This window comes from Nonomuraea cavernae (assembly GCF_040655715.1).
GTDB lineage: Bacteria > Actinomycetota > Actinomycetes > Streptosporangiales > Streptosporangiaceae > Nonomuraea > Nonomuraea cavernae_A.
Window position 1 is genome coordinate 27,385 of record NZ_JBFAKL010000031.1, and the last position, 56,832, is coordinate 84,216.

53 protein-coding genes are annotated in these 56,832 nt (G+C 70.7%); 31 read left to right on the forward strand and 22 right to left on the reverse strand.

What is annotated here, in order from left to right:
* A partial coding sequence (locus tag AB0I38_RS33540) for an AMP-binding protein (RefSeq protein WP_358489865.1) occupies positions 1–416 on the reverse strand: 416 nt, incomplete at its 3' end.
* On the reverse strand, positions 413–976 hold the full coding sequence (locus AB0I38_RS33545; protein WP_358489868.1) for a biotin transporter BioY: 564 nt from the start codon (positions 974–976) through the stop codon (positions 413–415). The genes AB0I38_RS33545 and AB0I38_RS33540, both read right to left, overlap by 4 nt.
* 194 nt (positions 977–1,170) lie before the next feature.
* On the opposite strand from AB0I38_RS33545, the gene AB0I38_RS33550 reads away from it, so the two are divergent.
* The 3 genes from AB0I38_RS33550 (at position 1,171) to AB0I38_RS33560 (ending at position 3,653) form a co-directional block, all read left to right on the forward strand.
* On the forward strand, positions 1,171–1,848 hold the full coding sequence (locus AB0I38_RS33550) for a DUF998 domain-containing protein (protein ID WP_358489871.1): 678 nt from the start codon (positions 1,171–1,173) through the stop codon (positions 1,846–1,848).
* 52 nt (positions 1,849–1,900) lie between these two features.
* Positions 1,901–2,275, forward strand: coding sequence for a YciI family protein (locus AB0I38_RS33555; protein ID WP_358489874.1), 375 nt, complete (start codon positions 1,901–1,903; stop codon positions 2,273–2,275).
* Positions 2,276–2,393: 118 nt separating this feature from the next.
* A complete protein-coding gene (locus tag AB0I38_RS33560) occupies positions 2,394–3,653 on the forward strand; it encodes an RNA polymerase sigma factor (protein WP_358489877.1) in 1,260 nt (419 codons plus the stop codon).
* Positions 3,654–3,658: 5 nt separating this feature from the next.
* Here the strand turns inward: AB0I38_RS33560 and AB0I38_RS33565 are convergent, their stop codons facing one another.
* The gene (locus AB0I38_RS33565; RefSeq protein WP_358489881.1) at positions 3,659–4,219 is read right to left on the reverse strand and encodes an ArsR/SmtB family transcription factor; all 561 of its coding nucleotides are present in this window, start codon (positions 4,217–4,219) and stop codon (positions 3,659–3,661) included.
* 415 nt (positions 4,220–4,634) lie between these two features.
* On the opposite strand from AB0I38_RS33565, the gene AB0I38_RS33570 reads away from it, so the two are divergent.
* A complete protein-coding gene (locus tag AB0I38_RS33570) occupies positions 4,635–6,053 on the forward strand; it encodes an alpha/beta hydrolase family protein (RefSeq protein WP_358489885.1) in 1,419 nt (472 codons plus the stop codon).
* Positions 6,054–6,189: 136 nt separating this feature from the next.
* On the opposite strand, the gene AB0I38_RS33575 is transcribed toward AB0I38_RS33570, so the two are convergent.
* Positions 6,190–6,588, reverse strand: a complete 399-nt coding sequence (locus tag AB0I38_RS33575) for a hypothetical protein (RefSeq protein ID WP_358489888.1) — start codon at positions 6,586–6,588, stop codon at positions 6,190–6,192.
* Between the two features lie 36 nt (positions 6,589–6,624).
* Positions 6,625–7,419, reverse strand: coding sequence for an SRPBCC family protein (locus tag AB0I38_RS33580; protein WP_358489892.1), 795 nt, complete (start codon positions 7,417–7,419; stop codon positions 6,625–6,627).
* Between the two features lie 128 nt (positions 7,420–7,547).
* On the opposite strand from AB0I38_RS33580, the gene AB0I38_RS33585 reads away from it, so the two are divergent.
* The 8 genes from AB0I38_RS33585 (at position 7,548) to AB0I38_RS33620 (ending at position 13,484) form a co-directional block, all read left to right on the forward strand.
* The gene (locus AB0I38_RS33585) at positions 7,548–7,967 is read left to right on the forward strand and encodes a VOC family protein (RefSeq protein ID WP_358489895.1); all 420 of its coding nucleotides are present in this window, start codon (positions 7,548–7,550) and stop codon (positions 7,965–7,967) included.
* A gap of 43 nt (positions 7,968–8,010) precedes the next feature.
* On the forward strand, positions 8,011–8,367 hold the full coding sequence (locus tag AB0I38_RS33590; protein ID WP_358489898.1) for an MmcQ/YjbR family DNA-binding protein: 357 nt from the start codon (positions 8,011–8,013) through the stop codon (positions 8,365–8,367).
* Between the two features lie 10 nt (positions 8,368–8,377).
* A complete protein-coding gene (locus AB0I38_RS33595; protein WP_358489900.1) occupies positions 8,378–8,875 on the forward strand; it encodes a GNAT family N-acetyltransferase in 498 nt (165 codons plus the stop codon).
* A gap of 332 nt (positions 8,876–9,207) precedes the next feature.
* A complete protein-coding gene (locus AB0I38_RS33600) occupies positions 9,208–9,585 on the forward strand; it encodes a hypothetical protein (protein ID WP_358489903.1) in 378 nt (125 codons plus the stop codon).
* An 18-nt stretch (positions 9,586–9,603) separates the two neighbouring features.
* Positions 9,604–10,701 carry a DMT family transporter gene (locus tag AB0I38_RS33605; protein ID WP_358489905.1) on the forward strand — a complete coding sequence of 366 codons (1,098 nt, stop codon included), beginning with the start codon at positions 9,604–9,606 and terminating at the stop codon, positions 10,699–10,701.
* Positions 10,702–10,711: 10 nt separating this feature from the next.
* Positions 10,712–11,344: a GntR family transcriptional regulator gene (locus AB0I38_RS33610; protein WP_358489909.1), complete on the forward strand. Its 633-nt coding sequence runs from the start codon at positions 10,712–10,714 to the stop codon at positions 11,342–11,344.
* Between the two features lie 47 nt (positions 11,345–11,391).
* Positions 11,392–11,742 carry a hypothetical protein gene (locus tag AB0I38_RS33615; protein ID WP_358489911.1) on the forward strand — a complete coding sequence of 117 codons (351 nt, stop codon included), beginning with the start codon at positions 11,392–11,394 and terminating at the stop codon, positions 11,740–11,742.
* Positions 11,743–12,032: 290 nt separating this feature from the next.
* Entirely contained in the window at positions 12,033–13,484 is a 1,452-nt protein-coding gene (locus AB0I38_RS33620; RefSeq protein ID WP_358489913.1) for a sugar transferase, read from the forward strand.
* Here the strand turns inward: AB0I38_RS33620 and AB0I38_RS33625 are convergent, their stop codons facing one another.
* From AB0I38_RS33625 to AB0I38_RS33650, 6 genes are read right to left on the reverse strand one after another with little or no spacing between them, the layout of a single operon-like run.
* Entirely contained in the window at positions 13,485–14,345 is an 861-nt protein-coding gene (locus tag AB0I38_RS33625) for a beta-1,6-N-acetylglucosaminyltransferase (RefSeq protein WP_358489916.1), read from the reverse strand.
* Positions 14,342–15,427, reverse strand: coding sequence for a glycosyl hydrolase (locus tag AB0I38_RS33630; protein ID WP_358489918.1), 1,086 nt, complete (start codon positions 15,425–15,427; stop codon positions 14,342–14,344). Before AB0I38_RS33630 ends, AB0I38_RS33625 begins: the two co-directional genes overlap by 4 nt.
* Before the next feature lie 8 nt (positions 15,428–15,435).
* A complete protein-coding gene (locus AB0I38_RS33635; protein ID WP_358489919.1) occupies positions 15,436–16,755 on the reverse strand; it encodes an RCC1-like domain-containing protein in 1,320 nt (439 codons plus the stop codon).
* Positions 16,756–16,758: 3 nt separating this feature from the next.
* Complete coding sequence (locus tag AB0I38_RS33640; protein WP_358489922.1) at positions 16,759–18,066, reverse strand: hypothetical protein; 1,308 nt, start codon at positions 18,064–18,066, stop codon at positions 16,759–16,761.
* Positions 18,066–19,604, reverse strand: a complete 1,539-nt coding sequence (locus tag AB0I38_RS33645; protein ID WP_358489924.1) for an oligosaccharide flippase family protein — start codon at positions 19,602–19,604, stop codon at positions 18,066–18,068. The genes AB0I38_RS33640 and AB0I38_RS33645 overlap by 1 nt, the downstream gene beginning before the upstream one ends.
* Positions 19,601–21,325 (reverse strand): hypothetical protein, encoded by a 1,725-nt coding sequence (locus AB0I38_RS33650; RefSeq protein WP_358489927.1) that lies wholly within the window; start codon positions 21,323–21,325, stop codon positions 19,601–19,603. The genes AB0I38_RS33645 and AB0I38_RS33650 overlap by 4 nt, the downstream gene beginning before the upstream one ends.
* Before the next feature lie 113 nt (positions 21,326–21,438).
* Here AB0I38_RS33650 and pssD point away from each other — a divergent pair, with 113 nt between their 5' ends.
* Both pssD and AB0I38_RS33660 read left to right on the forward strand, forming a co-directional pair.
* Positions 21,439–21,900 carry a PssD/Cps14F family polysaccharide biosynthesis glycosyltransferase gene (gene pssD, locus AB0I38_RS33655; protein ID WP_358489930.1) on the forward strand — a complete coding sequence of 154 codons (462 nt, stop codon included), beginning with the start codon at positions 21,439–21,441 and terminating at the stop codon, positions 21,898–21,900.
* A complete protein-coding gene (locus AB0I38_RS33660; RefSeq protein ID WP_358489934.1) occupies positions 21,897–22,409 on the forward strand; it encodes a glycosyltransferase in 513 nt (170 codons plus the stop codon). The genes pssD and AB0I38_RS33660 overlap by 4 nt, the downstream gene beginning before the upstream one ends.
* On the opposite strand, the gene AB0I38_RS33665 is transcribed toward AB0I38_RS33660, so the two are convergent.
* From AB0I38_RS33665 to AB0I38_RS33685, 5 genes are read right to left on the reverse strand one after another with little or no spacing between them, the layout of a single operon-like run.
* Positions 22,406–23,296 carry a glycosyltransferase family 2 protein gene (locus tag AB0I38_RS33665; RefSeq protein ID WP_358489939.1) on the reverse strand — a complete coding sequence of 297 codons (891 nt, stop codon included), beginning with the start codon at positions 23,294–23,296 and terminating at the stop codon, positions 22,406–22,408. The two genes, AB0I38_RS33660 and AB0I38_RS33665, sit on opposite strands and share 4 nt — an antisense overlap.
* A complete protein-coding gene (locus AB0I38_RS33670) occupies positions 23,247–24,143 on the reverse strand; it encodes a Wzz/FepE/Etk N-terminal domain-containing protein (protein ID WP_358489943.1) in 897 nt (298 codons plus the stop codon). Before AB0I38_RS33670 ends, AB0I38_RS33665 begins: the two co-directional genes overlap by 50 nt.
* Entirely contained in the window at positions 24,131–24,991 is an 861-nt protein-coding gene (locus AB0I38_RS33675) for a sulfotransferase domain-containing protein (protein ID WP_358489946.1), read from the reverse strand. The genes AB0I38_RS33670 and AB0I38_RS33675 overlap by 13 nt, the downstream gene beginning before the upstream one ends.
* 11 nt (positions 24,992–25,002) lie before the next feature.
* Positions 25,003–26,178: a hypothetical protein gene (locus AB0I38_RS33680; protein WP_358489949.1), complete on the reverse strand. Its 1,176-nt coding sequence runs from the start codon at positions 26,176–26,178 to the stop codon at positions 25,003–25,005.
* Positions 26,175–27,551: a hypothetical protein gene (locus AB0I38_RS33685; protein WP_358489951.1), complete on the reverse strand. Its 1,377-nt coding sequence runs from the start codon at positions 27,549–27,551 to the stop codon at positions 26,175–26,177. The genes AB0I38_RS33680 and AB0I38_RS33685 overlap by 4 nt, the downstream gene beginning before the upstream one ends.
* Positions 27,552–27,842: 291 nt before the next feature.
* Between AB0I38_RS33685 and AB0I38_RS33690 the strand changes: the two genes are divergently transcribed.
* Complete coding sequence (locus AB0I38_RS33690) at positions 27,843–30,830, forward strand: PKD domain-containing protein (RefSeq protein WP_358490050.1); 2,988 nt, start codon at positions 27,843–27,845, stop codon at positions 30,828–30,830.
* A 99-nt stretch (positions 30,831–30,929) separates the two neighbouring features.
* A complete protein-coding gene (locus AB0I38_RS33695; protein ID WP_358489955.1) occupies positions 30,930–34,010 on the forward strand; it encodes a PKD domain-containing protein in 3,081 nt (1,026 codons plus the stop codon).
* Between the two features lie 123 nt (positions 34,011–34,133).
* Here AB0I38_RS33695 and AB0I38_RS33700 read toward each other — a convergent pair whose 3' ends face one another.
* Entirely contained in the window at positions 34,134–35,000 is an 867-nt protein-coding gene (locus AB0I38_RS33700; RefSeq protein ID WP_358489957.1) for an AfsR/SARP family transcriptional regulator, read from the reverse strand.
* 194 nt (positions 35,001–35,194) lie between these two features.
* Here AB0I38_RS33700 and AB0I38_RS33705 point away from each other — a divergent pair, with 194 nt between their 5' ends.
* The 9 genes from AB0I38_RS33705 to AB0I38_RS33745 are packed head-to-tail and all read left to right on the forward strand — an operon-like array spanning position 35,195 to position 45,695.
* Positions 35,195–37,348 (forward strand): hypothetical protein, encoded by a 2,154-nt coding sequence (locus tag AB0I38_RS33705; protein WP_358489960.1) that lies wholly within the window; start codon positions 35,195–35,197, stop codon positions 37,346–37,348.
* Positions 37,345–38,772 carry a GT4 family glycosyltransferase PelF gene (gene pelF / locus AB0I38_RS33710; RefSeq protein ID WP_358489963.1) on the forward strand — a complete coding sequence of 476 codons (1,428 nt, stop codon included), beginning with the start codon at positions 37,345–37,347 and terminating at the stop codon, positions 38,770–38,772. Before AB0I38_RS33705 ends, pelF begins: the two co-directional genes overlap by 4 nt.
* A complete protein-coding gene (locus AB0I38_RS33715; RefSeq protein WP_358489965.1) occupies positions 38,769–40,184 on the forward strand; it encodes a hypothetical protein in 1,416 nt (471 codons plus the stop codon). The genes pelF and AB0I38_RS33715 overlap by 4 nt, the downstream gene beginning before the upstream one ends.
* Positions 40,185–40,204: 20 nt before the next feature.
* Positions 40,205–40,930, forward strand: a complete 726-nt coding sequence (locus AB0I38_RS33720) for a sugar phosphate nucleotidyltransferase (protein ID WP_358489968.1) — start codon at positions 40,205–40,207, stop codon at positions 40,928–40,930.
* Entirely contained in the window at positions 40,927–41,805 is an 879-nt protein-coding gene (locus AB0I38_RS33725) for an NAD-dependent epimerase/dehydratase family protein (protein ID WP_358489971.1), read from the forward strand. Before AB0I38_RS33720 ends, AB0I38_RS33725 begins: the two co-directional genes overlap by 4 nt.
* 11 nt (positions 41,806–41,816) lie before the next feature.
* Entirely contained in the window at positions 41,817–42,719 is a 903-nt protein-coding gene (locus AB0I38_RS33730; protein ID WP_358489973.1) for an endo alpha-1,4 polygalactosaminidase, read from the forward strand.
* 23 nt (positions 42,720–42,742) lie between these two features.
* On the forward strand, positions 42,743–44,050 hold the full coding sequence (locus AB0I38_RS33735) for a nucleotide sugar dehydrogenase (RefSeq protein ID WP_358489976.1): 1,308 nt from the start codon (positions 42,743–42,745) through the stop codon (positions 44,048–44,050).
* The gene (locus tag AB0I38_RS33740) at positions 44,047–45,006 is read left to right on the forward strand and encodes an NAD-dependent epimerase/dehydratase family protein (protein ID WP_358489980.1); all 960 of its coding nucleotides are present in this window, start codon (positions 44,047–44,049) and stop codon (positions 45,004–45,006) included. The genes AB0I38_RS33735 and AB0I38_RS33740 overlap by 4 nt, the downstream gene beginning before the upstream one ends.
* The gene (locus AB0I38_RS33745; RefSeq protein ID WP_358489983.1) at positions 45,003–45,695 is read left to right on the forward strand and encodes a hypothetical protein; all 693 of its coding nucleotides are present in this window, start codon (positions 45,003–45,005) and stop codon (positions 45,693–45,695) included. The genes AB0I38_RS33740 and AB0I38_RS33745 overlap by 4 nt, the downstream gene beginning before the upstream one ends.
* 54 nt (positions 45,696–45,749) lie before the next feature.
* Here AB0I38_RS33745 and AB0I38_RS33750 read toward each other — a convergent pair whose 3' ends face one another.
* The 4 genes from AB0I38_RS33750 to AB0I38_RS33765 form a co-directional block, all read right to left on the reverse strand.
* Complete coding sequence (locus AB0I38_RS33750) at positions 45,750–46,796, reverse strand: 2-oxoacid:ferredoxin oxidoreductase subunit beta (protein ID WP_358489986.1); 1,047 nt, start codon at positions 46,794–46,796, stop codon at positions 45,750–45,752.
* The gene (locus tag AB0I38_RS33755) at positions 46,789–48,633 is read right to left on the reverse strand and encodes a 2-oxoacid:acceptor oxidoreductase subunit alpha (protein WP_358489988.1); all 1,845 of its coding nucleotides are present in this window, start codon (positions 48,631–48,633) and stop codon (positions 46,789–46,791) included. The genes AB0I38_RS33750 and AB0I38_RS33755 overlap by 8 nt, the downstream gene beginning before the upstream one ends.
* Positions 48,634–48,756: 123 nt before the next feature.
* On the reverse strand, positions 48,757–48,852 hold the full coding sequence (locus tag AB0I38_RS33760; protein WP_358489990.1) for a putative leader peptide: 96 nt from the start codon (positions 48,850–48,852) through the stop codon (positions 48,757–48,759).
* Positions 48,853–48,900: 48 nt separating this feature from the next.
* Positions 48,901–50,493 carry a polysaccharide deacetylase family protein gene (locus AB0I38_RS33765; RefSeq protein WP_358489994.1) on the reverse strand — a complete coding sequence of 531 codons (1,593 nt, stop codon included), beginning with the start codon at positions 50,491–50,493 and terminating at the stop codon, positions 48,901–48,903.
* Between the two features lie 86 nt (positions 50,494–50,579).
* Between AB0I38_RS33765 and AB0I38_RS33770 the strand changes: the two genes are divergently transcribed.
* The 6 genes from AB0I38_RS33770 (at position 50,580) to AB0I38_RS33795 (ending at position 55,618) form a co-directional block, all read left to right on the forward strand.
* Positions 50,580–50,951 carry an NADH-quinone oxidoreductase subunit A gene (locus tag AB0I38_RS33770; protein ID WP_358489996.1) on the forward strand — a complete coding sequence of 124 codons (372 nt, stop codon included), beginning with the start codon at positions 50,580–50,582 and terminating at the stop codon, positions 50,949–50,951.
* A gap of 58 nt (positions 50,952–51,009) precedes the next feature.
* The gene (locus AB0I38_RS33775) at positions 51,010–52,269 is read left to right on the forward strand and encodes a M48 family metallopeptidase (RefSeq protein ID WP_358489998.1); all 1,260 of its coding nucleotides are present in this window, start codon (positions 51,010–51,012) and stop codon (positions 52,267–52,269) included.
* Positions 52,270–52,296: 27 nt separating this feature from the next.
* Positions 52,297–52,827, forward strand: coding sequence for a NuoB/complex I 20 kDa subunit family protein (locus AB0I38_RS33780; protein WP_189125019.1), 531 nt, complete (start codon positions 52,297–52,299; stop codon positions 52,825–52,827).
* A complete protein-coding gene (locus tag AB0I38_RS33785; RefSeq protein WP_358490001.1) occupies positions 52,824–53,345 on the forward strand; it encodes an NADH-quinone oxidoreductase subunit C in 522 nt (173 codons plus the stop codon). Before AB0I38_RS33780 ends, AB0I38_RS33785 begins: the two co-directional genes overlap by 4 nt.
* A 94-nt stretch (positions 53,346–53,439) precedes the next feature.
* Complete coding sequence (nuoH, locus tag AB0I38_RS33790) at positions 53,440–54,381, forward strand: NADH-quinone oxidoreductase subunit NuoH (protein ID WP_358490003.1); 942 nt, start codon at positions 53,440–53,442, stop codon at positions 54,379–54,381.
* A gap of 52 nt (positions 54,382–54,433) precedes the next feature.
* A complete protein-coding gene (locus AB0I38_RS33795) occupies positions 54,434–55,618 on the forward strand; it encodes a hypothetical protein (protein ID WP_358490006.1) in 1,185 nt (394 codons plus the stop codon).
* A 94-nt stretch (positions 55,619–55,712) separates the two neighbouring features.
* On the opposite strand, the gene AB0I38_RS33800 is transcribed toward AB0I38_RS33795, so the two are convergent.
* The gene (locus AB0I38_RS33800) at positions 55,713–56,726 is read right to left on the reverse strand and encodes an ABC transporter permease (RefSeq protein ID WP_358490009.1); all 1,014 of its coding nucleotides are present in this window, start codon (positions 56,724–56,726) and stop codon (positions 55,713–55,715) included.
* Positions 56,727–56,832 lie beyond the last annotated feature (106 nt).

Below are 56,832 nucleotides of genomic sequence, written 5' to 3' on the forward strand. Positions count from 1 at the left end.
GCTCGCGGGACGTCGGCGGTGACGGGGATGTCGCCGTCGGCTCGCGGGACGTCGGCGGTGACGGGGATGTCGCCGTCGGCTCGCGGGACGTCGGCGGTGACGGGGATGTCGCCGTCGGCTCGCGGGACGTCGGCGGCCACGGGCGGGGCGGCGTCGGTGACCACGAGGTGCGGGCTCGCGTCGGCCAGCACCGCCTCGCGCTCCCGAGGGGTCCACGACGGCTCGACGACCAGGGTCGCGGCGCCGAGCAGGTCGGCGCCGAGCAGCCACGCCGGCACGTCGGGCGCGTCCACGGCGATCCGCGACCCTTCGGCGACGCCGCGCGCGGCCAGCCACCGGGCGGCGCCGTGCGCCCGCGCCAGCAGACCGGCCGGTACGGCTCCGTCGCCGAGGATCGGCGGTGTCGCGAGCGTCATGACGTGGACGTCGTCCTGCCCGGCAGTGCGCGGTGCACCACCGCGGCGATCAGCGAGACGACGACCACCTTGGCCAAGTCGCCCGGCACGTAGATCATCGACTGCACTGCGGCGGCCGGCAGGTCACCGGTGTAGAAGCCGAGCCAGGGGATGCCGATCAGGTAGCTGGCGAGCAGCCCGGACAGGTTGGCGGCCAGCAGCAGCGGCAGCCGGGGCCGTGCCGCGCGCGACACGATCAGCCCGGCGACGAACGCCGACAGGATCCAGCCCAGCAGGAAACCGCCGCTCGGGCCGACGAACGGGGCGATGCCGCCCCGTCCGCCCGACAGGAGCGGCAGGCCGAGGGCGACCAGCCCGAGGAACAGCACGACGGCGGCGGTGCCCCGTCGGGCGCCGAGGATGCTGCCCGCGAGCAGCGGCCCGGCGTTCTGCAGCACGATGGGCACACCGGAGCCGCCGACGTAGACACCAGGGAAGATGCCCAGCACCGCGATGAAGGCGGCGAAGACGACCGTACGGGCGAGGTCGGCGGCAGGCAGGGGGGAGCGGGGTCGAGACACAGCAGTCACGATATCTCCCGGTCTGAAATGCCTGGGCGGTGACCGACGGAGCGATTGACACCCCCGCTGACCTGCGATGACGCCGAGACAAAAAGATCTTGAAAAAAGTACGGCCGATTTGTCGAAGCGCCGCCGTCCCATTCGAAGCGTAGTCAAAGGGCCGAGAACAGCCCCGGACTTACGAGGAGAAGGTCATGAGCCAGCAGCTGACGGAGACTTGCGACCCCCAGACGAGCGTCACCAGGTCGCTGCTCGGCTACGGGATCATCGCCGGACCGGTGTACGTGGTGGTGTCACTCGCCCAGGCGCTGACCAGGGAGGGGTTCGACGTCACCCGGCACGCCTGGAGCCTGCTCGCCAACGGCGACCTCGGCTGGATCCAGATCGCCAACTTCATGGTCGCCGCGGCGGCCACCCTCGCCGCCGCCGTCGGGCTGGGCCGGGCCCTCACCTCGGGGCCGGGAGCGACCTGGGTGCCCCGGCTGATCGGGGTCTACGGGGTGGGCCTGATCGCGTCGGGGATCTTCCGGGCGGACCCCGCGATGGGTTTCCCGGCCGGGACACCGGAGGGGCCGGGCGTCGTGTCACTGCACGGGACGCTGCACTTCGTCGCCGGAGCGGTCGGGTTCGTCTGCCTGACCGTGGCCTGCCTCATCGTCGCCCGCCGGTTCGCCGGCGAGGGGCGCAGGGGATGGGCCGTCTACTCCGGGGTCACCGGGGCGTTCTTCCTGCTGTCCTTCGCCGCCGTCGCGACCGGTGGCGGGGCGCCCTGGGCGACCCTGACCTTCGTCGCGGGGATCGTGGCCGTCTGGACCTGGCTCTCGGCCCTGTCGCTGCACCTCTACCGGCGGGCCATGCCCCAGCGCGGCTGAACCGTCCGGATTCACCAGAGAAAATCACGAAGAAGAGAAAGAGGAACCTGCCATGCGATACGTGATGATGGTCCGCGTCACCTCCAAGCCCGCCACCCCGCCGCCCGCCGATCTGATGGAGGCCATCGCCAAGCTCGGCGGGGAGGCCACCAAGGCCGGTGTGCTGCTGGACAACGCCGGGCTGGCCCCGATCAGCGAAGGCGCCAGGGTGGAGCTCACCGGAGGCAAGCTGAGCGTCACCGACGGCCCGTTCGCCGAGGCGAAGGAGCTGATCAGCTACGCCCTCTACCAGCTCGGGTCCAAGGAGGAGGCGATCGAGTGGGCCTCCCGCTTCATGAAGGTGCACCGTGACCACTGGGCGGGCTGGGAGGGCGAGGTCGACATCCACCGCGTGTTCGGCCCCGAGGACTTCGCCGCCCCCGCCTGATCGCCTGATCCGCACGACAGCGCGTTGCCCGATCCCGCATGACGGCGCCCCCGGTCTCGGTCCGTTTCGGACCTTGGCCGGGGCGCCGTCGTGGTCGGACATGGTTGGATCGGTGGCCATGACGACAGGGGATCCGCGGCGGGCGATCGAGGCGGTCTGGCGGATCGAGTCGGCGCGGGTGGTGGCCGGGCTCGCCCGGATGGTGCGCGACGTCGGCCTCGCCGAGGAGCTGGCGCAGGACGCCCTGGTCGCGGCCCTGGAGCAGTGGCCGGTGTCGGGTGTTCCCGACAATCCGGGCGCGTGGCTGATGCTGACCGCCAAACACCGGGCGATCGACCTGCTGCGCCGCCGTACCCGCTATGAGCAGAAGCTGCAGGAGGTCGGCCACGACCAGGAGCTCCGTCAGGAGTCGGCCGTGGACGAGGTGGACGACGCCCTCGACGACCCGATCGGCGACGACGTGCTGCGGCTGTTCTTCACGGCCTGCCACCCGGTGCTGCCCACGGAGGCGCGGATCGCGCTGACCCTCCGCCTGCTCGGCGGCCTGACCACGGAGGAGATCGCGCGGGCGTTTCTCGTGCCGGAGCCGACCGTCGGGCAGCGGATCTCCCGCGCCAAGCGCACCCTGGCCGAGAAGCGGGTGCGGATCGAGCTGCCCCCACCGGACGAGCTGGCCGACCGGCTCTCCTCGGTGCTGGAGGTCATCTACCTGATCTTCAACGAGGGCTACTCGGCGACCGCGGGCGACGACTGGATGCGCCTGTCGCTCTGCGAGGAGGCGCTGCGCGCGGGCCGGATCCTGGCCGGCCTCATGCCGGAGGAGGCCGAGGTGCACGGGCTCGTCGCGCTGATGGAGATCCAGGCGTCCCGCACCCGCGCCCGCACCGGCCCCGGCGGCGAGGCGATCCTCCTGCTCGACCAGGACCGGCGGCTGTGGGACCGGTTGCTCATCCGCCGCGGGCTGGAGGCGCTCGGCCGCGCGGAGGCGCTCGGCACGATCGGCCCGTACGGCCTGCAGGCCGCGATCGCCGCCTGCCACGCCCGCGCGGCCTCGGCCGGCGACACCGACTGGGAGCGGATGGCCGCCCTCTACCGGGTGCTCGCCCACCTCGCACCGTCGCCGGTCGTGGAGCTGAACCGGGCGGTCGCCGTGGGCATGGCGTACGGCCCCGCGCGCGGGATGGAGATCGTGGACGGCCTGGTCGCCGAGCGCGCGCTCCGGCAGTATCCGCAGTTGCCGGCCGTACGCGGGGATCTGCTGGCCAAGCTGGGACGGCGCGGTGAGGCGCGCGAGGAGTTCGCCCGCGCCGCCGAGCTGACCCGCAACGAACGCGAGCGCGCCCTGTTCCTCGGCCGGGCGGAGGACCTCGCCGAGTAGGCCGGTCAGTCCTCGTCGGCGGGCAGCGCGAACATCCGGATGTAGAGGGGACGCGCGTCCGGCGGCGCGTCCTCGGGCCGGTGGCTGAACTTCATCAGCAGCTCGATGTACGCCTCGTAGAAGTCGTGGAACTCCGCCTTGGTCATCCGGCCGAGCCCGCGCGACCCCTTGGCCCAGTCGGGATCGCGGCGGTAGGCCTCCGGGAAGCGCCTGAACAGCTCGAAATCCTCCTCCATGCCGAGCCGGTGGAACTCGGCGAGCACGGGCCGGTCCTCGGGGGCGAGCTGGTCGGGGGTGGGCAGCCGGAGGTCCCTCGGCCCGGCCTTGCGCCACCAGCGCTCCCTGCCGGTCGAGCGCTCGGGGATCTCCTCGATGAAGCCGTATTTCTCCAGCTGGCGCAGGTGGTAGCTGGTGGTGCCGGTCTTGGCGCCGAGCAGCTCGCCGAGCGTGGTCGAGGTCGCCTCGCCGTACACGCTGAGATGGCGCAGCATCAGCCGGCGCATGGGGTGAGCCAGCGCCTTGAGCCGGGCCGGGTCGTCGAGCAGCAACCGGTCGTCATCCTTCATGATGAACAGCCTAGTCCTGCAGAACGATATCTGCAGATAAATGTCTGCCGAGAAGTCTCTGCATAGTACCTTCGGCAGTATGAGACGAATCCTCCCGGCTGCGGTCGCCGCCGCATGCCTGCTCACGGGACCGGCGACGGCTGCGACCGCCTCGCCCTCGTCCGCATCCGCCACGGCATCCGCCACGGCATTCGCCACCGCGCCCGGCACTGCGCCCGGCACTGCGCCCGGCACTGCGCCCGGCACTGCGCCCGGCACTGCGCCCGGCACTGCGCCCGGCACTGCGCCCGGCACTGCGCCCGGCACTGCGCCCGCGTCCGCCATCGCGCCCCCTGCTGCGGCCACCCCTGCCGTGACCAGCGCCGCCGGCTTACCCGCGTCCGATACCGTTCCGTCCGATCTGACCGCGACCGAGGTGAGTTTCCGCGGTGGTGGCGGCCTCGTTCTGCACGGCACGGTCCTCTCGCCCGCGACGGGAAAAGCGGCGGGAAACGCCACGGGGGACGCCACGGGGGACGCCACGGGGGACGGTGCGGGGGGCGCGCCGGAGGACGGCGCGAGGCCCGCCACGGGCACGGCGGCGGCGAAGACCGATGCCCGGCCGGGCATCGTCCTGGTGCACGGGTCCGGCGCGGGCACCCCGCGAGCCAAACTGATGACCGAGGCCGTCGAGTTCGCGCGCAGGGGCCTGTCGGTGCTCGTCTACGACAAGCGCTCCAAGGACTACTCGCTCACGCGGCGGTCCTACTCGACCCTGGCCGACGACGCGCTCGGCGCCGTGGCCACACTGCGCTCCCAGCCGGGCGTCGACCCGGCGAAGGTCGGCATCTGGGGGTTCAGCGAAGGCGGCTGGGTGGCCCCGATCGCGGCCTCCAGGTCGGCGGACATCGCGTTCGTCGTGGTCGTCGGCGCCAACAGCCAGACGCCGCTGCGCCAGCAGACCTGGGCCGTGGCGGCCGGCCTGCGCAAGGCCGGGGTGTCGGGACCGTTCGTCGACCGAGCCGAGCGCAACCTGTATCGGGTGATCGCCGACGGCGGGCTGTTCCCCGAGCCCTACTACGACCCGGAGCCGACCATCGCCGCGCTGGGCCGGCCGGTGCTCGCCATCTGGGGAGTCCACGACCTGCTCACTCCGCCGAAGGAGAGCCCGCCGGGGTTCGTCTCGGCCCTGGAGAAGAGCGGCAACCGGCACTACACGATCCGCTTCTTCGCAGGTGCTGATCACGCCGCGCACCTGACCCCTGACGGGGGCGTCACCCGGCTGCCCGAGCTGGCTCCCGGCTACGCCGACCTGGTCGGCAGCTGGATCGGCGAGGTCACGGCCGGACGGCCCCCGGTGGCTCAGACGTCCGGTCCGGCCCCCGTGCAGGACTCCCTGACCGTCTCCGTCGACCCGCCTGCCTGGTGGGAGTCGGTGCCGATGCAGGTCGTGGCGCTGGTGCTGCTCGTCGCCGGGTTCGCGGCCTACCCGGTGATCGCGCTGGTGCGCCGGCTGCGCGGCCGCTCGCTCCCGCCGGTGACGAGAGCCGCGCGGCTGGTCAGCGCCGGTGGCCTGACGGTGGTGCTCGGCGCGTTCTGCTACCTGTTCTACGTGGTGATGACCGGCGGCAAGCTGGCCGCTCCCGGGCCCGTGCTGGCCGGCCGCCCGCTCATCTGGCTGGCCCTGCAGGCCCTCTCCGTGGCCTGCGTGATCGCCGCCGTGCTCACCGGGCGGGCCTGGCGCCGCGCCCGCGGTTCCGTGCCGGGCGGGGAGAGGGTACGCCTCGGGTTGCTGCTCACCGGTGGGCTGGTGTTCGTGCCCTGGGCCTTCTACTGGGGCCTGCTGCTGCCGTGACGGGGACGGGCGAGAATCGGTCTCGTGCGGTTCGGAGTCCTGGGGCGGTTGGAGCTGCCGACGAAACTGGGCGACCGGTTCGCCACCGGCATCACCCTCCGGGACTACCCGTACGACACCGCCCCGGACTGAGCGGTCAGCGGTCGAACCAGCGTCCGGTGGCCGGAACGAGCATTAGGACGACGACGACGGCCGGGCACACCGTGGCGCCGATCAGGCTGCCGACGGTGATCCCGGGGTCGATGGCCAGGGCCACCACCTGACCGGCCGCGATGGCGGTCTCCAGGCCGACGGTGACCCAGCGGACCCGCCTCAGCCGCGAGCGCCAGCGGCTCATCAGCCGGCCCAGCAGCACGATGAACGCGACACCGATCGCGAAATACAGGATCGGGCCGAGCTCGAAGAGCCCGTGCATCAGGATGGCCATCCCGAAGAGAGAGAAACCCACCACGGCGAAGGCCACCTGCAGCGTCACGATGAACCTGGCGCTCGTGGCGGCGAACGGCATGCGCGTCGCCTCGGTGACCTGCGTCATGTGATCATCGTGCCTGAGATCTCATCGTGAGGAAAGTCACATACCGGTCATTGCCTTGATCGTCGCGGTCATGTTCGCCCGCAGCTGGGCCAGCCGCTCGTCGACGATGGCCGCCACGTTGCCGGGATCCCGCTCCACGGCGGCCCGCGGCCCGGTCATCCCCGGGCCGTGCTCGAACGCGTGGCGCACCAGAGTCCCTCCGGCGTGCGGCGCCAGGTCGTAGCTCCAGAGCGAGCCGTGCCGCCCGGCCTGGTCGAGGACCACCCAGGCGAACCGGTGCGGAGGCTCCGACTCGGTGACCACGCAGGTCACCGAGAGGGTGACACCGAAGCGGTTGCGGCCCTCGAAGCGGGCGCCCACGCGGGGCCCCGGCGGCGAGTCGAGCCAGGCCCCGTACGTGCACTCCGGGCTCCACTCCCCGATCCGGGAGACGTCGGTGACCAGGGCCCACATCTCGTCCGGAGACCGCGGGACCACGATCTCGACCTCGGCCCGGGCCCCGGTGACGCCGTCTGCGAACTCCCGCACCTCCACCGTGCCGAACTTGGCGGCCGGATGCCGGGCGGCCACCTCCACCGCCTCCTCCAGGCTCGCGCACTCCAGGATGTCGAAGCCGCCCATCTGCTCCTTCGTCTCCGCGAACGGCCCGTCGCCGACGAGCACCCTGCCGTCCCGCACGCGCACCGCCCGGCCCTCGCTCGCCGGGCGCAGGGCGTGACCCTGGAGGCGGATTCCCCGGCTGTCCATCTCCTCGACCCACGCCTCGGGCGAGCTCTCCTCGGGGGTCACGTCGGTGGACGGGTCGACGCAGATCAGCAACAGAAACTTCACCGTGATCGTTCCTCTCGTGAAACGGGTTCAAGGCACCGACGAACGGCCGACGGCGGGACGGACAAGTGGACAGCGCCCTCTCTGCATCGGATATTGGGTCAGATATCCGTCACTACAGAAGGATTTTCATGGATGTACGCCTGGACCACCTCGTCTGCTGGGTCTCGGACCAGCTCCGCGCGCTCGACTTCTACGAGCGGGTGATCGGGTTGCCAGGTGTGCGGGCCGCTGAGTTCCGGGCCGGGAAGGCGTCGTTTCCCAGCGTGCGGATCACGGACGAGACCATCCTCGACCTCATGCGCCAGGACGCCGCGGGGCAGGTCGACGAGGGCACCGGCGTCAAGGGCAGCGCGGGCCACCCGGTCAACCACTTCTGCCTGTCGGTCGGCCGGGCGGACTTCGAGGCCCTCAAGGCCCGGCTGGAACGGCACGGCGTGCAGGTCACGGGCACCGGCGCCGATTCCTTCGGCGCTCAGGGCATCGCCCCAGAGGTGATCTACTTTTCCGACCCCGACGACAACGTGATCGAGGTCCGCTACTACGCCTGATCCCGACCGGCGGATTGTCGGTGTTCTTTGCTAGACAGGGCCCATGGGTGTGAGTGTCGAAGAGTTCCTCAAGCTGCTGGACGAGTTGCCCGAGGTGCGCACGAGCCGGGGTGGTGACTGGGTGGCCGTCAAGGTGCGGGGCAAGGGGTTCGGCTACCTGTGGGAGGAGACCGAGACCGTCGGGCTCAAGGCGACGATCGAGGAGCAGCTTGCGCTGGTGGCCGAGCGGCCCGACGTGTTCGAGGTGCAGTTCACCGCCGGGCGGTTCGGGTGGGTGGTGGTCCGGCTCGACCGCATCGACTACGACGAGCTGTTCGAGCTGGTCGCCGAGGCGTGGTGCCTGACCGCGCCCAAGCAGTTGGTGGCGGCCTTCGAGGCAAAACACCGCATAGGCGGATAATCTTCTAATAATGCTGCATACGACCATCGAGCTGCGCGAGTGGCGCGACGACGACGCGCCCGCCGTCCTGGCCGTCTTCCAGGAGCCCGACATGCGCGCGCAGGCGCCCTGGCCAGTTGTCACCCTGAAAGACGCGATGGGCTGGATCGCCGCCTGGTCGGGCGTGGGTCACGCGTTCGCCGTGACGCTCGACGGCCGGGTGGTCGGCAACGTCGCGGTGACGGGCATCGACGCGCACGACACCGGCTGGGTGTCCTACTGGACGGCTCCCGAGGCCAGGGGGCGCGGGGTCGCCGCCGTGGCCACGGCCCAGCTCGCGCGCTGGGCGTTCCGCGAGCGGGGCCTGTTCCGGCTGGAGCTCGGTCACCGCATCGACAACCCGGCCTCGTGCCGGGTGGCGACCAAGGCCGGGTTCCGCCCCGAGGGCATCGAGCGGGCCAAGCTCAGCTACGACGGCGTCCGCTACGACGTCGAACGCCATGCCCGCCTCGCCACCGACCGCCCCTGACCCCACCGCCCCTGACCCGACCGCCCCTGACCCGACCGCCCCTGACCCGACCGCCCCTGACCCGACCGCCCCTGGCCTGATCGCCCCTGGCCCGACCGGCCCTGGCCTGATCGGTCCTGGCCTGATCGGTCCTGGCCTGATCGGTCCTGGCCTGATCGGTCCTGGCCTGATCGGTCCTGGCCTGATCGGTCCTGGCCTGATCGGTCCTGAATCCGATCGGTCCTGATCCGGCCGGTCCTGGCACGCTCTACGGCCGGGCCGGATCCGTGAGGGCCATGGCCGGGGCCGGTCCGAGGTGGTCAGGGGGTGGCGGGTTGATCTACGCTCGGAGGGTGGACAGCGAGAGCCTGGCCGCGGCCGGCCTGCTGGCGGCCCTGAGCCGGGCGGCAGGCCTCCTCGCCGAGTTACATCACCCGTTCGTGCGTAGCGAGCCGTTCTCCTACTTCGTCCCGCCGGCCGGTGCCCGCACCGGCGTCGCGTTCACCCTCCCGGACGGCCGTGAGCTCTGCTTCGCCGTCTCGATCGCCGTCTCCGAGGGGGCCTTCCACGTGGACGGCTCGGTCTCGGTCGAGGGCGAAATGCTCCTCGAACTACCGCGCAAGACCACCCCCGACCTCCGTGACGGCCTGGCCGTGTTCGACGACTACGCCGCCGAGGTGGTGGCCCCGGCAGGCCGCCTCATCGATGAACAACTCGACAGCATTGTCTGATTGTCAGACAATGCTGGAATGAAGAACGGACCTCTCGCCGTCGTGGGCGCCTCCGTGCTGTGGGGGACGGCCGGCACGGCGGGGTTGCTCGTCTCCGCCGACTCCGTCGCGCTGGCCGCGGCCCGGCTGGTCATCGGCGGCTTCGCGCTCGCGCTGTTCGCCGGTCGAGGCATCCTGCGGGCGGTGACCCCCGGCCTGCTGCTCGCCGCCGCCGCGGTCGCGGCCTACCAGCTCTGCTTCTTCGCCGCGGTCGGCCGCACCGGCGTCGCCATCGGCACGGTCGTCGCGATCGGCAGCGGGCCCGTGTTCACCGGCCTGCTCGCCTGGCTGCTCCACGGCGAGCGGCCGAGCCGCCGCTGGGCGCTCGCCACCTCGGTGGCGATCTGCGGCTGCGTGGCCCTGATCGTCGGAGGCGGCGCGGAGGCGGGCGGGCAACTCGTCTCCGGCGTGCTGCTGGCGCTGGCCGGCGGGGTGCTCTACGCCTTCTACGCGGTCAGCGCGGCCCGCGCGATCGGAGGTGGCGCGCCCTCCAACGCGGTGATGGGCGTGCTGTTCGGCGGCGCCGCCGTGATCATGCTGCCCGTCCTGCTGGTGCGGGGAGTCGACTGGATGGCCGAGCCGCGCGGCCTGCTCGCCGTCCTCTACCTGGGCCTCGGCACGACCGCCCTGTCCTACTTCCTGTACGGCAGGGGCCTGCGCAGCACCCCGGTGGCCACGGCCGCCACGCTCGCCCTGGCCGAACCCGCGGTCGCCGCCCTGCTCGGCCTGGTCGTGCTGGGCGAGCGTCTGGGCTTCGTCTCGGTCACCGGGCTGGTGCTTCTGGCGATCAGCCTCGTCGCCGTCGCCATACCGGCAAGGACCGCCACACCGGCGAAGGGCTCCGTACCTGGAAACGGGTCCGTGCCCGGTGACGGGTCCGTGCCTGGAAAGGGGCCCGTACCCGGAAACGGGCCCGTACCCGGAAACGGGCCCGTACCCGGAAACGGGTCCGTGCCTGGAAAGGGGTCCGTATCGGCGAGGGTGCCCGTATCGGCGAGGGTGCCCCTGTCGGGCGGGGTCGCCGTGCCGGGGAGGACGCCGGTGACGGGTACGGCGGCCGTGCCGGAAGACGGTTAGAGTCACGGTCGTGACGCTGCCCCTTCGACCTGTCTCCGCCGTCGGCGCGCTGGCCGACGCGCTGCGCCGCAGGGTCCTGTCCGGCGAGATCGAGCCCGGCAGGCCGTTGCCCGAGCAGGAGATCGCCGCCACCTACGGCGTGGCCAGGCCGACGGTCCGCGAGGCGCTGGCCGCGCTCGTCCACGAGGGCCTGCTGCGACGCGAGCGCAACCGCAGCGCGTACGTCCCCGAGGTGACGCTGGCCGACCTGGCGGACCTGATGTACGTGCGCGGGCCGCTGGAGGACCTGATGGCCGAGGCGGTGACCGGCCGGCGGGTGCCCGAGGCTGAGGCGGCGCTGGCCCGGATGGACGCGCTGCCCGCCGCGGCGCCGTGGGCCGATTCGGTGGCCGAGCACATGGCGCTGCACCAGGCGCTGATCGAGGCGGTGGGGAGCCCGCGGCTGGAGCGGCTCTACGGCGCGCTGCACGCCGAGACCCGGCTTGGCCTGGTCCGGTTGCGCGAGGTCTACGAGGACAGGGAGGTGCTCGTGCGCGAACATCGAGAGCTGCTCGACGCGATCGCGGAGGGTCCCGCCGAGGCGGCGCGGGCGGCGGTCGCCGCTCACCTCGGTCACGGGTGGGGCGGAGAGTGGCACCCATAATCGCGAACCCTTGCGGGACAACCCCAGAACTCGCAAGAATCGCGGCCATGCACGGCAATCCGATGCCGGACTCCTACGTGTATGTCACGGAAGAGGGCGTCACCCGTCACCACGCGGACGGAAGCGTTGAGGCACTCGCGTGGGAGGACGTCGTCGAGGTCCGCGTGGTGACCGAGCCCGGGGCGGACGTCCTCTACATCCTGCTCGACCGTGATGGCGAGGGCTGTGTGGTGCCGCGGTCGGCCACCGACGCGACGTTCCTCGCCCGGCTGCGCTACCTGCCCGACTTCGATCTCGAACGGCTCACCCTCGCGGCCGAGTCGGGACACGACGGAGTGGTGGTCGTCTGGCGTAGCCCGGACCCGCCGTCCGCGCTGCCTGACCTGGAATATGACTAAAGTTAGCGTTCGTCCTTTTTGGGCAAGCTTTCGTGGGTAATATTTATGGTTTCGAGACTTTCTGCACGGTGCCGTTCTCGCGCTCTTAGCGAGTGAACACAGTGTCATCCCCACGTCTAGGGGCTTTCTCCAGTAAATATGGCCGGTTGTGGACGGTCAGGTGTATTTCACCTGAATGGTCGCCGTCTATAGAATGATCTCGCTGTCACGGCATTTCACTGCGAGGACGTCGACCGCCAACTTCGGGACGTCTGGTGTGCATGGGGTGGGGACTGGCACGGCGAGGGAACATGGGGATTGTCTTCGAAGAGGCCCGTGCCGAAGCGCGCCGGTTATCCGGGGTCACGGTCTGGTCTCAACGGTATGTACGCATGGTCGTGGTGGGAGACATACTCTGCGGCCTACTGGGATTGGGAGGGGTGGTAGTCGCCCGGCAGTTGCTGGGCTATATCGCACCATGGGAAATAGTGCTTTCCGCCTCGATTGCTGCTGTTTGGCCATTGGTGGTGCGATTGACCGGTGGCTACGACGTTCGTTCACTGGGCGAAGGGGCGGAGGAATACCGCAGCATCCTGCGCGGGATGGCCATGCTGGCCTCCTCGGTCGCCATCATCGCGTACGCCACGCAGACGCCCGTCGCCCGCGGCATCGTGATGATCGGCATTCCGCTGGCCGGCCTGGCCGATCTGGTCTTCAGGTACGCCATGCGCAAACACCTGCACCGCCAGCGCTACGACGGCGACTGCATGCGGCGCGTGGTCGTCGTCGGTCACTGGGTGAGCGTGCTGGAGCTGCACCGGTCGCTCAGCCGCAAGCCGCACCACGGCATGAAGATCGTCGCCGCCTGTGTCCCGGCGCAGAACCAGGTGACGCTGCCCAGCCAGTTCGACGGCTTCCCGGTGATGGGCGACTTCTCCAACGTCCACGAGGTCGTCCGGTGGGTCGACGCCGACACCGTGGCCGTGCTGTCATGCCCCGAGCTCGACGGGGCGGCCCTGCGCCGGCTGGCCTGGCGCCTTGAGGAGGCGGGCACCGACCTCTACGTCGCCTCCGCCTTGATGGAGGTGGCGGGGCCGCGCATCAACATCCGGCCGGTGGCCGGGCTGCCGCTCCTGCACGTGGCCCATCCGGACCTCAACGGCGCGCGGCAGGTCATCAAGGCGGTCTTCGACCGGATCGTGGCCCTCGTGAGCATGCTCACGCTCGTGCCGGTGCTGCTCGCGGTGTTCGTGGCGATCCGCTTCACCAGCCGTGGGCCCGCGTTGTTCAGGCAGACGCGGGTCGGCAAGGACGGCAGGGAGTTCGTCATCTACAAGTTCCGCACGATGGTGCAGGACGCCGAGCGCGCGCGATGCGAGCTCGCCGGCCTGGACGAGGGCAACGGCGTGCTGTTCAAAATTCGGAACGATCCAAGGATCACCAGGATCGGCGCCATGCTCCGGCGCTACTCGGTCGACGAGCTGCCCCAGCTGCTGAACGTCCTGCGCGGCGACATGTCGCTGGTCGGGCCACGTCCGCCGCTGCCGGAGGAGGTCCAGAAGTACGGCGACGACGTACGCAGGCGGCTGCTGGTGAAGCCGGGCATCACCGGCCTGTGGCAGGTGAGCGGCCGATCCGATCTGAGCTGGGAGGAGTCGGTACGTCTGGACCTGCGCTACGTCGAGAACTGGTCGCTCATCCTGGATCTGCAGATCCTGTGGAAGACCTGGTCGACGGTGCTGCGCGGCACCGGCGCCTACTGATCACCCGCTGCGCTCCTCGGCCAGCGCGTCGAGCAGGTCGGGCACCTCCGGGTGCCCGGCCGCGTCGAGCTTCCTGGCGAAGAAGGCGTCGCTCGCCACGAGGAGGTCGCGATGCCCGGCGGTGATGGTCTGCGGGTGCTTCGACCGGGGCGTCCACTTGATGAAGCGCTTGCTGTCGTTGCGGACCAGCTCGGGCGCGCACGTGTTGAGCGCCATGCTCGCGATGAAGCACTCGTCGGGGATGGGCGCGTGACGCAGGTAGCGGAGCAGCCGGTCGGAGAGCGGGGTCGCCTCCAGCATGCCGCCGACCGCGTCCGCGGACAGGTTGAACCACATGTCCCCCACGTAGAGCCCCACTCCGTCGCGATAGGGGTGGCGGCGAGCGACGGGCAGCGGCAGCGAGCGCGCGCTGAACGGCAGCCGCCGCCGGTGGAGGTAGCGCCGCCGCGTCAGGTCCTGCCACGGATGGACGTCGTCGGCGGGGTCGCCGTCGGCCCGGAAGTGACGGAGATAGGCGTGGGCCGGCGTGACGGCCAGCTCGTTCTCGATGTCGCGCATGGTGCGGATCGGATAGTCCTGGCCTGACACCAGCAGGGCCCACGACAGGTCGGGAACGTTCGCGCGCACCCAGTCGAGCGCCCGCCACTGCGCCCGCACGAGCGAGAGCCGGCCCCAGCGGCACGGCGCCGGGTCGGGGATCACCGCGACGTCGGAGGCCGGCCGCAGGGTCAGCGGCTCCCCGGTCGGGTCGTGGTGGACCACGGCGAGAGTGTTGGCGCCCGTGGTGACGCGCCGGACGAGCCTCGCGACCTGCGCGGGGTCGCGGTGTGACAGGACGATCACGGCGACGGTACCGCTCATGGACCGGACCGCTCCTTTCGTCGGAGGGCGGGAGCGCGACGGAAGAGACCGGTCACCCGCCACCAGAGGTTCGCCACGATGGCGCCGGAATCCTCGGGCAGCCGGCAGTCGCCGAGGTCGCACGGGCTCTTGGCCGAGTAGCCGGGATCGGTGGCGATGGCCCGCCACGCGGCCAGCGAATCAGGGGTGCGGGCGACGTCGAAGTCGCAGGCGGGCGCGGCGCCGCCCAGGTTGCGCGCGTCCCAGGAGAGCAGGGCGCGATACTGCTCGTAGCCCGGGCTGAGGAACATCTTCCTGGCCGCGTTCAGCCACTCCGCCCGCCGGCCGGGGCGTTCGGGGTCCTCGACCGAGCCCCACTCCAGCAGCATCAGGCCCTTGTCCGGATGCAGCTCGCCGAAGCGCCGCTGCCCTTCGACCACCTCGGCCGGCTCCGCCCAGCGGCCTTTCGGGTTGTCGCAGGCGTAGCCGTTGTAGGAGTCGGCCGCGATGTGGTCGACGTACGCGTCGCCCGGATAGAACAGGCTCGCCGCCGTACGGTCCGTGCGCTCGAAGGCGACCGAGGTGACGGTCCACACGTAACGGGCGTTCGTCACGCCCTGCGCGCGCTGGAGGTCGACGACCTTGCGCCAGGCGTCGACGAAGTCGGCCCCCTCGCCCATCGGCCGGGAGCCCTTGGCCTCGGGTTCGTGGCTGAAGGTGAAGTAGACGATCGCGCCGAAATCCTTGATCTGCGCCGCCTGCCGGACCATGTCCTGGTGAAGCGGATCCCCGGGGCGAGAGTCCGCGATGTCGCGCCAGCGGATCGGGCTGCCGTCGCCGCGCCGCGACTTCACCGACACGAAGACCGTGTGCCCGGTGTCGCGCGCCCAGGTCTCGTCGGCGTCGAAGAGGGTCCAGTCCCACCTTTTGAAGACGCGGACGCCGGCCAGCGGCACACCGGTCTCGCTCTCGCGCCGCTCGATCTCCGCGCGGCTCTGCCCGACCGCGCCGAGCATGAGCCTGCGTTCGCCCACCGGTACGGCGCAGGCCCCTGGCACGACGATGGCCACGGCCATCAGGACGACGATTCCGGCCCTCCGCACGACGCCTCCTAGGGTGTGGCGTCCAGGAGAAGCAGCAGATGCCGCTCTCCGGCCGCGGCGGTCAGGGCTCTCTCGGGCCGGTCGTTGTCCAGGACCACGACGGGCCCCGGCCGGCTGCGCGGCACCCGGTCACCCGAGCCCAGCTGCCCCTTGCCGTTGGCCCCCCAGGTGCGCACCGTCCCGTCGTCGAGGATCGCCGCTCCGTACGCCTCTCCCGCGTAGACCTGGTGGACGCCTCTGAGGACCTCGCCGTTGGTGCCCACCATCTGCGCCGGCGTCGTCCGGAGCTCGGTCGTGCCGTCGCCGAGCTGTCCCGCCGTGTTGTTGCCCCAGGCCACGACGGTCCGGTCGCGCAGGATCGCGAAGTTGTGCTTCTCGGCGGCGGCCATCGAGATGACCCCGGACAGGGCCGCCCTGCCGCCCGGCCCGGAGACCATCGCGGGGACGAGCCTGGTCTCCGTGTCGCCCGAGCCGAGCTGGCCCATGTCGTTGTAGCCCCAGGAGACCAGGTGACCGTCCTGCAGCAGGGCGAGCCCGTGCTGGCCGCCCATGGCGATGGCCGTGACCCCCGTGAGCCGGCCGGCGCCGTCGACCCCGTGCACGGGCACCGGCAGGGACCGGCTCTTCGTGGTGCCGTCGCCCAGCATGCCGTAGTTGTTGGCGCCCCAGGACACGACCGAGCCGTCCTTGAGCAGCGCCAGCTCGGTGCGGCCGTCCGCGGAGACGGCGGTGACGTCCTTCAGCGGTCCGTCGCCGTCCTCGTTCTTCACGGTCGTCGGGGTGAGCGGCGCGTCGCGCGTGCCGATGCCGCGTTGTCCCGCGTCGCCCTTGCCCCAGGTGACCACGGTCCCGTCGGCCAGCAGCGCCATCGAGAAGTCGCTGTTGGCGGAGACGGCGACGGCGCCGCTCAGCTGTCCGGTCCCGCCGTCGGCGGCCCGGACGGGAACCGGCCTGTCGCTGGAGGTGGTCGTGCCGTCTCCGAGCTGGCCCAGGTCGTTGGCGCCCCAGGCCACCACGGAACCGTCACTGGTCACCGCGATCGAGTGCCGGCCACCGGCCGCCAGGGCCACGACGTCGTCCAGTGCCTTTCGGCCGTCGATCCCGGTGACCCTGTCCAGGCCGGAGGAGATCTCAGCCGATTTACGGCCCAGCTGCCCGTCGGCGTTCCAGCCTGTCGTCCAGAGCCCTCCCGCCGTCCTCGGCGTGCCCCGGTCGCCGCCGGCGGGCGGCGTCGGCACGACCACCCGCTCCGTCGCGGGTGACGACCCGCAGGCCCCGGCGAGGGCCGCGCACAGCGCCAGGCAGAGGAAGGCGCGCCGGCCTGCCATGGCTCAGCCCTCCCTGACGCAGGCGAACAGGTGCCGGGCGTAGTTGCCGGCGTAGGGAGGGACCGCGTCCACGTCCGGGCCGAGATCCACGATCCTGGTGAAGGACGTGTTGGACCGGAGGAACTCCGCGATCGTGGCCGGGTTCCACCCGGCCAGTGACTCGTGGAACCACGCCTCGTTCTCCTGGCCGGTGTCGAGGAACAGGACCTGCCCTGTCACCTTGTCGAGGAGCTTGACCAGTTGCTCGGGCCCTACCGACGCCCGTCCCAGGATGAAGTGGTGCAACAGGCTGAAGCAGGACACGACGTCCCAGGTGCGGTCGGTGTCGCGGAGCACGTCGACCGCGTCTCCGGTGCGTACGGCGCCGTCGGGCAGGCCGTAGACGGCCTTGCCCAGGGGGACGGCCAGCGGATCCCGCTCGATGCCGTGCGCCTCGAAGCCCAGCTCGCCCATCCGCGAGACGAACCAGCCGTAGCAGCTCGCCACGTCGAGGTAGCCGCGTCCCCGGCCTTCCCCGGCGAACGCGCGCATCTTCTCCAGCCGGTCGGTGCACGCCCGCACGGTGGGCCAGCCACCGGCGAGCTCGGGGGCGGAGATCGGCTGGTACAGCTCCCGGGTGCCGTCGAGCCAGCTCATCCTGCGCAGGTGATCCTGCAGGGGCGTGGTGACGGGCAGCTTCTTGACGACGACGGAAGCGGTCAGGTCGCCCCGCATGACCGCGCTGGCCAGCCGGTGATGGCCGTCGAGGATCTGGTAGTGGTCGGACCAGCGGATGGGCGCCACCAGCACCGGATCGCCCGGCCCGCTCTGGAACGTACGGGCGGGTTGCGGCGTCGCGTCTCCGGCGTGCCGCAGGAGGTAGGAGCGGGCCGTATCCAGGACGCCGGCGTCGTCCCGCGCGCCGAAGAAGTGGCCGCCGCTGCCGATGGCCCGCCTCGCGAGCGTGCCGTACGGGGAGCCGAGGATCGCCTCGTCGGCCGGATCGCCTCCGGCTGCCTCGGCCAGGCGCAGCAGCGCGACGTGCGGCCCGTCGGCGATGGGGGTCGAGCACCACAGCAGGTCGCCGACGGCCCGGCTGAACTCGCCGCCCGGCATGCCGTTCTGCGCGCCGAGCAGCAACCGGTCCAGCGGCACCTCGACCGTGTCGCGCTGACGCAGGAACGCGGTGGACAGCCCGGTGCGCACCCGGTGCGGCAGGGGGATGGCCCGCGCGGCCGACATGAGGCGCTCCTGCGCCCCGGGGTCGGCCAGCCTGCGTAACACGGCCCGGGAGCGCCGCCGCAGGGCGCGAAGTCGGCTGAGGGACGACATCAGATCTCCTTGACGGGGGACAGCGCGGAAGCCTCGCGTACGCGCCGGGGCAGCAGGGCCGACAGGGCGGTGAGGGCGACGTGGCCGCGGATCTTCCAGAGCAGGGCGACATAGACCGCCACGGCCGGCGGGATGGCGGCGTACCAGAAAGCCGGGGCCGGGGTGAGGCCGCGCGCGGCGAGCAGGGGCACGGCGAAGCACAGCGAGGTCGCCGCCACGGCCCACCCCAGGCCGGGGCTGAACGGCGTCATCCTCATGGACAGGCGGACCTGCGCGTAGGAGAGCACGTTGCGCGCCACGACCGCGGCGGCGCGGGCCAGCGCGGCGCCGGTCAGCCCCCACGAGGGGATGAGCAGCGCGCCGAGACCGACCTGGACCGCGAGCGAGGCCACCGTGTAGGTGAGGCTCAGCCCGCTGCGCCCGCTCATCAGCAGCATGGTGTCGACCGGCCCGGCCGCGGTGGCGACCAGCATGGCGACCGACAGGATGATCACCGTCACCTCACCGGCCGACACGTACGCGTCGCCGAAGAGCAGCAGGTAGGCCGGCGCCGCGACCGCCGTGACCAGGTAGACCGGCCAGGCCAGCAGCACCGACCAGATCGTCGTCACCCTGAACGTCTCGCGCACCTCCGGCCAGTCCTCCAGCGCGAGCTGCCGGCTGACGATCGGCTGCATGACCTGCTGTACGGCCTGGCTGCTGAGCTGCCCGAACACCACGAACCGGGTGGCCGCGGTGTAGACGGCGGCATCCAGAGGAGAGCTCAACGCGGCGATCATCACGATGTCGACCCGCTGGAACGCGGTCTGGCACACCCGCGAGACCGCCCGGAACGAGGTGAACCGCCAGAACTCACCGGCGATCTCTCGCACCGGCGGCGACTCCCCGGTCGCCTGGCGGTGCAGCCGGCCGTACACGACGGCGGCCGCCACCAGCGAGGGCAGGTACGGCAGCGCCCACATCAGCCCCAGCAGGCCCGGATCGGTGGTGAACCGGGAGACCACCAGGATGCCGATGATCTGGCCCAGCGGACGGCCGATGCGGTCGATGATCACGGTGGGCCGCATCCGCCCGTGCCCGCGCGTGGCGGAGAGCAGGACGTTGCCGACGGCCGAGATCGGCAGGAAGACCGCCAGCAGCCGGAGCATGGTCACGGTCTCGGCCGCCCGGTCCGCGGCGATCAGGTCGCCGATCCAGGGGGCGGCGGCGAACATGACGGCCGCCGTCACGACCGAGACGACCAGCACCGGGACCAGGGCGACGACGACGGTCCTGGCCGCGCTCCTGGATCGCTCCAGCGCCAGGTGGCGCGGCACCCACAGGCCGAGTCCCACGTCCGTGCCGAGCTCGCCGACGGCGCCCAGGATGATGAAGACCGACGAGGCGGCGAAGAACGCGCCCGTGACGTCCAGGGGGTAGGCCGCGGCGACCACCACGACCAGCGCGAACTGCGCCACGCCGGTCACAGCCGCGCCCACCAGGTTGAGCGAGCCGCCGCGCGCGAGCGCGGCGAGGTTGCCGCCGGTGGTTCCCGTCATCGAGCGTTGCCGGTCTTCGCGGGACGGTTGTCCGAGACGACGGGGAAGGTGACCGTGGCGGAGGTCGCGTCGGTCACCTCGTGCGCAGGCGCGGGCGAAGGCGCGGGCGAAGGCGAAGGCGCGGGCGAAGGCGCGGGCCGCGCCACGGAGTCGTCGTTCACCGTCGTGACGGGCGTCTCGCGAGTGTCCCACGGGCGCACCGGTGGCTCGGCGGGCAGCGACCGCCCGGCCGCCTTGACCGCTTTGCGGGTGGGCGGTCTGACGACCACCGCGCCGAGGATCTCGATGTCGGACTGGTGCGCGAGGTGGTAGGCGTCGAGCAGGTCGCGCCTCCTGGTCGTCTTCGCCGTCACGACGACCACCGCGTAGTCGGCGACCATGCACACGGCCCGGCCGTCGGGATCGCTGAGCGCCGGACCGTTGAGCAGCAGGTAGTCGGCCTGCTGGCGGAGCCGTCCGACGGTCTTCATCAGCAGGCGGCCGGGCAGGCGGTCGCCCGCCCGCGCGAGGTCGGTGCCCTGCGGCAGCACGCTCAGGTGGTCGTCGTAGGGCGCCAGCATGTCCTTCGGCTCGGCGGCCCGGTCGAGGACCTCACGCAGTCCCCTGGCCTCGGTCATCCCGAACAGCGCCGACGCGCTGGGCGTGGCGCTGTGGTCGGCGTCGATCAGGATCGTCTGGCCGCCGGTGTTGCCCAGGCCGACGCCGAGTTGGGCGGCCACCCGCGCCGACTCGTCGCGCGCTGAGACGCCCGCGACCAGGATCGCCGAGCGGGGCCGGCTCATCCGGGTGATGACGGCCGTACGGAGGCTCCGGTTGGCCTGGCCGCTGATCGTCGCCGCGTCGAGCAACGCGGCCGGGTGTGGCGGGCCGTCGAACACGGCCAGCACCGGGACACCCATCGCGCCGACCGCGTCCGCGTCGCGCAGCCGGTCGGTGGCGCGCTCGCGCGCCATGGCCGTCAGCAGTCCGAGCACGAGACCCGCGAGCAGGCCGCCGGCGCCGTAGAGCCCGATGACGGAGGTCAGGGACTCCGAGGAGGTGGAGGCCGAGGAGATGACCTGCCCCGGCGAGACCGGGGTGCTGGCCAGGTCGTTGGACTGCTCGTCGAGGACCGCCATCTGGTTGCTCAGTTGCGTGATGCGGTGGGAGAGGTAGTTGCGCCGCGCGGAGGTGAGGGTCCGTGACGCGAGCTCGGAGGTCGCCTTCTGGAGGCTCGTGTCGACCTTCTTGGCCTGCTCAGCGAGCTCCGCCAGCTTGTCGTCGAGGATGACTTCGGACCGTTCCCGGCGGAAGGCGAGGTAGGTGCCGGCGAACGCGGCCGCCCCCTTGCGGGCCTCTTCGGGGTCGCCGGCGGCGAACGAGATCTCCAGCGTCTGGGTGTTGGTCGGAACCTGGACGCTGACGTTGCGGCGCAGCGCGCCCTGGTCGGGGGCCGCGAGCTGGGTGGCGACCCGGGCGACCACGACGTCGGCGGTGACGAGCTGGGTCTCGCTGGCGAGGTTGATCAGATCGTCGCCGCGCCCTTCGGGGGAGTAGGGGTTGCCGGTCAGCGGGATGATCAGAACGGTCGCCGACGAGACGTGGGTCTGTGGAAGGAAGTAGCCGGCCGCGGCACCCACGAGGGCGCCCAGAACGGTGAGGGCGACGATGACCAGTTTGTGGTTGAGCAGAGCCCCCAGAAAAAGCCTGGACCGTATGGGGGAAATCTGGTCGTCCGCCATCCCCGCCCCCCTTTGCGCCCCTCCAGGCAATGTCGGCACGAAGTTTACCGGAATATGGCCGATGTTCTACTGTGAGCTGAACTCAATCCGGATATGCGACAAAGCGGGCGGCCGTGACGGAAGAGAAAAAAGTCTTGCTGGTCGCGTCGAGCGGGGGGCATCTGGCGCAGCTGGCCGCCCTGGAGCCGTGGTGGCGAAAATGGCATCGGACCTGGGTGACCTTCGACACCGACGACGCTCGATCCCGGCTGAAGGGCGAGAACGTCGTCTGGGGGCACCATCCCACGACGCGGAATCTGCCCAACCTCGCGCGTAATTTTCGGCTGGCCGTAAAGCTGCTCCGCCGGGATCGGCCCGCCCTGATCGTCTCGACGGGCGCCGGGGTGGCTTTCCCATTTTTTCTTATTGCGAAGTTTGTACGGATTCCGACGGTTTATGTCGAGGTGTACGACCGGCTCGACAGCGCCACGCTCACCGGTCGCCTCTGCTCGCCCCTGACCACGCTCTTCCTCGTCCAGTGGGAAGAGCAACTGCGCTTCTACCCGCGTGCGCGAGTGATCGGCGGCCTGCTGTGAAGCGGACGGTCTTCGTCTCGGTGGGCACCGACCACCACGACTTCTCCCGGCTCGTCGGCTGGTGCGACACCTGGGCCGCCGCCCATCGCGACGAGGCGCGCTGCGTCGTCCAGCACGGCACCTCCCGCCCGCCCCGGCACGCCGAAGGGCACGCCTACCTGGGACACGAGGAGGTCGACCGGCTCATGGCCGAGGCCGCCGTCATCGTGTCGCACGGCGGCCCCACCACGATCGCGGAGGCCAGGCGGCGAGGCGTCAAGCCCATCGTCGTGCCGCGCTCACCCGTCCTCAACGAGCACGTCGACGACCACCAGCAGCTCTTCTGCGCCCGGCTCGCCGCCTCCGGGCTGATCGCGGTGGCCGGCAGCGAGGCCGAGCTGGGCACGCTGGTGTCCAGGGCGCTCACGCACCGGGCGGAGTTCACGGCCGAGCACGCCGCCGGCTCCGTCGCGCAGGCCGTCGAACGCTTCGAGGGCTATGTGAACGAACTCCTGAAAGACCGCCGCTAGATCCCCCGGCCGAAGGAATGGGCCGTGCGGAGCAGGAACTCCGGCCGGGCCAGCCCGGCGCACATGAGGAAGACGAGGTAGGAGCGCGGCTGGCGCCAGTTGCTGCGGAACGTCCGCCACGCCAGCCGGCGGGCGTCGCGCCTGGCCCCCATCGCCGCCAGCGCGAAGGCCTGCCGGCCCATCAGCTTGGCGGCGGCGCGGGGGTCGGCCCGCAGCACGGGATGCTTGTCGGCGAGGTACTCGAGACCGTCGACGACCATCCGCCAGTCGCGCTGGAAGAAGGACTGCGCCCCCCACAGGACGCGCACCAGGGGTTTTGGCACCGCCACGATCGGCCCGGTCGCGGCGGCCCGCAGCATCCAGTCGTAGTCCTCGCCGTAGCTGCCCGGAATGTCCTCGTCCACCAGTCCGACGCGGTGCAGGAAGGCGTCCCTGGTCACCAGCACGGTCGACGGATGCGCCTCCATCACCCGGCGGCGGGCCAGCTCGGTCACCGTCAACGCCGTCTCGTCGGCGATCCGCTCCGTCTCCTTGCCGTCGAACAGCACCACGATCCCGCAGACCGCGACCTCGGCTCCGCGTTCGGCGAGCAGGCCGGCCTGCGCGCGGAGCTTGCCGGGCAGCCACACGTCGTCGTCGTCGCAGAAGGCCAGCAAGGTCCCGCTGGACGCGAGCGCCCCGGTGTTGCGCGCTCCCGCCAGGCCGGGGGTCCGGTCGTTGGAGATCACGATCACCCGACGGTGCTCGTCCTCCCGGGCCAGGCCGGGATCCGGCTCGGCCCGGTCGTAGACGACGACGCATTCGATCGGCCCCGGATAGTCCTGAGTGAGGATCGCGTCAAGGGCCTGAGCGAGGAGCGCCGGCCGGTCGCGGGTGGCGACGATCACCGAGACGGGTGGACAGGTCGGGCTCGGGCTCTGGGGCATGCCGTACGGCTCCTTCGGATGGTGCGGGGACTCTGGCGCGACGGTCGCGGAGCATGCCCATGACGACGCCGGCGAGCAGACCCAGCGCGGCGTACGAGGCCACCGGCACCTCGTTGTTGTCGCGGTCGGGACGCTTGGGCACCGACGCGGCCCTGACGACCTCGCCGCCGGTCTCGCTCTGCCTCTGGATTCTGGACACCTGGCGTTCGAGCTCGTTGATCTGCCGGATCATCGAGGCCCGCCGGGTGCGGGACGCCGCGTCCCGGCGCACGCTGCCCTTCGACAACGTGTCCAGCCGGACCTCCACGACGCCGATGCGCGACTGCAGGGCTTCGAGCTGGCGCTGGCGGATCCCGGCCACGATCTGCTGCCGCAGGCTCAGGTAGGAGTCGGTGGCCACGATCACGGCGGCGAGCGCGCGCTCGGGATCGCGGTCGCGCACCTGGACGGTGATCAGCCGGCTGTTGGCGGGCACGCTGATCGTGATCGCCTCGGCGGCGCCCTGGCGGTTCACTCCGAGCGCGGCCGCCACCCGGTCCATCACCGGGCTCGACCGCAGCAACTGGGCCTCGGTGTCGATGGTGACGTCGCGCGGCAGCCGCTGGTTCGGTTTGCGCTCCAGGCCGGGATGGACGGGGGTGGCCGGCGCGAACACCTGGGTGGAGGCCGTGTAGGTCGGGGGCGTCAGCATGCCCTGGATCAGTCCCGCGCCGGTGCCGGCCGCCGCGAGCAGCACGATCGGGATCAGGTGCCTGCGGGCGAAGGCGGCGTAGCCGGCCAGGGTGGGGTCGGGGGTCAGCGGCGCCACGGGGGCACCACCCCGAGCAGCCGGGCCAGTCGCTCGTCGTAGGGCAGGAAGTGGTCGTCGAGGTCGCGGCGGACCGACTCGGGCATCGGGGAGCGGGGCCGCGCGTTGTCCCGTCCCAGGGCGGCGGGGCACCAGCTCGGCAGCCCGAGGAACGCCAGGATGCGGTCGTACTCCCGCTCGAACCCGGCGAAGAGGTCCTCGGCGAAGAGCACGTGCACCCGGTCGCGCCCGAAGAGGGTGAAGAGCCTGTCGAGCTGGTCGGCGTAATGGCCGCGGTCGACGTAGGAGTGGTGGCGGTGGCTGTGGCTGAGGTAGCCGGGATCCGCCTCGATCCGCGCGAGCTCGCCGTCGAGCCGCTGGGATTCGAGCTCCAGGGCCCGCTCGAACGGCTCGGTCTCGAAGCCTCGGGCCAGCTCGTGCATGTGGGCGGAGTAGGCACGTTCCACCGGGTCGCGCAGCACGACCAGGAGCCGCACTCCGGGGAGGTCCTTCGCGATGCGGCCGGGAGCGAGCGGGTGGTGCATGTAGTAGCCGGCGGACTCACCCGTCACGGGCGGCGCGGATGCGCGCCGGGTCGCCAGCGCGCGCACCGGGAAGTGGCCCCGATACCAGTGCCGGCCGCGTGCATAGTTGACGTCGAAGTAGTGGACCCCCTTGTGGAACAGCGGCGGGACCACGGCGGGATGGGCCGTCAGCGCGCGCCAGAGCGAGGTGGTGCCCCCTCGCTGGGTGCCCACGAGCAGGAAACCGGGGAGCATGCGCGCTCCGCTGGTCGCCAGGCCCACCTGGCGGGTCACGGACCGTCCGATCTGCTTGACGAAGGGCGGCGCGGACCGGCGCGAGAGCATCTGGTCCCCTTTCAACTGGTGGTCGTGTGACGGTCGAGCAGATCGAGGAGGGCGTCGGCCTGCGCCCGCAGCGGAACGCCGATGCTGCCCCTGCTGGCCACGAGGTAGCGCGAGCACAGCTCGGCCAGGTAGAGGGTCAGCGTGGTCGAGCCCGCCGAGCCCTTCAGGCCGAACGGCGCCAGCACGGCGAGCGTGTCGCCGGACCACACCCGCTGGGCGGTCCAGGAGGTGGTGGGCCTGATCTGCTGGAGCGCGTAGTGCAGGGCGTCGAATCCCACGGGCACGGCCTGGGCGAACCGCTCCCAGTCCCACAGGTGCAGCACGTCGCGCTGCCAGGCCATGTTCCACGGGGTCCAGTCGCCGTGCCAGGCGCCGTAGGACAGCCGGACGCCGCCGTGCCGTTCGCCGAGCCGGCCGAGCACGGTGGCCAGCCGGGACGCGGCCTCGCCGTCGGGCAGCAGGGCCGGGGTCGACATGAGAGCGTTCCAGAACGGGCTGCCGGCCAGCTCCGCGGTGGTGGCGGTGATCGAGGCCAGCTCCGCCATCGCTCCGACGGGCATCTCGTCGCGGGGCCGCCACCGGCGCACGCCACTCGACAACGCGGACATCACCAGGGCGTCGACGGTGCCCCACGACTCGTACGCGATCAGCTCGGGCGTCCTGATCCCGCGCAGGGAGCAGGCCGACAGCGTGCGGAGCGCTCCGGCCTCGGCGGCGATCAGCGCGCGGGCGACGTCGGTGTCACCGATCTTGACGAACGCCAGCGACCGGCCCGACGGGGTGAGCGCCTGCAGGACCGGTTTGCGGTTGGCGCGTTCGTTCCCGATCGTCACGCTGACCACGACGGGCTGCCCCAGCAGGTCGCTCAGCCGGTCCTGGACTGAGGGCCCGCCGGAGGGCCCGCCGGTGGAGCCGACGCGGACCCGGTCGGGCAGGAGGCGCTGCGGAAGGCCGGTGCGGAGCGCGAGCGACAGCAGGCCCCGGCCCAGGCGCGCACGGGGGCCGAGGTCGTGGCTGAAGCGCCGGAGCGCGGTGCCCGCCGCCCGGGGAGCGTCGAGCGGCAGCAGGATCCGTGCCTCGCGCGCGCTGGGCAGGAAGACCAGCTGCCCGCCACGGCGGTGTACGTGGCTCACGTCGCTGCCCGGCCACAGGCGGGAGACGGTCTCGGTCCAGGCGCCGGCCGTCATCGAACCTCCATGCTGGATCGCTCCCGGCGCCACATGAGGGCCAGGGCGATCATGACGGTGTAGAGGGGGGCGTCCAGCAGGTCGTAGATCAGCAGGAACACCGCGAAACTCAGCAGCACGCAGCACCCCGCGATGCTGACGCGGTCGGGATCTCGCCAGTGCGTGGCGAAGCGCCTGACGAGGAAGCCGAGGAAGAACACCGCCCCCACGAACCCGTGCGCGAAGATCAGATACCACAGGCTGCCCTGCGTGCCGAGAGGTGGCACGCCACAGCCCTTGCAGCCGGGACGCTCACCGCCTCCCACGGACGCGAAGCTGCCCTGCAGGTCACGGGTGGAGCCGAAACCCACGACAGGTGAGCCGATCGCGGCGCTCTCCGTCGTCACCACGTAGAGCTGCCCGCGCCGGTCGTTGCTGTGCGGGGTGTCGAGCCGCTGCTGGAACAGCGCCTTGAGCGGCGAGCCGGTGACCAGCAGCAACAGCGCGACGGCCCCGCCCACGGCGAAGCGGAGGGCCCACTTGTTGCCCTTGTGGACGTAACGGAGCGTCAGGTACGCGGCGGCGAGCCCGAGCACCGCCCACAACCCCCTGTTGAGCGAGTAGATCACCGGGAACAGGGAGAGCAGCAGGCCCGTGACCAGCAGCACCCGCCGCCAGCGCGGCTTCCGGCCGGTGTTGGCCAGGAGGAAGAACGGCAGGTAGAGCGCCAGGTTGGCGCCCCACGAATTCGCGTAGGCGAAAGGCGCGATGGGCCGTGACTCCTCGTACCCGAGGAATGTGGACAAAGTAGCAGCTTTAGGGTGAATAAGGCTGGAAATAAGGTCGTTCCGGGTCAGGCTTCTGGGCAGCACCAATTCCAGGAGCGACGGAAACTCCAGGTGCGGCACCAGAACGCCGAGCAGCCCGCCCGCCACCGTCACCACGAACATGAAGCCCAGGAGCCTGATCACCTTGGTCCTCGGGAGCTCCTCCTCCGTGAGGTTTCCCACGTACAGCAGCACGACGGTGATCGCGAGGTACCAACCGCAGCGGTAACCGAAGACGAGCAGCCTGCTCAGCTCGCCCCCGGGCACGCCGTAAGGCGCGTCCGCGAACAGCGTCACCGCGCCGACCAGCATCCAGACCAGGAAGAGCAGCCACAACGCGAAGCCGCGGGGCGCGCGCACCATCGGACGGCGCCGGAGCGCGACGGCCATCGGCACGGCCATGATCAGGAAGATGAACGTGCTGAGGCCGGTGACCCACCAGAGAGGGAATCCGAGGAAGATCACGCTCAGCGGCCATCCGGGACGGAGCCGGGGAGAGCTACGCCGGGAGGCGAGGGCGAGCGGTCCGGAGGCCGGAAGGGGGCCACCTACCGCTATGTCCGCCATTTGTGACATGTCCTTCGAAAGCGCGAGTTGTTGGGGATGGGCCGCGTCCATAGTGAGGGCATCTGTCCCCAGGTGCAAGAGGGCAGTGATCGTCGTTCTGGTAGGGAAAAGGTGGCAAAAATTGCCTCATGCCACAGGGCTTGGAACGTGTCATACTTTGCCAGCAATCGGGGGGTTGGGACGTTTTCCGAGGCCTGAGGAGGGCCGATGGGGGGAAATGGCCGTTTAGCGCGGATTTGTGCCGTGGCTTTGGCCGGAATTCTTGTCGTTTGCGGGGGTCCTGCGTTGGCTGTGCAGTACCCCCAGGACAGGGTGGTCTCCGCCAACCCGGTCGACTGGACGCCGCATGTCCTGGACGGCCAGGTCAACGCCGTGGTGCAGATCGGCAACCGGGTCTTCGTCGGGGGCAGCTTCACCCAGGTGCGCGAGTTCGACAGCGCCACCGTACAGACCCGCAACCGCCTGTTCGCCTTCAACGCCACGACCGGCCGCCTGGACACCGCCTTCGTGCCCAACATGAACAACGAGGTCAGGACCCTGCTCCCGGCCCCCGGCGGGCAGTCCATCTACGCGGGCGGCTCCTTCAGCACGGTCAACGGCGCCACCAACCGCATCCTGACCAGGCTCAACACCACGACCGGGCAGGCGCTGCCGGGCTTCGTGCCCAACTTCAGCGCCCGGGTGCTCGACCTGCGCCTGGCCGGCGGCCGCCTCTACGTCGGCGGCGCCTTCGCCACCGTCAACGGCCAGCAGCAGGCCGCCCTGGCCACGATCGACCCCGACACCGGCGCCTTCGACCCGTACGTCGGCCTCCAGTTCGCCGGAACCCAGAACGGCGGCACGACGCAGATCCTGAAGATGGACGTCACGCCGGACGAGACGCGGCTCGTGGCGGTGGGCAACTTCGCGACCGTCGGCGGCCAGAACCGCAGGCAGCTCGTCCAGTTCGACCTGACCGGCCCCAGCGCGACGCTCGCCGACTGGGACACCACGCGCTACACGGCCACCTGTTCCAGCTCGTTCAACACCTACATGCGCGACGTCGACTACTCGCCGGACGGACGCTTCTTCGTGGTCACCACCACGGGCGCCTACTCCGGTGGGCCGCCGAGGCTCTGCGACACCCACGCCCGCTGGGAGACCTACGCGACCGGCGCCAACCTCAACCCGACGTGGATCAACTACACCGGCGGCGACACCAGCTACGCGGTGGCCGTCACGCCCCAGGCCGTGTACGTCGGCGGCCACTTCCGCTGGGCCAACAACCCCTTCCGCGGCGACGCGGCGGGGCAGGGCGCGGTGCCGAGGTCCGGCATCGCCGCGCTCGACCCGGTGAGCGGCATCCCGCTGTCCTGGAACCCGGGGCGCACGCTCGGCGTCGGCGTGTTCGACCTCACGGCCACCCCGACCGGCATGTGGCTCGGCAGCGACACCGACCGGGTCAACGGTGAGTTCCACGCCCGGCTGGCGATGTTCCCGCTGGCCGGAGGCACGATCGTGCGGCCACCTTCGGCGGGCGCCCTGCCCGGCGACGTCTATCAGGCGGGAGCCGGCGGCACCGACGCCGTGCAGCGGCGTTCCTACGACGGCGCCACGGCCGGCCCCGTCCAGCCGGTGGGCGACGGCGGCGTCGCCTGGTCGGGCGCCAGGGGCACGGTCATGCTGAGCGGCCAGCTCTACACCGCCTGGTCGGACGGCAAGCTCTACAAGCGAACCTTCAACGGCACCGCGTTCGGGGCGCCGAGCGAGGTCAACCTCTATGGGCTGACCGACTTCGCCACCGACATGCAGAACATGACCGGCATGTTCTACCACGCGGGCCGCCTCTACTTCACCCGCACCGGCCAGAGTTCGCTCTACTACCGGGGCTTCTCCCCGGAGAGCGACATCGTCGGCGCCCAGCGCACGACCGCCACCGGGAACATCACCGGGCTCAACTTCTCGCGGGTCGGCGGCATGTTCGTCAACGGCGACAAGCTCTACCTCAGCGACAGCGTCGACGGCCGGCTCCTGCGCGCCGACTTCGCGGGCGGCCTGCCCGTGGCGGGCACGGTGGTGGCCGTCAGCGGCCCCGCGATCGACGGCGTCGACTGGCGGCAGAGAGGGCTGTTCCTGTACGCCGCGGCGGGCACCACCGCGCCCAACCGGCCACCGGTGGCCGCGCTCACCACCTCGTGCGCCGACCTGTCGTGCACGGTGCGCAACACCGGCTCCGCCGACCCCGACGGCACGATCGTCGCCACGACCTGGAACTTCGGCGACGGCACGACGGCCGCCGGAGCGCTGGCCGCCCACACCTTCCCGGGAAGCGGCACGTACCCGATCTCCGTGACCGTGACGGACGACCGAGGGGGCACCGCGACGGCGACGGCCACCGTCACGGTGCAGGGCGCCAACCAGGCGCCCACCGCCGACTTCGCGGTGATGTGCACCGAGCTGGCCTGCACCTTCGACGGCAGCCCGTCGTCGGATCCCGACGGCTCCATCACCGGCTACGCCTGGGACTTCGGCGACGCGTCGGGCGGCGCCGGCCAGTCCGCCTCGCACACCTACGGCGCGCCCGGCACCTACCCGGTGAAGCTCACCGTGACCGACAACTCCGGCGCCGCGCACACGGTGACCAAGAACATCTCGGTGGTCCAGAACACCGGCGAGATCCAGTTCGTGGGCCTGGCGAGGACGAGCGGCAACCAGCAGACGCACTCCCTCACCGTCCCCGCCGCGGTGGCCGGAGGTGACGGCCTGCTGCTCTTCCTCACCGTCAACACCACCGTCACGATGCCGGACCCGGCGGGCGTGACCGGCTGGACGGTCGTGGACACCCAGGACAACGGCGGCGTGCTCACCAAGGTGTGGAAGAAGGTGGCGGCCCCCGAGGACGGCGGCGATCCGCTCTCCGTCACCCTCTCCGGGCTCGCGAAGGGCGATCTCGCCCTGGTCGCCTACCGGGGCACCGGCAACCAGGTGGTCGCCGCCCACGAGTCGGCCAACGAGACGGTGACGCGGGCGGAGCACACCACCCCCGCCGTCGCCGTCACGACGCCCGGCAGCTGGGTCGTGTCCTACTGGGGCGAGAAGTCGTCGGCCAGCACGACGCTCGCCCCGCCCGCCGGTGAGACGGTCAGGTCCGCGCAGAGCGGCACCGGAAACGGCAGGATCACCAGCCTGCTCACCGACAGCGGAGGACAGGTGGCGACGGGCACCAGATCGGGCCTGACCGCCACCGCCGACTCCGCGAGCCTCAGAGCCACCATGTGGAGCCTCGTCATCGCTCCATAGGCGGAATCGCACCGGATGCCCCCTGACCGCCGGGTCACGGGGCATCCGATGCCGCAAGCACGGGGGATCCCGTTCAATCCAGCTCCAAGGAGGGTCCCGATGGGGGGACGCAAACGCGGCCTCGCCGTGGGCGGCGCGTTCTTGTGCGCGCTCGTCATGGTGTGGAGCGGTCCAGTCAACGCGGTGCAGGCACCACACGACAGGATCGTGTCCGACAACCCGGTCAACTACACCCCGCATGTGCTCGACGGGTTCGTCAACGCCGTCGTCCAGATCGGGAACAAGATCTATGTCGGCGGTGAGTTCACCCAGGTCCAGGAGGACGACAGCCCCACCGTCCTGACCCGCAACAGCCTCTTCGCGTTCGACCCGGTCACCGGAGCGATCGACACCACGTTCACGCCGAGCGTGGACGGCGAGGTCAGAGCCCTCCTGCCCGCTCCGGACGGCGCGTCCGTCTACGTGGGAGGCGCGTTCGGGCAGGTGAACGGCGTCACCAACCGCCGGCTCACCCGGCTCAGCACCACCGACGGCGCCGCGCTGCCGGGCTTCACGCCGTCGGTCGACGCCCGCGTCAACGACCTGCGCCTGGCGGGCGGCAAACTCTACGTCGCGGGCGCGTTCACCACCGTGGACGGCCAGCCCCAGGCCGCGCTCGCCACCCTCAACCCGGCCACCGGGGCCCGTGACACCTACTACGGCCTCGCCGTCTCCGGCACTCACGAGGGCGGCACCACCGCCGTGCTGAAGATGGACGTCACCCCCGACGAGACCCGGCTGGTGGCCGTCGGCAACTTCACCACCGTCGGCGGTCAGGCGAGGCGCCAGATCGTCCAGGTCGACCTCACCGGCGCGTCGGCCGCCCTGGCCAACTGGCAGACCACCCGCTTCGCCGACGCCTGCTCCAGCGCCTTCGACAGCTACATGCGCGACGTCGACTACTCGCCGGACGGTCGCTTCTTCGTGGTCACCACCACGGGGGCGTACTCGGGCGGCCCGCCGAGGCTGTGCGACACCCAGACCCGATGGGAGACGTACGCCACGGGCACCGGCCAGAACCCGACCTGGGCCAACTACACCGGCGGCGACACCACGTACGCGGTCGGCGTCACCTCCAAGGCGGTCTACATCGGCGGCCACTTCCGCTGGATGAACAACCCCTTCGCCGCTGACAACGCCGGCCAAGGGGCCGTCAGCCGGGAGGGCATCGCCGCCCTCGACCCGCGCACCGGCCTGCCGTTCACCTGGAACCCGGGCAGGACCCTGGGAGTCGGCGTGTTCGACCTGACCGCCACCCCGCAGGGGCTCTGGGTCGGCAGCGACACCGACCGCATCGGCAACTGGGAGTATCACGGCCGGCTGGCCCTCTTCCCGCACACCGGCGGGGCCACCGTGACCCGGCCGTTCCAGGGCGAACTGCCCGCCACCCTGTACCAGGCGGGCCTCGGCTCCATCATCGTCAACGACAACGTCCAGCAGCGGAGCTATGACGGCACCACGCTGGGCGCGGTGACGTCCGTCCCCAACGGCGGCCTCGACTGGTCGAGCTCCCGCGGCGCCTTCATGCTCAGCGGGCAGCTCTACACCGGCTGGTCCGACGGCAAGCTCTACAAGCGGACGTTCGACGGGACCACCTTCGGCACCGCGGCCGAGGTCAACCTCAACGGACTGACCGATTTCGGGTCGGACCTGCAGAACGCCACCGCGATGTTCTACGCGGGCGGGCGGATCTACTTCACCCGCAGCGGCCAGTCCTCCCTCTACTACCGCTGGTTCAACACCGAGAGCGAGATCGTCGGAGCCCAGCGCTTCACCGCCGGTGCGAACGTCTCCGGCATCGACTTCAGCCGGGTCGGCGGGATGTTCCTGTCGGGCGGCAAGCTGTACTTCACCGACCGCGTGTCCAACAACTTCCGCCGGATCGACTTCACGGGCGGCGTGCCGGTGGCGGGCACCGCGGTGACGCTCAGCAGCTCCGGCGAATGGCGTCAGCGCGGCCTGTTCCTGTACTCGCCGGCGGGGGCGGCACCGCCCAACGCCAATCCCACGGCGGCGCTCCAGGTGTCGTGCACCGACCTCGCCTGCACTGCCCGCAACACCGGATCGCTGGACCCCGACGGCAGCCTGGTGGCCACGGCATGGGACTTCGGTGACGGCGGCACCGGCACCGGCGCGGTCGCCCCGCACACCTACGCCGCACCCGGCACCTACACGGTCACCGTGACCGTGACCGACGAGCAGGGAGCCACGGCCACCGCCACGCAGAACGTCACCGTCCTCGGGGCGAACCAGCCTCCGACGGCCGACTTCGCGGCCACCTGCACCGCCCTGGCCTGCGACTTCGACGCGAGCCTCGCCTCCGACCCGGACGGTTCCATCGTCTCCTACGCCTGGGAGTACGGCGACTCCGCCACGGGGACGGGCCAGTCCTCCTCGCACACCTACGCCGCGGCCGGCTCGTACAACGTGAAGCTGACCGTGACCGACGACAGGGGCGGCACGCACGCGGTGACGAAGACCTTCTCGGTGGCCCCGGCCTCGGCGAACATCCAGTACGTCGGACAGGCGGCGGTCAACGGCAACCAGGTGACGCACACCGTCACGGTGCCGGCCGGCGTCGCGGGCGGCGACGGGATGCTGCTGTTCATGACCGTCAACAGCTCCAGCGTGACGATCCCCGATCCGACCGGCGTGACCGGGTGGATCCTCGTCGACACCAAGGACAACGGGGGAGTCGTCACCAAGGTGTGGAAGAAGGTGGCCTCACCCGAGGACGGCGGCGATCCGCTGTCGGTCACGCTGTCGGCGCAGTCCAAGGCGGATCTGACCCTCGTCGCCTATCGCGGCGTGTCGGCGAACGTGCTGCAGGGGCACGCGGGGGTCATCGAGACGGCCACCCAGGCCGCCCACACCACACCCTCCATCGGGGTGACCGGCTCGGCGAGCTGGGTCGTGTCCTACTGGGGTGAGAAGTCCTCGGCCACCACGGCCTGGACGGCGCCATCGGGGGAGACCGTGCGCTCCACCCTCGTCGGCACCGGATCGGGGCGAGTGGCCAGCCTGGTGACCGACGGTAACGCGCCGGCCGCCTCGGGCACCCACACCGGTCTCACCGCCACGGCCGACTCCGCGAGCCTGCGCGCCACGATGTGGAGCCTGGTCCTGGAGCCGACTCCCTGACCGGCCGACCCTGACCGGCCGACCGTGAACCGATCGGCCGTGAACCGATCGGCCTCGACCGGCTGATCGAACGCGAACGGGCCGCCTCTTCCGGCGGCCCGTTCCGCTTTTCCACGGATCGCGTCAACCGGTGAGGTGCCGGCCGTCCGTGCCGGACCGCCTGGCGCAGACCGGGCAGCTCGCCCGCCGATCGTGCCGGTGGTGGCAGCGGCCGCGCCGGGTGCGGACGTGGGCCGGGGGCAGCGCCGTGACGAGCGCGGGATCACTGCTCAGGATCGCCGCCTGCAACCGGCGCAGCTCCGGCGAGGGCTCCAGGCCCAACTCGGTGTTGAGGATGTGCCGGCCGTCCTGGTACACCTCCAACGCCTCCGCCTGGCGGCCCGTCACGTACAGAGCGATCATGAGCTGGCCGCGGAACCTCTCGCGGAGCGGATACTCCCTGACCAGGACCGACAGCTCCCCGATGAGACCGGCGTGCCGGCGTAGCCGGAGGTCGGCGTCGACGCGGTCGGCCAGCGCGGCGAGGCGCTCCTCCTCCAGCCGGGTGGCGTGCAGTCGCAGCAGCGGGATGTCGTGCAGGCCGGACAGGGCCGGCCCGCGCCAGGTGTCGAGGCCGGCCCGCAGCAGGTCGCTGCCCTTGGCGACGTCCTTGGAGCCCAGGGCCCGGCGTCCCAGGCGGACGAGCGCCTCGAACCGCCAGGCGTCCACGGCGTCGCCGGGGAGGCGCATGCGGTAGCCGGTCGACTCGTGCGTGATCGGCACTCCCGCTCCGAGGGTCTGCCTGAGGCGGTGGATCTGGAGCCGGAGGCGCCCGGCGCCCGCGTCGCCCGCGTCGGCCCCCCAGAGGGCGTCGACGAGGACGTCGCTGCCCGCCACCGTGCCCCGGTGGCAGAGCAGCATGGCCAGCAGGCTGCGCTGTTTGATCGATCGGAGGGGTAATTGATGATCCCTATCCCGCACTTCCAGTGCACCCAGAATGCCGAATTTCATGGGTCTCCCCCCGTGCGTGTCAGCTTATTACGACCCAAGGAAGGATATTGGGTTCGATCGTCCTGTGAAACGTTGACCGGGAAATCGCGATGAAACCCCCGAGAAACTCGCGCTAATCAGAATCGAGGCTTGGCCGGTGGCATATCCGATGGCCGCATTCCGCTTTCGCGGCCGGGAAGTCAGGTGGGATGAAAATGAGTAACATTCAGCGAATCGGATTCGCGCGACCCCGCAACTGGGCGGTCGTGGCAGGCTCGGCACTGGCGATGTGCGGCCTTTTCACGGCCAATTCCCAGGCGGCCGTGACCACGGCCGCTGCCGCTGACGAGCCCGGCAAGGCGCACGCCGCCCCGATCCAGGCGCCGGTGGCGCGTCCGAAGGTGGACAAGCTCGGCCCGCTGCCCACGATGACGGGCACCGTGCCCGTGGAGCGTTCCAGGACGGTCGCCCGCACCAGCGCCGCGCTCACCGCCGCGGCCAACGACCGGGTCGGGCTGCGCGTGCTGGTCGTCGCCGTCGACGAGGACGACTGGGGCGTCGCGACCTGGAAGTCCGTGCTCGACCGCGTGGGCGCGTCGTACGACGTGCTGCACACCCGCACGCAGCCGCTCACCGCGCAGAGCCTGCTCCAGGGCGACGGCACCGGCCGCTACAACGCGATCCTGCTGACCAACAACTCGCTGCTGCACTCCGACGGCAACGGCGGCTTCGTCAGCGGGCTCGACACCACCGAATGGAACGTTCTATGGGCCTACGAGCGTGACTTCGGGGTGCGCCAGGCCTCCCTCTACACCGCGTACGGGACCTTCCCCGAGGACTACTGCCTGCGCGCCGGCAGCGAGGGCGGCATCGGCGACACCCCGATCAGCACCCAGCTGACCACGGCGGGCGCGGGCGTCTTCGACTACCTCAAGTCGGGCGTCAACGTGCCGATCTCGCTGTCCTACGTCTACCGCAGCACCATCGCCGCGGGCTGCTCGGCCGATCCCGTCATGACCGCGGGCGGCGACGTGCTGGGCGTGCGCAGCACCTCGGCCGACGGCCGCGAGCGGATGGCCCTCACCTTCACCTCCAACCAGTACCTGCCGCAGGCCGACCTGCTCACCTACGGCCTGTTCCGCTGGGCCACCCGGGGCCTCTTCCTGGGCGAGCAGCGCCACTACCTCAACGCTGACGTGGACGACTGGTTCAGCTACACCGACCGCCTGAAGGCCGACGGCACCCTGGACACCGACCCGGGCTTCCGGCTGAGCAGGTCGGACGCGGTCGCCACGTACAACCGGCAGAACAGCTTCCGCTCGGCCAACCCGCTGGCCTCGGCCTTCAAGCTCAACATCGCCTACAACGGCCAGGGCGCCGAGCTGCTCTCCCTGCCGACGTGCCTGCTGAACCTGCCCGTCCTCGACGGGCTGACCTCCTACTCGCGCTGCCGCGCCTCGTCCTTCACCTGGATCAACCACACGTTCTCGCATCCGAAGATGAACTCGACGGACTACGGGACCAACTACTCCGAGATCCAGGCCAACATCACCAGGGCCGGGCTCCTCGGCCTGAGCGTGGATCCGAAGGTCCTCAAGACCGGCGAATACTCCGGCCTCGGCGTCTACCACCCCGACCCTGACAACGACATCGACCCGCCCACCGACCACGGGCTGGGTGCCTCCAACCCCGAGCTGCTGCGCGCGGCCAAGGACCTCGGCGTGAAGTACCTGCACGGCAACATGTCCTTCAACAGCCACAAGCCGTCGTGCTTCAACTGCGGCATCGTCCACCCGCTGGAGCCCGCGGTCATGGTGGTGCCCGACTGGCCGACCAACATCGCCTACCACACGACCGCGCCGGACGAGGAGACGCTCTTCTACAACTCCTACTACGGGCCGTCGGGCAGGTTCCCGTACTGGCCGGTCAACCAGACCTACGCCCAGATCCTCGGCCACGAGAGCGACGTGGCGATGCAGCACGTCATGTCGGGCTCGGTCTACACGCACACCTTCCACCAGGGCAACGCGCGTAACTACGGCTCGGGCAAGAGCCTCGTCTTCGACTGGCTGGAGGCCGTGATGGCCAAGTACAACTCCTACTACAAGGTGCCGCTGCTCACGCCCAACTGGGGCACCCTGGCCGAATACACCGAGAACCGCACCAAGCACTTCGCCGGGCTCGGCAACGTAAACGCCGTCTACGACCGCGTGGCCGACACGGTCACCTTCACCTCCACCGCCGCCACCACCGTCTTCGCCACCAACGCCGCGGTCGCCGGGGCGACGGCCTACGGCACCGACACCGTCGGCAAGCTCACGCTCGCCGCCGGCACCCCTGTCACCGTCGCCGCGAGCGTCCGCCCGTGAAGGTGACGTTCGTCTCGGAGGGCACCTACCCTTTCGCGATGGGCGGGGTGAGCGTCTGGATGGACCAGCTCATCCGGGGGATGCCCACCTACCGGTGGGATGTCGTCACGATGACCGTGGACGGCGCCGAACGGCCCGTCTGGGACCTGCCGGACAATCTCGACCAGGTCATCTCCATGCCGTTGTGGAAATCCGACTACCGGCGCTCCCCGCGGGCGCCGGGCCCGGCCTTCGGGCAGGCGTACGAACGGTTCCTCCAGATGGTCCTGACGCCGGCCGTCGAGGGCGCGGGCAGCGAGGAGTTCCTGGAGGTGCTGAAGGCGCTCTTCAGGTACGCCCACGCGGGCGGTGACCTGGCCGGCGCGCTCACCACCAACGAGTCACTGACCCAGCTCATGGACTCGTGGTACTGGAACAGGACCGACGGGATCAACCTGGCCGACGCGATCACCGCCGGCCATCTCATGGGGCACATGCTGCGTCCGCTGGCCGAGCCGCCGCTGCGCACCGACCTGACCCATGTGGCGATGAACGGCCTGAGCATGCTCGTCGCGATGGTCGCCAAGTGGCAGTACGGCACCCCCATCGTGCTGTCCGAGCACGGCGTCTACCTGAGGGAGAGATACCTGCAGTACGTCAACGAGCCGGTCTCACACGCGGTCCGGGTGCTCCTGCTCAGCTTCTTCAGGAGGCTGGCGGGAGCCGCGTACGTCGCGGCCGACCGCATCGCGCCCCACTCCTCGTACAACAAACGCTGGCAGGTCCACAACGGCGCCGATCCCGACCGGATCCGCATCATGTACAACGGCGTCGACCCCTACGACTTCCCCCTGGCCGAGACGGAGCCCGAGACGCCGACGCTGGTCTTCATGGGCCGGGTGGACCCGCTGAAGGACCTGCACACGCTGATCCGGGCGTTCGCCATCGTCCGGGACAAGATTCCGGACGCCCGGCTGAGCATCTTCGGCGGCGTGCCCTTCGGCAACGAGTCCTACAAGGAGAGCTGCGCCGCGCTCGTCGCCGAACTCGGGCTGGAGGACTCCGCCATCTTCGAGGGCCGGGTGTCCAGCCCGGTCGACGCCTATCACGCGGGCCACGTGGTGATGCTCACCAGCATCTCCGAGGGCTTCCCCTACACCGTGGTCGAGGCCATGGCCTGCGGCCGGCCGGTGGTGTGCACCAACGTCGGCGGGGTCGCCGAGGCGGTGGCCGACGCCGGTTTCGTGGTGCCGCCCCGTGACCACGTGGCCGTCGCCGACGCCGCGGTCCGCCTGCTGAAGGACGCCGCCCTGCGCCGCAGGCTGGGGGCGATCGCCCGGGGCCGGGTCCTCGACCGCTTCACGTTGCGGCAGTCGCTGGACGACTACCGCGGCGTCTACGAGGAGCTCATACCGGCCGGCGCCGGCCCGGAGGTTCGCGGATGACGACCCTCGCGCCCGGTGACGGCGCGGCCTGTCTCGACGAGCTGATCCAACCCCTGGGCACCCGCGTCTTCAGGGCCGTCGAACCCCTGCAGATGGCCGCCATCCTGGAGTCCGAAGGTCTCAACGACAAGATCGCCCGCGAGAGGTACGGCCACCCCGACGTGTTCTCGCTGGCCGAGGCGGCCTATGGGCGCGTCGCGCTCATGGAGCCGCCCCGGCCGCCCGCCGCGCCCGTGCTCCGGGAGGCCCGTCCCGCCGCGCAGATGGCGCACGGGCTGCTGTACGCGATGCCGGCCGCCCTGCTGCCCGCCGCCTCGGGTCTCGTGGGCCCGCAGTGGCTGATGCCCGGCCTGGTCCTGACCACGGGGATCGGCTGGGTGATCGGCAGCGCCGCCGCGCAGATCGCCTACTCGCTGATCGGCCGCGGCTTCCCGCGCTCGGCCGGGCGGATGCTGCGCGCCGGGCTGGTGCTGGGCGTGAGCGCGGCGGTGCTCACGGCCACGATGATCGCGGTGGGCAGGAACGGCCCGGTGTCGCTCGTCGCCCTCTGCGTGACGCAGATGGCGTTCCAGATCGCCTCCGGCATCCTGCTGTTCTACCGGCGCGAGGCGTGGCTCGCCATCATGATGCTGCCCGCCGTGCTGGCCGGGGTCGGCTACGTCGCCGTCGGAGAGGGCCCGGCCGGTCTCGTGGCGGTCTGCCTGGGCGTGGTCTGCGTCGCCGGCCTGGTGGGGGCGGCCATCCTGCTGACTCTGAGGGAGGGCGTCACCGCCGACACGCCCCCGAGCGAACCCCGGCTGCGGACGCTGCTCCGGGCGAACATCGGCGGGCTGCTTCCCGCGTTCGTCTTCAGCCTGCTGAGCGCGTTCTTCCTGCTCCAGGCCGAGGGCCGCTACGTCCTCGACCGGGCCGACCTCGCCATCGCCGGCGCCGGGCTGGTCTTCGGCATGGGCGTGCTCGAATACCGGGCGCACCGCTTCCACGACGAGGCCAGGACTCTGATCCGGGAGGTCTGCTACCCGGCGGAGTTCACCGAGCTGACCCGGGGACTGCTCGCGAAAGGGCTGCTGATCTGCCTGTCCGTGCTGTCCGCTCTCGCCATGATGCCGATCGCGTTCCTGTACGCCACCGACGCCCTGTCGTACGCGACCGTCGTCATGGCCGCCGCCCACGTCACCGTCGGCGGCGCCTACTTCGTCGCCTTCCTGCTGGCCAACCAGGGGAAGGTGGCACACCTGTGCCTGGCGCAGGGCCTGGCCCTCGCCGTCCATCCGGGTGGCCGGTGGCTGCTGCCAGACCCGCACTCCGCCCTGGCCGACGTCGCGCTCTTCCTCACGGCCGGGCTCGTCTTCTTCACGGTGCTGCTCGTCCTCATGGTCCGGAGTCTCAGGGACGTCCAGCGGTATCGCTGACCCCGCAGAAGGGAACCATCATGCACGTCGTCATTCTGGCCGGTGGCAAGGGTGTTCGCCTGCGTCCGTACACCTCGGCCCTGCCCAAACCGCTGGTGCCCATCGGCGAGGAGTACGCGATCCTCGACATCATCCTGCAGCAGCTCACCTCGCAGGGGTTCACCAACGCGACGCTCGCGGTGGGGCATCTCAGCCCGCTCATCCGCGCGTTCGTCGGTGACGGCTCTCGCTGGGACCTGAAGGTGGACTACACCGAGGAGGTCAAGCCGCTGTCCACCATCGGCCCGCTGTTCCCGATCAGGAACCAGCTGCCCGACGACTTCCTGGTGATGAACGGCGACGTCCTCACCACGCTCAACTACGCCGAGGTGCTGACCCGCCACACCAGTTCGGGCCTGCCGCTCACGGTCGCCACCTCGCCGCGCGTCGTGAAGATCGACTTCGGGGTGCTCGAAGCGCAGGCCGGGCGGATCGTCGGCTTCAAGGAGAAGCCCCTGCTCAGCTACCTGGTGAGCATGGGGGTCTATGCCCTGTCGCGCGAGACGATCGCGCACTACGAGGACGGCCTGCCGTTCGGCTTCGACGAGCTGGTGCTCGACCTGCTCGCGAAGGACACCCCGCCGGGCATCTTCGAGTTCGACGGCTACTGGCTCGACATCGGGCGGCCCGACGACTACGACGAGGCCAACGCCCGGTTCGACGAGATCCGGGCGCAGCTGCTGCCGGCGCGGGAGCGGGTGCGATGACCGCCGTCGTGTTGTTCGGCGCCACGGGGTTCCTCGGCCGCCAGGTGAAGGACCGATTGGCGGCGGACTCGCGGGTGACCCAGATGCTGTGTCCCGGCAGGGCCCGGCTCGACCTGCTCGCCGCGTCGGTGGCCGACGTGGCCGACCTGCTGGCGGCCGTCCGGCCCTCGGTGGTGCTCAACTGCGTGGGCCGGCTGTCGGGCGGATACGACGAGCTGGTGCGCGGCAACGCCGGGGTCACCGCGATCCTCATCGAGGCGATGGCCCAGGTGACGCCGAAGGCCAGGTTCGTCCGCCTGGGATCCGCCGCCGAGTACGGCCCGGCGAGGCCGGACCACTCGCTGCGCGAGCAGGACGCGGTGTGCCCGGTCAGCGCGTACGGCGTCAGCCATCTGGCCGGCACGCTCCTGGTCGAGCAGGCCGCCGCCGAGGGCAGGCTCGACGGCGCCTCGCTGCGGATCTTCAATCCCATCGGCCCCGGCATCAGCGGCGAGAGCGTGCTGGGCCGGGCCCGGGCGCTCCTCGACCGGGCCGTCACGGACGGGCTCGATCGCATCGACATGGGCCCGCTCGGCGCCTACCGCGACTTCGTGGACGTGCGCGACGTGGCCGAGGCGGTGGTGAGCGCGGGCTTCGCGGCGGAGCTGACCGAACGGGTCTTCAACGTCGGCAGCGGCGTCGCGGTCGCGGTCCGCGACGTGGTCGGGTTGCTGGCCGAGGAGTCGGGGTTCGCGGGCGAGGTGCGGGAGAGCGCGCTGGGGTCGGCCCGGTCCCCGGCCGTCGACTGGAGCCGGGCCGACATCGACCGGGCCCGGCAGGTGCTGGGCTGGCAGCCCCGGTTCCAGCTCGGCGATTCGGTCAAGGCGATGGTGTGAGGGGAGACGGGGTGCGTTCCTTCCTGCACGCGGGGGTCGCGATGGCCACGCTGGCGTCCTGCGCGACCGGCTCGCCGGCCGCCCGCCCGCGGGGGCTGGGTGAGATCTCCACCTTCACGTACGTCCTGGAGAAGTATCCGAAGGGCCGCCTGGATGAGCTGGCCCGCGCGCCGCACCAGCTGGCGATCATCGATCTCTCCCGCGACGGCACCGTCAAGGGCTACTTCACCCGCGGCGAGATCGCCCGCCTGCGGGGCAGCGGCAAGAAGGTGCTCGCGTACTTCGAGATCGGCTCGATCGAGGAGTTCAGGACCGAGTACCGTCCGCTGCGTGACCAGCACGCCGACCTCCTGCTCAACGTCTGGAAGGACTGGCCGGACGAGCACTTCGTGAAGTACTGGGACCCGCGCTGGTGGCAGCAGGTCGTCAGGCCCAGGGTCGACCAGGCGCTGCTGGCCGGCTTCGACGGGGTCTATCTCGACACCCCGCTGGCCTACGAGGAGATCGACCTGGCCCGGGTGCGGGGCCGGACCCGTGACCGCCTGGCCCGCGACATGGTCGACCTGATCGTCCGGATCAGCGCGCACGCCAAGCGGAGCCGCCCCGGCTTCGCCGTCGTCCCGCAGAACTCCCCGGAGCTCCGGCACCACCCCGGATACACCCGGGCGATCGACGGCATCGGCATGGAGGAGCTGTTCTTCAAGGCGACGGACGATCCCTGTGACGAGAAATGGTGTGGTGAGAATCTCGCCAACGCCATGGCTCTGCACAAGCAAGGGAAAGCGGTGTTCGCGACCGACTATGCGAGTTCGGCGACGAATGTCATGAATGCCTGTTCTCGTTATCGAAAACTCGGCATAGCGGGAAATGTCACCACAGTTGCCCTCGATCGAATCAGCCCGCCCTGTAAGTGAAACACGGCAGAAAGGAGCCAGAAATGCCGAAAAATGTCGGCATTGTCGGCATGGGTTATGTGGGTCTGACGCTGGCCGCCGCCCTCGCGCGGCGCGGCTACACCGTGCACGGTGTGGACGCCAACCCCAGCGTGGTCGAGGCCCTGTCCAACGGCCGGATCCACGTGTTCGAGCCGGGAGTGGAGGAGGCCTTCGAGGAGTTCCTCGGCACCTCGATCCACATCTCCGACCGGCTGCCCGCCGAGCCGCTGGACGCGGCCATCCTGTCGGTCTCCACCCCCGTCGACCTGTCCACGGGCGTGCCCCAGCTGGACAACCTCGCCGCGGCGGCCGAACAGGTGGCCGAGGTGTGCGGTCCGGACACCCTGGTCGTGGTCCGCAGCACGGTGCCGATCGGCACCAGCCGCGCGATCGTGCTGCCCGCGCTCACCGCCCGCTGGGGACGGGCACGGCTGGTCATGGCGCCCGAACGGACGATCCAGGGCCAGGCGCTCCGCGAGCTCGTCGAACTGCCCCAGGTGATCGGCGGGCTCGACGAGGACAGCCTGCGGGCGGGCGTCGACCTGTTCGAGGGCCTCGCCGACCAGATCGTGCCCGTCTCCAGCCTGGAGACGGCCGAGATGGTCAAGCTCTCCAACAACTGCCACACCGACCTGATCTACGCCTTCGGCAACGAGCTGGCGCTCATCGCCGAGCAGAACGGGCTCGACCCGCTGGAGGTCATCCGGGCGACCAACCTCGACTATCCCCGGCCCGACCTGGCCAAGCCCGGCTACGTGGGCGGCGGCTGCCTGTCGAAGGACCCGTACATCATGCTGGCCAGCGCGGGCCCGACGCACCGGCCGTACCTGGTGGGCGGGGCGCGGTCGCTGAACGAGCGGCTGCCCGCGCACGTCGCCGAGCGCGTCGTGGAGCTGGTCGGCGAGACGTTCGGCCGCACCGAGGGGATCAGGCTGTCGGTGCTCGGCTGGGCCTACAAGGGCTGGCCCGCCACCGACGACATGCGCGGCACCCCGATCGCCGACATGATGCCGGTCTTCGCCGCCGCCGGCCTGACCGTCCAGGGGCACGACCCCCTGGTCGGTGACGAGGTCATCCGTGAATACGGCGGCGAGCCCGTCAGCCTGGACAAGGCGTTCGCCACGGCCGACGCCATGATCATCATCAACGACCACCCCGACTACCGGGGCATCGAGGTCGAGGCCAGGCTCGCCTCGTCCGGCCTGCGCGTGCTCTTCGACTCGTGGCGCATCCTCGACGAGGACGCGGTGGTCCGGCACGGCGTCCGCTACGCCGGCATCGGTTATCTGGCGAAGGAGCGCGCGTCATGAGAGTCCTCCTGCTGGGCGGGGCCGGGTTCATCGGGCTGCACCTCGCCCGCCGGCTGCTCGCCGACGGACACGAGGTCACCGTCGTCGACGACTTCTCCCGAGGCCGCCGCGATCCCGCGCTGGCCGAGCTCGCCGCGCGGGCCGACGTGAGATCGGCCGACCTGACCGACCCGGCGTCCTACGCGGCCATCGAGCGGGGCTGGGACCAGATCTACCTGCTCGCCGCGGTCGTCGGCGTGCGGAACGTCGAGTCCGGCCCGGCCAGGGTCATCCGGGTCAACACGCTCGTGCTGATGCACCTGCTCGACTGGCTCGGCCCGGACGACCGGCTGTTCTTCGCCTCCACCAGCGAGGTGTACGCGGGCGGGGTCAGCGCGGGCACGGTGCCCGTCCCCACCCCGGAGAGCGTGCCGGTGATGATCGAGGACGTGGGCTCCGCACGCTTCACCTACGCCATCAGCAAGCTGCTCGGCGAGGCGGCGGTCCTGCACACCGCCCGCGCCAAGGGGTTCACGGCCGTCATCGGCCGCTTCCACAACATCTACGGCCCCCGGATGGGCGCCGACCACGTCATCCCCGAGCTGGCGCTGCGGGCCACCCGCGGCGAGAACCCCTTCACCCTGTACGGCTCGGAGCAGAGCAGGGCCTTCTGCTACGTCGACGACGCCACCGAGGCGATGGTCCGCCTCATGGCCACCCCGGCCGCCTCGGGGCAGATCGTGCACATCGGCGACGACACCGAGGAGACCAACATCGGCGACCTGGCCAAGCTCGTCCTCCGCGTCGCGGGCGCCGACCCCGCCATCCGCGAGGTGCCCGCCCCCCAGGGCTCGGTCGCGCGCCGCTGCCCCGACCTCACCCGGCTCCGCGAGCTCACCGGGTACGAACCACGCGTCTCCCTGGAAGAAGGAGTTCGCCGAACCTTCGAGTGGTATCGGGAGTCGTGGACGGCATGACCCAGCCCATCGCGTTCTACTACGGAGCGGGGGAGCTGGAGCGGCTCTCCCAGTTCGACAAGGTCGTCCTGCAGGCCGACTTCTACCCCAGGCGCGAGCTCGACCTGCTGAGCAAGCGAGGAGTCCAGACCCTGGGCTACCTGTCACTGTCGGAGGACGTCGGGCCGCCCGCGCCCTGGCACCGCCCCGAACGCAACCCCGACTGGGGTGGCGCGTTCGTCCACGTGGGCGACCCGCGCTGGGTGGCGCACGTGGTGGACCAGGCGACGGCGGCCATGGCCGCCGGCTTCGGCGGTCTGTTCCTCGACACGCTCAACCTGGAGCAGACCTACCCCGAGGACCTGCCGCACCTGCTCACCCTCATCGCGGCGATCAGAGAGGAGGCCCGGCCCGAATACCTCCTGGCCAACCGCGGGTTCGGGCTGCTGCCGAAGATGGCCGACCTGGTGGACGGCGTCCTGTTCGAGTCGTTCTCGGCCCGCTGGGTCGACACCGAGAGCTACGCGCCCTGGCCCGACGACGTCCTGGAGGCGCACGCGTCGGTGGCCGAGCGCCTGCTGGAGCTCGACGTCGACCTGTACGCGCTGGACTACGCCGACGACGACGAGCTGTCCGACTTCGCCCAGCGGCGGGCGCGGGAGTTCGGGATGCTCTGCTTCGTCAGCGACCGGGTGCTGTCACGCATCTGACGTCGCCCCCGCCCGCGTGCCGCCGCCCGGATGCCGGGCGGCGGTGGCGGTGCGTCAGCCGATGCGCCAGGTGTCGCCGCCCATGAGCAGCCCGCCGAGGTCGCCCGGCCCCTTCTGGGCCACGGCCTCGTCCAGTTGCTCGGCCATCAGCACGTCGTACGCCGGCCGGTCGACCTGACGGAAGATGCCGATCGGCACGTGCTCGAAGGACGGCTCGTCCAGCCGCGACAGCGCGAACGCCAGCGACGGGTCGGGGTTGTGCGCGTCGTGCACCAGAATGCGGTCGTCGCCGGCCTCGGCCCTCGGGACCACCTCGATGCCGCCGCTCGCCGCGCGCACGACCGCCTTGGACGCGGACGCGATCGGCTGCCCGTGCTCCAGGCGCAGCGTGATCTCGTCGCGGACCTCGGGGTCCTTGAGCGGCTCGAAGGCGTTGTCGTTGAAGATGTTGCAGTTCTGGTAGATCTCCACCAGCGACGTGCCGCGGTGGGCGGTCGCCTCGCGCAGCACCGACTGCAGGTGCTTACGGTCGGAGTCGAGCGTCCTGGCCACGAACGAGGCCTCGGCGCCGAGGGCCAGCGAGATCGGGTTGAACGGCTTGTCCAGCGACCCCATCGGCGTCGACTTGGTGATCTTGCCGACCTCGGAGGTGGGAGAGTACTGGCCCTTGGTCAGGCCGTAGATCCTGTTGTTGAACAGCAGGATGTTGAGGTTGACATTGCGGCGCAGCGCGTGGATCAGGTGGTTGCCGCCGATCGACAGCGCGTCACCGTCACCCGTGATCACCCAGACCGACAGGTCGGGCCTGCTGGCCGCGAGCCCGGTCGCAATCGCCGGTGCGCGGCCGTGGATCGAGTGGAAGCCGTAGGTGTTGAGGTAGTAGGGGAAGCGCGACGAACAGCCGATGCCGGAGACGAACACGATGTTCTCGCGCCGCAGCCCCAGCTCGGGCAGAAAGCTCTGCACCGCGGCCAGGATCGCGTAGTCACCGCAACCGGGGCACCAGCGCACCTCCTGGTCGGACTTGAAGTCCTTCAGGGTCTGCTTAGCGTCGGTCTTGGGGATGAGCGTCAGGCCCTTCCCGTTTACCAGCTCAGTCACTGTCGATCACGTCCTGGATCACTCCGGCCAGCTCCTCGGCCTTGAACGGCAGGCCGCGCACCCGGTTGTAGCTGATGATGTCGACGAGGTAGCGCGCCCGCAGCAGCAGCGCCAGCTGGCCGAGGTTGATCTCGGGCAGCAGCACCTTGTCGTAGTGGCGCAGCACATCACCGGTGTTGGCGGGGAGCGGGTTGAGGTGACGCAGATGCGCCTGCGCGATCTTGCCGCCGCTCTTCCTGATGCGCCGCACGGCCGCCGCGATCGGGCCGTAGGTGGAACCCCAGCCCAGGACGAGCACGCGGGCGTCGCCGTCGGGGTCGTCGACGTCCAGCTCGGGCACGTCGATCCCGTCGATCTTGGCCGCGCGGGTCCTGACCATCAGGTCGTGGTTGTTGGGATCGTAGGAGATGTTGCCCGTGCCGTCGGCCTTCTCGATGCCGCCGATCCGGTGCTCCAGACCCGCGGTGCCCGGGATGGCCCAGGGGCGGGCGAGGGTGTCGGGGTCGCGCTTGAACGGCAGGAACTCGCCGTCGGCGCCGTTGGGGGCGGTCGTGAACTCCTGCGAGATGTCCGGCAGCTCGGAGACCTCGGGCAGCCGCCAGGGCTCCGAGCCGTTGGCCAGGTAGCCGTCGGAGAGCAGCATGACCGGAGTGCGGTACTTGACCGCGATCCGGGCCGCCTCGATGGCCGCGTCGAAGCAGTCGCTGGGCGACATCGGCGCCACGACCGGCACGGGCGACTCGCCGTTGCGGCCGAACAGGGCCATCAGCAGGTCGGTCTGCTCGGTCTTGGTCGGCATGCCGGTGCTCGGGCCGGCCCGCTGCACGTCGACCACGATCAGCGGCAGCTCGGTGGTGACCGCCAGACCGACGGTCTCGGCCTTGAGCGCCACCCCGGGACCCGACGTCGTCGTGACGCCGAGCGCCCCGCCGAACGCCGCGCCCAGCGCCGCGCCGACGCCCGCGATCTCGTCCTCCGCCTGGAAGGTGCGGATGCCGAACTCCTTGTGCCGCGACAGCTCGTGCAGGATGTCGCTGGCCGGGGTGATCGGATAGGAGCCGAGGAACAACGGCAGCTTCGACTGCACCGAGGCCGCGATCAGGCCGTAGGCCAGCGCCTGGTTGCCGGAGATGTTGCGGTAGACGCCCGGGGTCAGCTTGGCCGGCTTGACCTCGTACGACACCGAGAACGACTCGGTGGTCTCGCCGTAGTTCCAGCCGGCCTGGAAGGCCGCGATGTTGGCCTTGGCGATCTCGGGCTTCTTGGCGAACTTCTGCTCCAGGAAGGAGATCGTGTGCTCGGTCGGCCGGTGGTAGAGCCAGGAGAGCAGGCCGAGGGCGAACATGTTCTTGGAGCGCTCGGCGTCCTTCTTGGACAGGTCGAAGCCCTCAAGGGCTTTGACCGTCAGCGACGTCAGCGGCACCGCGTGGACGCGCCACTCGCTCAGCGACTCGTCGTCGAGCGGGCTGGCGGCGTAGCCGACCTTCTGCAGGTTGCGCTTGGTGAACTCGTCGGTGTTGGCGATGATGTCGGCGCCGCGCGGCAGGTCACCGAGGTTGGCCTTGAGCGCGGCGGGGTTCATCGCGACGAGCACGTTGGGGGCGTCGCCGGGGGTGAGAATGTCGTGGTCGGCGAAGTGAAGCTGGAAACTCGACACGCCCGGCAGGGTCCCTGCGGGCGCGCGGATCTCGGCGGGGAAGTTGGGCAGAGTCGACAGGTCGTTGCCGAATTCGGCCGTGCCCGCGGTGAAACGGTCGCCGGTGAGTTGCATGCCGTCGCCGGAGTCTCCGGCGAATCTGATGATCACTCGGTCGAGTTGCTGGACCTGCTTAGTCACAGCTCAGTCCTCCTCGACGCGCCAGGGCGCGGTCGCTGTGGCGCGTAGTCAATTTCCATGCTAGATCCTCGCGAGGGTCAACACGTTTCCCTCGCCGCAAATGCGGGTAAACGTGGTGGGCGTTCAAGGGGTAGCGGGAGATCCGTAGGCGTGACACAGCCCGGCGGCGAGTCTGCACAGGTCCACGTGCAGGCGGGCGAAGAGGACGGTACGGGTCACGATCGCCAACTATACGTCCCTCTATGCCGTGGGCTCGGTCAGGGTTGCCTACCCATCGCCCGCGCGCCGGGCGGGTCCAGCTGTCCGGCCGCCATCCCCGCCGAGTCGTGACGGATAGAGGTGTCCTGTCTCCATCCCCGCGGAGCCGTACAGCTCTGGAACGGTGACGAAGACGTAACCCTTCCCGCGGAGCTGGTGCAGGATGTCCGAAATCGCCTCGACGGACGCGTGATGGGTCTCACGCACCAGGATGATCGCCCCGTTCCGCGCGCTCTTGACGGCGCGCGCGACGATCGCCTCCGAGGTCTCGCCGGCCGCGTCGCCCTTGCCGTCCTTGCCGGACTCGGTGGTCTTGCCGGTCTTGCCGGTCTCGGTGGTCTCGGCGGTTTCGCCGGTTTCGCCGGAGAGATCGACGTCGGAGCCGACGAGCGTGAGCCCCATCTTCCGCGCCACCTCCAGCAGGTCCTCGCTCACCGACCCGTACGGCGGGCGCACCAGCCTGGGCGTCTGGCCGATGGCGGCGGTCAGCGTGTCCTGGGTACGCTCCAGCGAGTCGCCGATCTTGCTGGTGGGGAGCGTCGACAGGTCCCGGTGCGACCAGGTGTGGTTCCCCACCAGATGCCCCTCGTCCCGTATGCGGCGCACCAGGCCGGGCTCGGCCGCGGCGTTGGCGCCGACCGTGAAGAACGTCGCCCGCGCGTCCGCCCTCCGCAGCGCGTCGAGCAGCCGGGCCGTGCCGGGGCCCGGCCCGTCGTCGAAGGTCAGCGCCAGGCACTTGACCTTCGCGCAGTCCACCGTGCCCGCCTTCGAGCTGGCGGCGTCGGGAACGGGCGCCTGATCCTTCTCTGGTGGCGGCACGGCCTCGGCGGTCTCCAGGGGCCGGCGGCCACGCTCCCGCGCGCTGCCTTGCGCCGCGCGGCCCGTCTCCGACAGCAGCGGCTCGGCCTGCTCGGCGGGTACGGCCACCGCCAGCCGTCCCAGAGAGCAGGGCCCGAGCTGGCAGTCGTCGAACTCCACCACGAGGTCGCCGGACCGGTTGAACGTCAGCGAGTCGAACACGTCGTCCTCGGTCGACAGCCGGCCCAGGCTCACGGCGGCGCCCCGGTCCTTCAGCCCGTCCTTGACCAGCCCGGTCAGCGTGCCGACGGCGTCCTTGCCGGAGAGCAGGCCGGGGGAGCCGACGGCTCGGCCGCTCTGGCGGTCGTACCAGAGGGTCCTGGTGGAGTAGGTCCAGCCGGTGCCGAGGTGGCGGCCGGTGCGCAGCCGTACCCCGATGATCCGGCCAGAGGCGGCGGTGAGCTGCCAGTCGACGTTCAGCTCGGGGAGGTCGGCTGCGGCCCCGGCGCCCGGACCGGCCTCCTCGCGGAAGTCGCGCACCAGGCGGCCGGCCTCCTCGCGCAGCGCCTCGTTGAGCCGGGGGGTGTCCTTCAGGTGGGGGTAGCTGACGTACACGTGCTCGGCGCCGGCGGGGGCCAGCGTCCTGGTGCTCAGCCCGGAGACTCCGGCGGGCTCGATAAAGTCGATCATGGTCGGCTCTGCCGGGACGAGGACGTCCCGCTCGGGGGAAGCGGAGAGCAGCCCGCAACCCGTCACGGACATGGCCACCAACGCGATTCCTCCGAAGAATCGCATTTTGTGCATGCGTGACACAGTATGGCCGTATAAACGCCTTTTACCCCCATTTTGGACTATGGGGCCAGAGGCTTTGACTGGGTTACGATCGTGATATGGACGGTTATTTCAGGTCCTACCTCCTGGCCGCCGCGCTGTTCGCGATCGGCGTGGGCATCGTGGCCGGAGCCCTGCTGATCAACCGTCTCCTGCGCCCGACCAGGCCCACGCCCGAGAAGCTGACCAGCTACGAGTGCGGCGTCGATCCCGTGGGCGGCGGCTGGGCGCAGTCCCAGGTCCGCTACTACGTCTTCACCTACCTCTACGTGATCTTCGCCGTCGACGCGGTCTTCCTCTTCCCCTGGGCCACGGTGTTCGACGCGCCCGGTTACGGGCTGACGACGCTGGTCGAGATGTTCGTCTTCCTCGGCGTCATCGCGCTCGGCATCCTCTACGCCTGGCGCAAGCGCGTGCTGAGCTGGACCTGAATCCGGGTTTCAGCGTTCGCCAGCGCACCCTTTGTGAGCTCTGACACGCTTCGTCGTCATGCAGACGGAGAGATCCTGTCCGGAATGTGGCATTTCCATCGTCAAAGACGGCCGGTACCCGGCGTGGTGCCCGTCCTGTGAGTGGAACCTGTCCGAGCCGCCGCGCAAGCGCTCACTCGGCGTGGCCCTCACCGACCGCCTGACGGCGGGGCAGCACGCCCAGGTGCTCAGGAGGGGCGCGCGGGTGTCGGGCGGCGGCGCCTCCCGGGTGCTGTCATCGGTGCTGGCCGCACTCATCCACCTGCTCGCCGCCGGCTCGGCGGTCGCCGGCGTCTGGATCGCGGTCATCCTGCCGAACTTCGTCGGCTGGGCCCTCGCCGCGCTGCTGCTCGGCGCGGCGTGGCTGATGCGCCCGCGCTTCGGCCGGCTGGCGCGCACGGCTCCCGTGCTCACCAGGGAGTCGGCGCCACGCCTGTTCGGCCTGCTGGACCGGGTCGGCGCCGAGGTCGGCGCAGCCAAGGTGGACACGGTCCTGGTGACGGCGGAGTTCAACGCCTCCTACGGGCAGATCGGCCTGCGCGGCAGGCGCCTGCTCTGCCTCGGCGCGCCGCTCTGGGCGATGCTCGAACCTCAGGAACGCATCGCGCTGCTCGCCCACGAGTTGAGCCACTCCAGCAACGGCGACATCCGGCATTCGAGACTCGCGAACACCGCCCTCGCCGGCCTCGACGCCGTCCGGCGGGCCACCCGCGGCGCGGCGGAGACGGGCGAGGAGTCGGCCGAAGCCGCAGGTCAGAGCATCGCCAGCCTCGCCCTGCTGGTGCTCATCATCGTGATGCGCCTGGCCGGGTTCGCCATCGGGCTGCTGGGTTTCCTGCTCCTCATCACCACGACCCGGTCCGCCAGGCAAGCCGAGTACGTCGCCGACGAGCGGGCCGCGCGGGTGGCCTCGTCCGGAGCAGCCGCCGCGATGCTCGACAAGCTCGCCACCGCCCCCGTCGACCTGAACGAGCTGAGCTGGCTGTCGGCCACGCTGGGCACGACCGTCTGGCGGCGGCTGACCGAGCGGCAGGCCCAGCTGCCCGCCCACGAGCTCGAACGCCGCCGCAGGCTGATGGCCAGAGAGCCCAGGCACTTCGCCGACTCCCACCCGCCGCTCGATCTGCGTGTGGAGTTCGTCCGGTCGCTGGGGCACGACACCGCCGCCGTACGACTGCGCGACCTTGAGGACGAGGCCGTCCAGGCCGAGCTGGAGCCGCGCTTCGCCGAGATCGCCGAGGAGCTGGGTGCGGCCCGGCGAGAGGTCTCCTTTGCCTGACCAGCATTCCGAGCAAGAATGGGCAGTATGGCAGCAACGGATCTCCCGATGCCCACGGTCGGGCCTGGCTCACGGCTGGCGCCCAAGCCCATGCGCTTCATCCTCAACTGGGGGCGGCGCTACTCCCTGTGGGTGTTCAACTTCGGGCTGGCCTGCTGTGCCATCGAGTTCATCGCGACCTCGACGAGCCGGCACGACTTCATCAGGTTCGGGGTGATCCCGTTCGCCAACGGGCCCCGGCAGGCCGACCTGATGATCGTCTCGGGCACGGTCACCGACAAGATGGCCCCCGCCGTCAAGCGGCTGTACGAGCAGATGCCCGACCCCAAGTACGTGATCTCGTTCGGCGCCTGCTCCAACACCGGCGGCCCCTACTGGGATTCCTACTGCGTGACCAACGGCGTCGACCAGATCATCCCCGTCGACGTCTACGTGCCCGGCTGCCCGCCCAGGCCCGAGGCGCTGCTCTACGGGATCATGAAGCTGCAGGAGAAGATCGCGGGGGAGAAGCTCGAAGACCGCTACCTCTGGTCCCGAGCCCACGGGGAGGAGGCGTGAGCCTCGTCGAGCGGGCCGAGATCTCCGAGTCCTACGGCGAGACCACGGCCGACGTGGCGCCCGGCGACTGGGTCGGCGTCCTGACCGAGCTCCGCGACTCCGGCTACACCTTCTTCGACTGGCTGACCGGGGTCGACGACCCGCCCGAGGACTTCTTCGTCGTCGCCCACCTCTACGACCCGGTCGGCTGCCGGCGGCTGCTGGTGCGCACCCGGATCCCGCGCTCCGACCCGCACCTGCCTTCTGCCGTGGGCGTCTTCCGGGGCGCCGACTGGCACGAGCGCGAGACGTACGAGATGTTCGGCGTGACCTTCGACGGCCACCCCCACCTGGTGCCGCTGCTGCTGCCCGACGGGTTCGAAGGCCACCCGCTGCGCAAGGACTTCATCCTCGCCGCCCGCGTGGCCAAGGCGTGGCCCGGCGCCAAAGAACCCGGCGAGTCGGGGCACGGCGCGCCCAGCCGCCGCAAGACGCTTCCGCCCGGAGTCCCGGCCGACTGGGGGCCACCCGATGCCTGACGTGCCGCTCGACTGGGGGTCGCCCGATGCCTGACGTGCTGCTCACCTGGGGGTCGCCCGATGCTTGAGGTGCTGCTCGACTGGGGGCCATCCGATGCTTGAGGTGCTGCTCACCTTCGCCGTCATCCTCGTCGTCTTCCTGGTGCTGCCGCTGATCATCGGCCAGGTCGAGCACAAGACGATGGCCCACATGCAGTCGCGCCTTGGGCCGATGTACGCCGGCGGGTTCCACGGCTGGGCGCAGCTGATCGCCGACGGGGTGAAGTTCGCGCAGAAGGAGGACATCATCCCGGCCGCCGCCGACCGGCGCATCTTCATGATCGCCCCCGGCGTGGCGCTGGTGCCGTACCTCGTCGTGATGATCGCCATCCCCCTCGACGACGGGCTGGTCGGCGTCGACCTCGACCTCGGCCTGTTCTTCGTGCTCGCGGTGATGGGCGTCGGCGTGCTCGGCTCGATCATCGCCGGGTGGGCCTCGGCCAACAAATACTCGTTGCTCGGCGGCATGCGATCGGCCGCCCAGCTCATGTCGTACGAGCTGCCGCTGGTGCTGGCCGCCTCCTCCGTGGCGATGGCCGCGGGCACCCTCTCCCTGCCCGGCATCGTCGAGGCGTGGCAGTGGTGGTGGCTGCCCTGGCAGGCGATCGGCGCCGTGGTGTTCTTCATGGCCGGGCTGGCCGAGCTGCGCCGCCCGCCGTTCGACATGCCGATCGCCGAGTCCGAGATCATCATGGGCCCGATGACCGAATACACGGGCATGCGGTTCGCCCTGTTCATGCTCTCCGAGTACGTCGGCATCGTCGTGCTGTCATTCCTGACCACCGTGCTGTTCCTCGGCGGCTGGCACGGGCCGCTGCTGCCCGGCTGGCTGTGGACCCTGGCCAAGGTGTTCCTGCTGGCCTTCGTGGTGATCTGGCTGCGGGTGACCTTTCCCCGGCTGCGCGAAGACCAGTTGCAGAAGCTCGCCTGGGCCGTGCTGGTGCCCCTGGCCCTCGTCCAGCTCGCGCTCACCGGCGTGGTGAAGGTCATGATCTGACCCGCCCTTCCGTGATAGGGAGATAAGGGGCCTTTTCCGGGATGTGATCTTCTTGAACGCTTGGCTGCGGCCGATCGAGGGAGCGACCAAGACCGCACTGTTCTGGGACGGGCAGACGCTCACGGCCACGGACGAGGCGGCGGACACCGCGATCCGGGTGAAACCAGCCGCGCTCCACCGCTACTCCTACGTTCAGGAGCACACCGACACGCCGAACGAAACCATCGGCGGTCTGGCGGCTCTCGACGAGGACGGACTCGTCCTCCTCGACCTGCCCGGTCCCTGGGACCACCGGCCCACGAGGGACTTTGCCGCCGCAGCGGGCCTCCACCTCACGAACGTCCACCACGACGCGCCAGCGAAAGCCAGGGTGCTGCTCGCCGCGCGTGCCCCCGGCTGGCGCCGCCTGCACGGCCGCCGCCCGTCGTTCCTCAGCCGATCGCGCGGCCTGGTGGCTCTCTGTGCCGGCGTCGTCGGGCTGGGCGTGATGGCCTACCTCGCCATGAGCGGCGCCTGGATGGCCTGGCGCGGCCTCTCCTTCGTAGGCCGGGTCGCGCTCGACCTGCTGGACGCCAAGTGGCTGATGATCCTCTTCAGCCCGGCGCTCCTGGTGCTGCGACCCGTCATGGCCCGCTTAAAACGGCGGCGGACCCGGACCGGTGCCCTGTTGGCGCAGGTCGGCGGGCCGTACCTGACGGTCCAGAAGGGCAGGCTGCGGATCGAGCGCGGCAAGGAGAAGATTCCCGAACTCCGCATCGGCCCCCGCCGCTCAGAAGCCTCCACCCTCCTCCTCTACCACTACACCCCGACCCCCCTCAGACCACCACCAGCGCGCCCGATCACCTCGGACCGGGGCCCGGCACCTACGTCGGCGTCGACTGTCGGTCAGCCGATCACCTCGGACCGGGGCCCGGCACCCACGCCGGCGGCGACCGTCGCGCAGTCGGTCACGCCGAATGTCGGTACGCCACCTTCTGCCGAGCCGGGACCTGCGCCGTCACCCGTTGCCGAGGAGAAGGGCTCCGGGCCGCCTGCCGCGGCGGCATCGGTCCCATCCACCGTGGGCCTCTTCGTCCTGAACGCGACCGGGCAGCCGCTCCTTCACCTTCCGGGCCCCTGGGACGCCGGCATGGCCCAGCGATTCGCTGAGCGACAGCATCTGCGGCTGGCCGTACACCGAGTGTCGCGCGAGGAGTATCTCAACCTGGCCCGGACGTGCCGAGACGCGATCCCCTGACCGGCGGTCCAACGTCTTTCGCGCCCGCGCGTGCCTTCGGGCGCTGGAAGGGGAGCCCGGCCACTGGCGCCGAGGCCCGTCCCGGGCCTCCTCGTCAGATTCTGCCGTCGCCCGGTCGACGGTGCCAGGCGCAGAAGACGCCGCAAGATATCGCCGCCCAGGCGGCCAGCACCAGGAACGGCATCGCGTGCTGGTGATCCCCGAAGTACACGGCCGTGTGCTGGGCGTTCACCGACGCGCCCGGCGGCAGCCACCGCCCGACCGCCCCGAACGGCGATGGCAGCAGCGGCCACGACACCGCTCCACCCGACGACGGGTTGCCGATGAGCACCATCACTCCCCACGTGGGCACGATCGCCCACCGGCCAATGAGCGAGTTGAACATCGTGAACACCATGCCGGAGGTGAACATGGTCAACGCCAGGATCAGCCACGACTCCGCGAACGGCAGAACCAGCGCCCCGAGCAGCCAATCCACCGTCGCCGCGATCGCGAACCCGCCCAGCATCGAGCAGGCGGCGATGAACGCGATCAGCTCGGCCCGGTTCAGGGCCTTGGCGTGCACGCTCAGCTGTATCGCGCCGATGAACCCCATGATCACCGCCGCCAGCGAGATGTAGAACAGCGCCAGCCCTCGCGGGTCGCCCGGCTGTAGCGGCTTCAGATCCGTCACCGTGACACGCACCCCGATGCGCGCGCCGACCTTCGGTGCCGCCTTCGACACCAGTTCGGCCATGGACGCCCCCGCCGCGCCCACCACGTGAACCACCGCCCGGCGCCCGACCACCTCGATGACAGCGAACACCTGCTGCTCTTCGACGGCCTGGAGAGCGCCCTGGTACGTACGGAAATTGCGCAGATCGACCGTTGCCCGCAGCTCGCTCCTCATCCCAGCCACGAACGCCGCCCGCTGCGCCGCCCCACCCGTCCCCACGACGGCCATCGGAATGCGGTGCGGCGTCGGGTTGGCCATCGCATACGTGTAGGAGCCCGCGAACAGCCCGGCCGCGGCCGCGACGATGAACAGGACCACAACCGCAGGCAGGTACGGCGAGCGGCGAAACGCCGCCCATATTTGTCGCACGCTCCGGGGTTCCCGGGGCACCATTCGGGACAAGGCTCAGGCTCGCTTGCGTCATGGATCGTCCGAGACGCATACCCACTCCCAGGCGCCCTCGACCTCCCCACTCACCCCCGATGCCGTCAAGCCCCAT

Coding starts and splice junctions, on each gene's coding strand:
- AB0I38_RS33550 (WP_358489871.1), top strand. CDS start 1,171: ATGAGCCAGCAGCTGACGGAGACTTGCGACCCCCAGACGAGCGTCACC.
- AB0I38_RS33555 (WP_358489874.1), top strand. CDS start 1,901: ATGCGATACGTGATGATGGTCCGCGTCACCTCCAAGCCCGCCACCCCG.
- AB0I38_RS33560 (WP_358489877.1), top strand. CDS start 2,394: ATGACGACAGGGGATCCGCGGCGGGCGATCGAGGCGGTCTGGCGGATC.
- AB0I38_RS33565 (WP_358489881.1), bottom strand. CDS start 4,219: ATGAAGGATGACGACCGGTTGCTGCTCGACGACCCGGCCCGGCTCAAG.
- AB0I38_RS33575 (WP_358489888.1), bottom strand. CDS start 6,588: ATGACGCAGGTCACCGAGGCGACGCGCATGCCGTTCGCCGCCACGAGC.
- AB0I38_RS33585 (WP_358489895.1), top strand. CDS start 7,548: ATGGATGTACGCCTGGACCACCTCGTCTGCTGGGTCTCGGACCAGCTC.
- AB0I38_RS33590 (WP_358489898.1), top strand. CDS start 8,011: ATGGGTGTGAGTGTCGAAGAGTTCCTCAAGCTGCTGGACGAGTTGCCC.
- AB0I38_RS33595 (WP_358489900.1), top strand. CDS start 8,378: ATGCTGCATACGACCATCGAGCTGCGCGAGTGGCGCGACGACGACGCG.
- AB0I38_RS33605 (WP_358489905.1), top strand. CDS start 9,604: ATGAAGAACGGACCTCTCGCCGTCGTGGGCGCCTCCGTGCTGTGGGGG.
- AB0I38_RS33615 (WP_358489911.1), top strand. CDS start 11,392: ATGCACGGCAATCCGATGCCGGACTCCTACGTGTATGTCACGGAAGAG.
- AB0I38_RS33620 (WP_358489913.1), top strand. CDS start 12,033: ATGGGGATTGTCTTCGAAGAGGCCCGTGCCGAAGCGCGCCGGTTATCC.
- AB0I38_RS33625 (WP_358489916.1), bottom strand. CDS start 14,345: ATGAGCGGTACCGTCGCCGTGATCGTCCTGTCACACCGCGACCCCGCG.
- AB0I38_RS33635 (WP_358489919.1), bottom strand. CDS start 16,755: ATGGCAGGCCGGCGCGCCTTCCTCTGCCTGGCGCTGTGCGCGGCCCTC.
- AB0I38_RS33640 (WP_358489922.1), bottom strand. CDS start 18,066: ATGTCGTCCCTCAGCCGACTTCGCGCCCTGCGGCGGCGCTCCCGGGCC.
- AB0I38_RS33645 (WP_358489924.1), bottom strand. CDS start 19,604: ATGACGGGAACCACCGGCGGCAACCTCGCCGCGCTCGCGCGCGGCGGC.
- AB0I38_RS33650 (WP_358489927.1), bottom strand. CDS start 21,325: ATGGCGGACGACCAGATTTCCCCCATACGGTCCAGGCTTTTTCTGGGG.
- AB0I38_RS33675 (WP_358489946.1), bottom strand. CDS start 24,991: ATGCTCTCGCGCCGGTCCGCGCCGCCCTTCGTCAAGCAGATCGGACGG.
- AB0I38_RS33680 (WP_358489949.1), bottom strand. CDS start 26,178: ATGACGGCCGGCGCCTGGACCGAGACCGTCTCCCGCCTGTGGCCGGGC.
- AB0I38_RS33685 (WP_358489951.1), bottom strand. CDS start 27,551: ATGGCGGACATAGCGGTAGGTGGCCCCCTTCCGGCCTCCGGACCGCTC.
- AB0I38_RS33695 (WP_358489955.1), top strand. CDS start 30,930: ATGGGGGGACGCAAACGCGGCCTCGCCGTGGGCGGCGCGTTCTTGTGC.
- AB0I38_RS33700 (WP_358489957.1), bottom strand. CDS start 35,000: ATGAAATTCGGCATTCTGGGTGCACTGGAAGTGCGGGATAGGGATCAT.
- AB0I38_RS33705 (WP_358489960.1), top strand. CDS start 35,195: ATGAGTAACATTCAGCGAATCGGATTCGCGCGACCCCGCAACTGGGCG.
- AB0I38_RS33715 (WP_358489965.1), top strand. CDS start 38,769: ATGACGACCCTCGCGCCCGGTGACGGCGCGGCCTGTCTCGACGAGCTG.
- AB0I38_RS33720 (WP_358489968.1), top strand. CDS start 40,205: ATGCACGTCGTCATTCTGGCCGGTGGCAAGGGTGTTCGCCTGCGTCCG.
- AB0I38_RS33725 (WP_358489971.1), top strand. CDS start 40,927: ATGACCGCCGTCGTGTTGTTCGGCGCCACGGGGTTCCTCGGCCGCCAG.
- AB0I38_RS33735 (WP_358489976.1), top strand. CDS start 42,743: ATGCCGAAAAATGTCGGCATTGTCGGCATGGGTTATGTGGGTCTGACG.
- AB0I38_RS33740 (WP_358489980.1), top strand. CDS start 44,047: ATGAGAGTCCTCCTGCTGGGCGGGGCCGGGTTCATCGGGCTGCACCTC.
- AB0I38_RS33745 (WP_358489983.1), top strand. CDS start 45,003: ATGACCCAGCCCATCGCGTTCTACTACGGAGCGGGGGAGCTGGAGCGG.
- AB0I38_RS33765 (WP_358489994.1), bottom strand. CDS start 50,493: ATGCACAAAATGCGATTCTTCGGAGGAATCGCGTTGGTGGCCATGTCC.
- AB0I38_RS33770 (WP_358489996.1), top strand. CDS start 50,580: ATGGACGGTTATTTCAGGTCCTACCTCCTGGCCGCCGCGCTGTTCGCG.
- AB0I38_RS33775 (WP_358489998.1), top strand. CDS start 51,010: ATGCAGACGGAGAGATCCTGTCCGGAATGTGGCATTTCCATCGTCAAA.
- AB0I38_RS33780 (WP_189125019.1), top strand. CDS start 52,297: ATGGCAGCAACGGATCTCCCGATGCCCACGGTCGGGCCTGGCTCACGG.
- nuoH (WP_358490003.1), top strand. CDS start 53,440: ATGCTTGAGGTGCTGCTCACCTTCGCCGTCATCCTCGTCGTCTTCCTG.
- AB0I38_RS33800 (WP_358490009.1), bottom strand. CDS start 56,726: ATGGTGCCCCGGGAACCCCGGAGCGTGCGACAAATATGGGCGGCGTTT.